The sequence below is a fragment of the Glaciecola petra genome (assembly GCF_031846345.1).
In the GTDB taxonomy this organism is placed as follows: Bacteria; Pseudomonadota; Gammaproteobacteria; order Enterobacterales; family Alteromonadaceae; genus Glaciecola; species Glaciecola petra.
The window spans coordinates 288,358-346,028 of the sequence record NZ_JAVRHX010000001.1 but is presented as its reverse complement, the minus strand read 5'-3'; the positions used below and the strand labels follow the sequence as shown (position 1 = coordinate 346,028).

At 40.0% G+C, this 57,671-nt stretch carries 51 protein-coding genes (2 of these 51 only partly in view); 10 read left to right on the top strand and 41 right to left on the bottom strand.

What is annotated here, in order from left to right; genetic code table 11:
• From RM552_RS01540 to ampE, 8 genes are all read right to left on the bottom strand, one after another.
• Window positions 1-614, bottom strand: the 5' portion of a protein-coding gene (locus RM552_RS01540) for a DUF481 domain-containing protein (protein WP_311367034.1). 247 nt of this gene lie to the left of the window's left edge; the window shows 614 of its 861 coding nt (coding positions 1-614); its start codon is at window positions 612-614; its stop codon lies off the left edge, out of view.
• A 54-nt stretch (window positions 615-668) separates the two neighbouring features.
• The gene (locus tag RM552_RS01535; protein ID WP_311367033.1) at window positions 669-1,490 is read right to left on the bottom strand and encodes an HDOD domain-containing protein; all 822 of its coding nucleotides are present in this window, start codon (window positions 1,488-1,490) and stop codon (window positions 669-671) included.
• Between the two features lie 120 nt (window positions 1,491-1,610).
• Complete coding sequence (locus tag RM552_RS01530) at window positions 1,611-1,853, bottom strand: DUF1289 domain-containing protein (protein ID WP_311367032.1); 243 nt, start codon at window positions 1,851-1,853, stop codon at window positions 1,611-1,613.
• 361 nt (window positions 1,854-2,214) lie between these two features.
• Window positions 2,215-3,636 carry a dihydrolipoyl dehydrogenase gene (lpdA, locus tag RM552_RS01525; RefSeq protein WP_311367031.1) on the bottom strand — a complete coding sequence of 474 codons (1,422 nt, stop codon included), beginning with the start codon at window positions 3,634-3,636 and terminating at the stop codon, window positions 2,215-2,217.
• A gap of 146 nt (window positions 3,637-3,782) precedes the next feature.
• Window positions 3,783-5,765 carry a dihydrolipoyllysine-residue acetyltransferase gene (gene aceF / locus RM552_RS01520; protein ID WP_311367030.1) on the bottom strand — a complete coding sequence of 661 codons (1,983 nt, stop codon included), beginning with the start codon at window positions 5,763-5,765 and terminating at the stop codon, window positions 3,783-3,785.
• Between the two features lie 14 nt (window positions 5,766-5,779).
• Entirely contained in the window at window positions 5,780-8,452 is a 2,673-nt protein-coding gene (gene aceE, locus RM552_RS01515) for a pyruvate dehydrogenase (acetyl-transferring), homodimeric type (RefSeq protein ID WP_311367029.1), read from the bottom strand.
• Between the two features lie 72 nt (window positions 8,453-8,524).
• The gene (locus RM552_RS01510) at window positions 8,525-9,286 is read right to left on the bottom strand and encodes a GntR family transcriptional regulator (protein ID WP_432277173.1); all 762 of its coding nucleotides are present in this window, start codon (window positions 9,284-9,286) and stop codon (window positions 8,525-8,527) included.
• Between the two features lie 120 nt (window positions 9,287-9,406).
• On the bottom strand, window positions 9,407-10,273 hold the full coding sequence (gene ampE / locus RM552_RS01505) for a regulatory signaling modulator protein AmpE (RefSeq protein ID WP_311367028.1): 867 nt from the start codon (window positions 10,271-10,273) through the stop codon (window positions 9,407-9,409).
• A gap of 222 nt (window positions 10,274-10,495) precedes the next feature.
• On the opposite strand from ampE, the gene nadC reads away from it, so the two are divergent.
• The 8 genes from nadC (at window position 10,496) to RM552_RS01465 (ending at window position 16,997) form a co-directional block, all read left to right on the top strand.
• Entirely contained in the window at window positions 10,496-11,362 is an 867-nt protein-coding gene (gene nadC / locus RM552_RS01500; protein ID WP_311367027.1) for a carboxylating nicotinate-nucleotide diphosphorylase, read from the top strand.
• Window positions 11,363-11,569: 207 nt separating this feature from the next.
• Window positions 11,570-12,013, top strand: coding sequence for a pilin (locus RM552_RS01495; protein WP_432277172.1), 444 nt, complete (start codon window positions 11,570-11,572; stop codon window positions 12,011-12,013).
• A 92-nt stretch (window positions 12,014-12,105) separates the two neighbouring features.
• Window positions 12,106-13,314: a type II secretion system F family protein gene (locus RM552_RS01490; RefSeq protein WP_311367025.1), complete on the top strand. Its 1,209-nt coding sequence runs from the start codon at window positions 12,106-12,108 to the stop codon at window positions 13,312-13,314.
• A gap of 132 nt (window positions 13,315-13,446) precedes the next feature.
• Window positions 13,447-14,307: a prepilin peptidase gene (locus RM552_RS01485; protein WP_311367024.1), complete on the top strand. Its 861-nt coding sequence runs from the start codon at window positions 13,447-13,449 to the stop codon at window positions 14,305-14,307.
• A gap of 27 nt (window positions 14,308-14,334) precedes the next feature.
• Window positions 14,335-14,973 (top strand): dephospho-CoA kinase, encoded by a 639-nt coding sequence (gene coaE / locus RM552_RS01480; RefSeq protein WP_432277171.1) that lies wholly within the window; start codon window positions 14,335-14,337, stop codon window positions 14,971-14,973.
• Between the two features lie 74 nt (window positions 14,974-15,047).
• Window positions 15,048-15,809 carry a cell division protein ZapD gene (zapD, locus tag RM552_RS01475; protein ID WP_311367023.1) on the top strand — a complete coding sequence of 254 codons (762 nt, stop codon included), beginning with the start codon at window positions 15,048-15,050 and terminating at the stop codon, window positions 15,807-15,809.
• A 2-nt stretch (window positions 15,810-15,811) separates the two neighbouring features.
• The gene (gene yacG, locus RM552_RS01470) at window positions 15,812-16,060 is read left to right on the top strand and encodes a DNA gyrase inhibitor YacG (protein ID WP_311367022.1); all 249 of its coding nucleotides are present in this window, start codon (window positions 15,812-15,814) and stop codon (window positions 16,058-16,060) included.
• 28 nt (window positions 16,061-16,088) lie between these two features.
• Window positions 16,089-16,997: an aspartoacylase gene (locus RM552_RS01465; protein ID WP_311367021.1), complete on the top strand. Its 909-nt coding sequence runs from the start codon at window positions 16,089-16,091 to the stop codon at window positions 16,995-16,997.
• On the opposite strand, the gene RM552_RS01460 is transcribed toward RM552_RS01465, so the two are convergent.
• The 20 genes from RM552_RS01460 to mraZ all read right to left on the bottom strand — a co-directional run bounded on the left by RM552_RS01460 (window position 16,981) and on the right by mraZ (window position 40,768).
• A complete protein-coding gene (locus tag RM552_RS01460; RefSeq protein WP_311367020.1) occupies window positions 16,981-17,709 on the bottom strand; it encodes an aspartate/glutamate racemase family protein in 729 nt (242 codons plus the stop codon). The two genes, RM552_RS01465 and RM552_RS01460, sit on opposite strands and share 17 nt — an antisense overlap.
• Window positions 17,710-18,111, bottom strand: a complete 402-nt coding sequence (mutT, locus tag RM552_RS01455; protein ID WP_311367019.1) for an 8-oxo-dGTP diphosphatase MutT — start codon at window positions 18,109-18,111, stop codon at window positions 17,710-17,712.
• 12 nt (window positions 18,112-18,123) lie between these two features.
• Window positions 18,124-20,832: a preprotein translocase subunit SecA gene (gene secA, locus RM552_RS01450; RefSeq protein ID WP_311367018.1), complete on the bottom strand. Its 2,709-nt coding sequence runs from the start codon at window positions 20,830-20,832 to the stop codon at window positions 18,124-18,126.
• A 150-nt stretch (window positions 20,833-20,982) separates the two neighbouring features.
• Window positions 20,983-21,855, bottom strand: coding sequence for a M23 family metallopeptidase (locus RM552_RS01445; protein WP_311367017.1), 873 nt, complete (start codon window positions 21,853-21,855; stop codon window positions 20,983-20,985).
• A 270-nt stretch (window positions 21,856-22,125) separates the two neighbouring features.
• Window positions 22,126-23,055 (bottom strand): UDP-3-O-acyl-N-acetylglucosamine deacetylase, encoded by a 930-nt coding sequence (gene lpxC / locus RM552_RS01440; RefSeq protein ID WP_311367016.1) that lies wholly within the window; start codon window positions 23,053-23,055, stop codon window positions 22,126-22,128.
• A gap of 265 nt (window positions 23,056-23,320) precedes the next feature.
• Window positions 23,321-24,466, bottom strand: a complete 1,146-nt coding sequence (ftsZ, locus tag RM552_RS01435; protein ID WP_311367015.1) for a cell division protein FtsZ — start codon at window positions 24,464-24,466, stop codon at window positions 23,321-23,323.
• Between the two features lie 74 nt (window positions 24,467-24,540).
• Window positions 24,541-25,770 (bottom strand): cell division protein FtsA, encoded by a 1,230-nt coding sequence (gene ftsA, locus RM552_RS01430; protein WP_311367014.1) that lies wholly within the window; start codon window positions 25,768-25,770, stop codon window positions 24,541-24,543.
• 16 nt (window positions 25,771-25,786) lie between these two features.
• Window positions 25,787-26,599 (bottom strand): cell division protein FtsQ/DivIB, encoded by an 813-nt coding sequence (locus RM552_RS01425; protein WP_311367013.1) that lies wholly within the window; start codon window positions 26,597-26,599, stop codon window positions 25,787-25,789.
• 54 nt (window positions 26,600-26,653) lie between these two features.
• Complete coding sequence (locus tag RM552_RS01420) at window positions 26,654-27,625, bottom strand: D-alanine--D-alanine ligase (RefSeq protein WP_311367012.1); 972 nt, start codon at window positions 27,623-27,625, stop codon at window positions 26,654-26,656.
• Window positions 27,618-29,138: a UDP-N-acetylmuramate--L-alanine ligase gene (gene murC, locus RM552_RS01415; RefSeq protein ID WP_311367011.1), complete on the bottom strand. Its 1,521-nt coding sequence runs from the start codon at window positions 29,136-29,138 to the stop codon at window positions 27,618-27,620. Before murC ends, RM552_RS01420 begins: the two co-directional genes overlap by 8 nt.
• Before the next feature lie 2 nt (window positions 29,139-29,140).
• Window positions 29,141-30,286, bottom strand: coding sequence for an undecaprenyldiphospho-muramoylpentapeptide beta-N-acetylglucosaminyltransferase (murG, locus tag RM552_RS01410; protein ID WP_311367010.1), 1,146 nt, complete (start codon window positions 30,284-30,286; stop codon window positions 29,141-29,143).
• Window positions 30,279-31,550 carry a cell division protein FtsW gene (gene ftsW / locus RM552_RS01405; RefSeq protein WP_432277170.1) on the bottom strand — a complete coding sequence of 424 codons (1,272 nt, stop codon included), beginning with the start codon at window positions 31,548-31,550 and terminating at the stop codon, window positions 30,279-30,281. Before ftsW ends, murG begins: the two co-directional genes overlap by 8 nt.
• On the bottom strand, window positions 31,547-33,103 hold the full coding sequence (gene murD / locus RM552_RS01400) for a UDP-N-acetylmuramoyl-L-alanine--D-glutamate ligase (protein WP_311367009.1): 1,557 nt from the start codon (window positions 33,101-33,103) through the stop codon (window positions 31,547-31,549). Before murD ends, ftsW begins: the two co-directional genes overlap by 4 nt.
• Window positions 33,046-34,128, bottom strand: coding sequence for a phospho-N-acetylmuramoyl-pentapeptide-transferase (gene mraY / locus RM552_RS01395; RefSeq protein ID WP_311367008.1), 1,083 nt, complete (start codon window positions 34,126-34,128; stop codon window positions 33,046-33,048). Before mraY ends, murD begins: the two co-directional genes overlap by 58 nt.
• Entirely contained in the window at window positions 34,128-35,645 is a 1,518-nt protein-coding gene (locus RM552_RS01390) for a UDP-N-acetylmuramoyl-tripeptide--D-alanyl-D-alanine ligase (protein ID WP_311367007.1), read from the bottom strand. The genes mraY and RM552_RS01390 overlap by 1 nt, the downstream gene beginning before the upstream one ends.
• Window positions 35,642-37,249 carry a UDP-N-acetylmuramoyl-L-alanyl-D-glutamate--2,6-diaminopimelate ligase gene (locus RM552_RS01385; protein WP_311367006.1) on the bottom strand — a complete coding sequence of 536 codons (1,608 nt, stop codon included), beginning with the start codon at window positions 37,247-37,249 and terminating at the stop codon, window positions 35,642-35,644. Before RM552_RS01385 ends, RM552_RS01390 begins: the two co-directional genes overlap by 4 nt.
• On the bottom strand, window positions 37,236-39,047 hold the full coding sequence (locus RM552_RS01380) for a peptidoglycan D,D-transpeptidase FtsI family protein (protein WP_311367005.1): 1,812 nt from the start codon (window positions 39,045-39,047) through the stop codon (window positions 37,236-37,238). Before RM552_RS01380 ends, RM552_RS01385 begins: the two co-directional genes overlap by 14 nt.
• A 1-nt stretch (window position 39,048) precedes the next feature.
• Window positions 39,049-39,369, bottom strand: a complete 321-nt coding sequence (gene ftsL, locus RM552_RS01375; protein WP_311367004.1) for a cell division protein FtsL — start codon at window positions 39,367-39,369, stop codon at window positions 39,049-39,051.
• Window positions 39,366-40,313 (bottom strand): 16S rRNA (cytosine(1402)-N(4))-methyltransferase RsmH, encoded by a 948-nt coding sequence (rsmH, locus tag RM552_RS01370; protein ID WP_311367003.1) that lies wholly within the window; start codon window positions 40,311-40,313, stop codon window positions 39,366-39,368. Before rsmH ends, ftsL begins: the two co-directional genes overlap by 4 nt.
• On the bottom strand, window positions 40,310-40,768 hold the full coding sequence (gene mraZ / locus RM552_RS01365; RefSeq protein WP_311367002.1) for a division/cell wall cluster transcriptional repressor MraZ: 459 nt from the start codon (window positions 40,766-40,768) through the stop codon (window positions 40,310-40,312). Before mraZ ends, rsmH begins: the two co-directional genes overlap by 4 nt.
• A 292-nt stretch (window positions 40,769-41,060) precedes the next feature.
• Between mraZ and RM552_RS01360 the strand changes: the two genes are divergently transcribed.
• Entirely contained in the window at window positions 41,061-41,225 is a 165-nt protein-coding gene (locus RM552_RS01360; RefSeq protein ID WP_311367001.1) for a hypothetical protein, read from the top strand.
• Window positions 41,226-41,227: 2 nt separating this feature from the next.
• On the opposite strand, the gene RM552_RS01355 is transcribed toward RM552_RS01360, so the two are convergent.
• Complete coding sequence (locus RM552_RS01355) at window positions 41,228-42,007, bottom strand: SapC family protein (protein ID WP_311367000.1); 780 nt, start codon at window positions 42,005-42,007, stop codon at window positions 41,228-41,230.
• A 240-nt stretch (window positions 42,008-42,247) separates the two neighbouring features.
• On the opposite strand from RM552_RS01355, the gene RM552_RS01350 reads away from it, so the two are divergent.
• A complete protein-coding gene (locus tag RM552_RS01350) occupies window positions 42,248-43,471 on the top strand; it encodes a dipeptidase (RefSeq protein ID WP_311366999.1) in 1,224 nt (407 codons plus the stop codon).
• A gap of 47 nt (window positions 43,472-43,518) precedes the next feature.
• On the opposite strand, the gene RM552_RS01345 is transcribed toward RM552_RS01350, so the two are convergent.
• The 12 genes from RM552_RS01345 to pstA all read right to left on the bottom strand — a co-directional run.
• A complete protein-coding gene (locus RM552_RS01345) occupies window positions 43,519-44,598 on the bottom strand; it encodes an alpha/beta hydrolase (protein WP_311366998.1) in 1,080 nt (359 codons plus the stop codon).
• Window positions 44,599-44,606: 8 nt separating this feature from the next.
• The gene (locus tag RM552_RS01340) at window positions 44,607-45,353 is read right to left on the bottom strand and encodes a glutathione peroxidase (RefSeq protein ID WP_311366997.1); all 747 of its coding nucleotides are present in this window, start codon (window positions 45,351-45,353) and stop codon (window positions 44,607-44,609) included.
• Between the two features lie 49 nt (window positions 45,354-45,402).
• Window positions 45,403-46,773 carry a PEP-CTERM-box response regulator transcription factor gene (prsR, locus tag RM552_RS01335; protein ID WP_311366996.1) on the bottom strand — a complete coding sequence of 457 codons (1,371 nt, stop codon included), beginning with the start codon at window positions 46,771-46,773 and terminating at the stop codon, window positions 45,403-45,405.
• A gap of 2 nt (window positions 46,774-46,775) precedes the next feature.
• Entirely contained in the window at window positions 46,776-48,815 is a 2,040-nt protein-coding gene (prsK, locus tag RM552_RS01330) for an XrtA/PEP-CTERM system histidine kinase PrsK (protein ID WP_311366995.1), read from the bottom strand.
• A gap of 4 nt (window positions 48,816-48,819) precedes the next feature.
• Window positions 48,820-49,941, bottom strand: a complete 1,122-nt coding sequence (locus RM552_RS01325; RefSeq protein ID WP_311366994.1) for a beta-ketoacyl-ACP synthase III — start codon at window positions 49,939-49,941, stop codon at window positions 48,820-48,822.
• 83 nt (window positions 49,942-50,024) lie between these two features.
• Window positions 50,025-51,581: an ATP-binding protein gene (locus tag RM552_RS01320; RefSeq protein WP_311366993.1), complete on the bottom strand. Its 1,557-nt coding sequence runs from the start codon at window positions 51,579-51,581 to the stop codon at window positions 50,025-50,027.
• Window positions 51,582-51,588: 7 nt separating this feature from the next.
• Entirely contained in the window at window positions 51,589-53,517 is a 1,929-nt protein-coding gene (locus tag RM552_RS01315) for a PAS domain-containing hybrid sensor histidine kinase/response regulator (protein ID WP_311366992.1), read from the bottom strand.
• 8 nt (window positions 53,518-53,525) lie between these two features.
• Entirely contained in the window at window positions 53,526-54,434 is a 909-nt protein-coding gene (locus RM552_RS01310; protein ID WP_311366991.1) for a hydrogen peroxide-inducible genes activator, read from the bottom strand.
• A gap of 121 nt (window positions 54,435-54,555) precedes the next feature.
• Complete coding sequence (locus tag RM552_RS01305; RefSeq protein WP_311366990.1) at window positions 54,556-55,848, bottom strand: inorganic phosphate transporter; 1,293 nt, start codon at window positions 55,846-55,848, stop codon at window positions 54,556-54,558.
• A gap of 133 nt (window positions 55,849-55,981) precedes the next feature.
• Entirely contained in the window at window positions 55,982-56,695 is a 714-nt protein-coding gene (phoU, locus tag RM552_RS01300) for a phosphate signaling complex protein PhoU (protein ID WP_311366989.1), read from the bottom strand.
• Window positions 56,696-56,741: 46 nt separating this feature from the next.
• A complete protein-coding gene (pstB, locus tag RM552_RS01295) occupies window positions 56,742-57,548 on the bottom strand; it encodes a phosphate ABC transporter ATP-binding protein PstB (RefSeq protein ID WP_311366988.1) in 807 nt (268 codons plus the stop codon).
• An 8-nt stretch (window positions 57,549-57,556) separates the two neighbouring features.
• Window positions 57,557-57,671: the 3' portion of a phosphate ABC transporter permease PstA gene (gene pstA, locus RM552_RS01290; protein ID WP_311366987.1), read on the bottom strand. It continues 1,439 nt past the right edge of the window; 115 of the gene's 1,554 nt are visible here — the last part of the coding sequence; its start codon lies off the right edge, out of view; it ends in the stop codon at window positions 57,557-57,559.

Below are 57,671 nucleotides of genomic sequence, written 5' to 3'. Positions count from 1 at the left end.
ATTTCTTCTATTCGGGTGTCTGTTCGGTCTTGTAAAAGGTGGCTATACCCCGGACCAATACTATAACGAAATTGCGAACGATCCTTTTGCCACATGACTTGGCTCCAACCCAATACCAAAGTAGCTTGATCCCGCAAACGGTTGAATTCATTATCGTCATATTCAGCATACACAAATAAACGATTGCTATCTTTAAGCAGTTTATAATCTAGTTGTGCTGATATTTCTAGTCTGCGTGTATTAATGTCGACTTTTTCACCCTCTCGAATCACCGTGTTGGTTCTTTGTAAAAATTGGGATTGATAGCGATTGCTCCAATTTTTTAATTCATGAGTCGATTCCATCGCCACCTTGATGATACTAGTTTCGGTATTACCGGTTGTAGTGAGGAGGCCAGCCTCGCCTGCGAGCGTAAATGGTTTTACGTCTTTTTTACGCTTTTTATTGTCATTTTTACGATCAAACAACGAGGTAAGAATATTTTTTTCTTTACTGGGGTTTTTAAAGAAGTCTGACGCTTTTTGTTGCGCACTCAACGTGCCACAACAAAATATGCTCATACACATGAATGCAAATAAGCCAGCTAGTAAGCTTGTTTTGGTTTTTTTCAACATTAGCGCGATCTTATATTATTAACGTCACGCACTTATTATTGTCAATTAATGATATTAGCCAATTGCTTGAGCAATCTTACCAGCTTCTGTTTGCGCGAACTGTAGAATAATATCATATTCGTGGCCCTCTAGGCCAATAGATTGAAACGCCTGCATATTGACATCAGTCCTAGTCAATAATTCTTTTCCTAGTTGTAAATCTGCCATTGTTGCAGCTGCATACAATATGCTTTCATCCAGTCCAAATTGTTGGTTAGGATACAGGCTCAAATTTGCCATAGGGGCATAAATGCTCTCTGGTAAATTCCACGCTTCCAATACACGCCCAGAACAATGACTGAAACAAAAGCCAAGGCTTTCACGCTGAGTTTCTAGGGGTAATCTATTTACTTTGTTACTTAAATACGTCCGATATTTAGTATCTAGGTGGTCAGCGACAACCAATTCACTCAAATTCAGCATGATACCCATCACAAAGTAACGCTCACTGCCTCGTTTTTGAATTTGTTGGTATAAGGATTTTGCTATGATGCCTGTACAGACTGATTTTTCCCAAAAAGACTTAAAGTTAAGACAAGCACCATTAACCGACTTAAACGCCAAATTTGCAGTTTGCGCCATTGAGATATTATATGCGGCTTCTCCGCCAATAACGCTCAATGCTTTTGAAATAGATGAAACTTGAGAAGGGAATCGAAATAGCGCACTGTTAGCCAATTTTAACACTTTTGCGCTTAAGTTAGGATCAACCGACATCACTTTGGCAATATCATCTAAGCTTGATTTTGGATCATCTAAGATGTGACGCAAGCGAATGCACGTATCTGGCAATGTAAAATTTTTGCTTGCGTGCTTTATAAGTGGGTTGATAGACATTTTCACTCTCGGTTATTTTGAGACTCATTATAAACTGTGTATCGACCAAGATGTGTAAAGTATTTAATACTTGTTGTCATTATTTAATACTTTTTAAGATCAACTATGTTTAAAACTCTGTCAAAACAGGTCATCTTGTTGGAAATGTGTATCGGGATTCTTTTGTGAGTTTTGTTTTGCCAAAAATGCACGTTTACGACGATTACATGCATTTACAATGATACGTTTTGTGCCATCATCCACGCTATGCCAGTGCAAACGCTCTTCTCGGCTTCTAAAACAACCAGTACAGTAACCGCGAGCACCCGACTCACAAACACCAATACAAGGACTGGGAATTTCAAAAAACTCTAATTGCTGCATGGAGGCTCTTCAAAAAATAACGAAACGCAATTATAAGGACAATTGCTTATAAAACCAGCATCAAGCATAAAAAACGTAGTGATTAAATGTTGCGTCTCTATCAACGACCTTTGAAAAAGCGAGCCTCAGTCTGTGCGGGGGAAATTCATTGGTAGTTTGTAGGTAAGGATTTTAAGGACGCTTTGCGCCATCCATGGCCGCTTAGCAAAAGGCATCCATGCCTTTTGATACCTTAAAATCCTTACCTACAAACTACTTATCACTCTTCCCCCCGCACAGACTGGGGATCGCTTTTTTTTAGGGGCGAAAAAAAGGAACTCAATTGAGTTCCTTTTATAGAATTAAGCTTTCTTGATATAGCTTATTTCTTTTTCGCTTTTGGGTTTGGCATATCTGTGATGCTTCCCTCGAAAATTTCAGCTGCTAGTCCAATAGACTCATTTAGCGTTGGGTGAGCGTGCACTGTTAAAGCAACATCTTCTGCATCAGCGCCCATTTCAATGGCTAAGCCAATTTCACCGAGCATTTCACCCGCATTAGTACCTATAATGGCGCCACCGATAACACGACCACTGTCTTTTTCAAACAAAAGTTTAGTCATCCCATCAGTTGCTTGTGATGCAATTGCTCTTCCTGATGCAGCCCAAGGGAAGGTTGCGGCTTCGTAACTTACGCCCTGTTCTTTCGCTTCTTTTTCAGTCAAACCAACCCAGGCAATTTCGGGTTCAGTATAGGCAACAGAAGGAATGCCACGTGGGTCGAAGTAGTGTTTTTTGCCAGCAATGACTTCGGCAGCAACGTGACCTTCGTGTACCGCTTTGTGAGCAAGCATCGGTTGACCGACTAAATCACCAATCGCAAATATATTATCGACATTAGTACGCATTTGTTTGTCTACATTAATAAAGCCTCGCTCATCCACGTTAACACCGGCTTTTTCAGCATCAACCAAAGAGCCATTTGGACGGCGTCCTACAGCAACCAGTACGCGGTCATAGCGTACCGCTTCAGCAGGCGCTTGCTTTCCTTCAAAGCTCACATAAACACCGTCATCCTTAGATTCAACAGCCGTTACTTTAGTTTCAAGCATGGTATTGAATTTGCCTTTGATGGTTTTCATGTAGACTTTCATAACGTCTTTATCAGCAGCTGGTACTAGTTGATCTAAAAACTCAACCACATCGATTTGAGAACCCAAGGCGTGATAAACAGTTCCCATTTCAAGACCAATGATACCGCCACCTAAAATAAGCATCTTCTCTGGGATGTCTTTCATCTCGAGTGCGCCAGTGCTATCCATAATGCGGTCGTCATCTTTCGGTACAAATGGCAAGGCAACCGGCTCTGACCCTGCAGCAATAATTGCATTATCAAAAGTAATAGTGGTTGTACCCTTATCACCTTCAACAACAAGTGTGTTTGCACCGGTAAATTTGCCGTAACCTTGCACATGTTTTACTTTGCGCATTTTAGACATGCCCGCTAAACCTTTGGTTAACTGCGAGACTACAGCATCTTTCGACGCTCTTATTTTATCTAAATCGAAAGTTGGCTCACCAAAAGTCACACCTTGGCTGGACAAATGCTTCGCTTCTTGAATCACTTTCGCAACATGCAATAGCGCCTTTGAAGGAATACACCCAACGTTCAAACAAACGCCACCAAGTGTTTCTCTTACATCAACAATAACTGCTTCTATGCCCATATCTGCTGCTCTAAAGGCAGCAGAGTAACCACCAGGACCTGCACCAAGTACCACTAATTGTGTTTTGATTTCACTCATACTTTCGCTCACACCTTAAATTGAGAACTATCTCTTTGCGCGTATTCTAATGCAAATACTACGCTAATTCATCCGTATTTAGCTGTTTAATCGGCTAAATCCATATATTGCTTTGCTAGTTTTTAACAACAACTAACCACGTTTTATTACAACAAAATTCTGCGTATATCACCCAAACAATCGGCTAAATGTACTGCAAACCTAGCAGCCAAAGCACCGTCTATCACTCTATGGTCATACGACAATGACAAGGGCAACATTAACCTAGGCGCAAAATCCTTGCCATTCCACTTTGGTTTGATTTCACTTTTTGATACGCCTAATATGGCGACATCGGGCGCATTTACAATAGGCGTAAATGCTGTTCCACCGATACCACCTAGACTCGATATTGTAAAACAACTACCCTGCATATCTGCAGCTTTGAGCTTGCCATCTCTGGCTTTCATACTGATTTCTGTTAGTTCACGAGAAATCTCCAAAACGCCTTTTTTATCGACGTCTTTCACCACAGGAACAACGAGTCCCCCCGGGGTATCAACAGCAATGCCTATGTGAAAATATTTTTTCATGACTAGACTTTCACCAGAAGCAGACAGCGACGAATTAAATGTTGGGTATGCCTTCAAAGCATCTGCAACGGCTTTCATCATAAATACTAATGGCGTTATTTTGACCCCTAACTTGCGCTTTTCTGCTATTTGATTTTGCTCTTTACGGAATGCTTCAAGCTCGGTAATGTCAGCTTCTTCAAACTGAGTTACATGAGGAATAGTGACCCAATTCCGATGTAAATTTGGTCCCGATAGCTTTTGAATGCGTGTTAAAGGTACTTCTTCTACCTCGCCAAATTTGGCAAAATCCACCTTTGGTGGAGGTAGCACTTGCAAGCCACCTGAACCTTCGCTTACGTTCGAGCCTGGTGACATTTTAGGACGTGAAAGCTCGTATTTGACGTAGGATTGTACGTCTTCTTTCAAAATTCTCGATTTACGACCACTGCCACTTACAGCACTTAAATCCACACCAAATTCACGCGCGAGTCGTCGAACTGATGGTGAGGCATAAACCCGACCAGTTTTACTAATTTTTGCGGCTGAAGGATGATGCGGAACCGGCGGCGCTTTTTGAGCAGCAGGGGCTGACGGAGCTGCTGTAGGGGCTGCTTTAATAGACTGCTCTGCAGCAACTGATGGTGCTGGCGCAGCTTTAGCTTGACCAGCCACTTCCAGTGTTAGCACTAGACTACCTTCAGATACTTTATCACCTACTTTCACTTTTAAGCTGACAACTTTACCGGCCTGTGGTGCGGGCACATCCATGGTTGCTTTGTCTGTTTCGAGCGTTATCAAACCATCTTCTTCAGCAACAGCGTCTCCTTCATTGACTAACACTTCAATAATATCAACATCATTTGCGTCGCCAATGTCTGGTACTGTCACTTCTATCACACTTGCAGATGTGGGAGCGACAGAAACAGACTCGGCCTTTGGCGTTGCTTGCACTTCAGCTTGCGCTTCAGTAGGGGCACCCGCATCGGAAGTTACCTCAAGCGTTAAAACTAAACTGCCCTCTGATACTTTATCACCCACACCAACAGCCATTGCTACAACTTTCCCTGCTTGTGGTGCAGGCACATCCATAGTGGCTTTATCTGTTTCAAGTGTTATAAGACCATCTTCCTCAGCAACAGTATCACCCACATTCACGAGCAATTCTATAATTTCAACATCTGTAGCATCACCGATATCGGGAACCGTTACCTCTATAGTCGCGCCGACTGCAGTTGCTGATGATGATTGAGCAGGTTCTGCTGCTGGTGTCGATGCTGGTGCTTCTGCTGGTGCCGTTTCTGCAACAGGGCTGTCATTTTCAGCACTTGTGCTTGCGCCAGCAAGCTCTGCAGTTCCGAGTAAATCCCCTTCTTTAATTTTGTCACCTACAGCTATCTTAATTTCTTTTATGGTGCCATCAAACGGAACGGGAATATCCATGCTCGCTTTGTCACTTTCCACCGTCACAAATGCTGCCTCAGCTTCAACCGCCTCACCGACAGACACGCAGACTTCGATTATCTCAACTTCTTCGCCACCAACGTCGGGCACTATGATATCTTGTAAATCAGCCATGATTAGTACTCCTATTAAGCGTAAAGTGGGTTAATTTTATCGCCATCAATCTTCAGCGCTTTTTGTGCTTTCGCCAGATCAGCGGCTTTCAGATCACCGGCTTTAAATAATTCATATAAAGCCGCAAACGCTACATTCTGAGCATCCACTTCGAAATGATTGCGCAAATTTGGACGGCTATCAGAACGACCAAAGCCATCTGTACCGAGCACCCTATATGAACCCGGCACATAAGCGCGTACTTGCTCCGCATATTGTTTCATGTAATCAGTGGCTACAACTGTTGGTCCGTCATTGCCATCGCTGAGTACTTGAGTTATGTATGGCACTTTTGCTTTCGCTCTAGAATTTCGCATATTAAAACGATCACAATCGCTTCCATCTCGGCCTAATTCATTAAAAGATGGTGCGCTGTATACTTCACACGACACACCATAATCTTCAGCCAGTAAACTAGCTGCTGCTCGAACTTGTTCTAAAATGGTGCCAGAACCTACCAACTTAACATTAAGCTTGGATTTTGCAGGACCTACTTTATCCAATAGATAAATGCCTTTAAGGATACCTTCTTCGCATCCTTTGGGCATTTCTGGTTGAACATAGTTTTCGTTCATCACCGTTAGGTAATAAAAAACATTTTCTTGGTCTTCTAGCATGCGACGAATACCGTCTTGCACGATTACCGCAACTTCATAACCATAAGTCGGGTCATAACTTATACAATTTGGAATCAGACCAGCTTGAATATGACTGTGACCATCTTGATGCTGTAAGCCTTCTCCGTTTAGCGTGGTGCGCCCCGCTGTGCCGCCGACTAAGAAACCACGTGTTTGTGAATCACCCGCTGCCCATGCCATATCGCCTACACGCTGGAAACCAAACATAGAATAATATATATAAACTGGCAACATAGGTAAGTTATTCAATGAATATGAGGTACCTGCTGCCACAAAAGACGACATCGCGCCTAATTCATTAATGCCTTCTTGTAACACTTGTCCTTTTTTATCTTCACGATAATAAGCAACTTGGTCCTTGTCTTGAGGAATATATTTTTGTCCTGAATTACTATAAATACCAACTTGACGGAATAGGCCTTCCATTCCGAATGTTCTAGCTTCGTCAGGAATAATAGGCACAACTCGTTGGCCCATTTGCTTGTCTTTTAGCATAACAGTCAACACACGAACAAAAGCCATGGTTGTAGAAATTTCGCGCTCGCCAGAGCCTTTAGTAATTGCTTCAAAGGCCTTCAATGGCGGAGCAGGAAGCTCTTCAGTGCTTTTTGCCCTGCGTACCGGCATGTAGCCATTCAATGCTTCACGTTTTTCGCGCATGTATTTCATTTCTGGGCTATCTTCATCAAACTTGTAATAGTCCAAGTTTGCACAAGCTTCGTCAGAAACTGGAATGTTGAATCTGTCACGGTATTGTTTGACTGAGTCAACGTCCATTTTTTTCACATTGTGGGCAATATTTTTACCTTCACCCGCATCGCCTAATCCATAACCTTTTACTGTTTTAGCAAGGATAACTTGAGGACGTCCAACTGTTTCAGTCGCGCGCTTATAAGCCGCATATACTTTCACTGGATCGTGCCCACCACGATTTAAGCGCCAAATGTCTTCGTCTGACATGTTAGCAACCATTTCTTTTAATTCTGGGTACTTGCCAAAGAAATTATCGCGAGTATACGCGCCGCCTTTTGCTTTATAGTTTTGATATTCGCCATCAACAGTTTCGTTCATTACATCGAGTAATTTTCCTGAAGTATCGCGGGCTAATAAAGAATCCCAATAACGACCCCAAATGACCTTAATAACTTCCCATCCTGCACCTCGGAAAGTACCTTCTAATTCTTGGATGATTTTACCATTGCCTCGAACAGGGCCATCTAAACGCTGTAAATTACAATTGATCACAAACGTAAGGTTATCGAGGTTTTCACGCGACGCTAAACCAATTGCACCTAAACTTTCTGGCTCATCAACTTCACCGTCACCCATGAAACACCAGACTCGTTGATTTGAACAGTCCTTCAAACCGCGGTTAGTCAAATACTTTAAGAAGCGCGCCAAATAAATTGCTTGCATTGGGCCTAAACCCATCGAAACGGTTGGAAACTGCCAAAAATCCGGCATTAATTTCGGATGTGGATATGATGATATACCTTCGCCATCAACTTCTTGCCTAAACATGTCAAGTTGACCTGCACTTAAACGGCCTTCAATAAAAGCTCTTGAGTATATCCCCGGAGAAACATGCCCTTGCACAAACAAGTAGTCTCCACCGTTGTCGTCAGTAGGCGCATTGAAGAAGTGGTTAAATCCAACATCATAAAGCATTGCCGACGAAGCAAAACTTGAAATATGACCACCAAGCTCTAAGTCTTTCTTAGAGCCACGCAAGACCATCATTAAAGCATTCCAACGAATAGCATTACGTATTTTTGTTTCTATTGTGTGGTCGCCTGGCATTGTAGGCTCTTGCCCAGCGGGGATAGTATTAATATATGCTGTGGTCGCATCGTATGGCAAATGTGCACCATTTCGACGTGCTTTTTCAATAAGAGACTCGAGCAGATAATGCGCTCTATCGACACCTTCGGTTTCTAGAACAGCTTCTAAGGCATCAACCCATTCTTGCGTTTCAATCGGATCGACATCTGCATGATTCACATCGGCCATATTTTTTTCCTATTCATTTATTAAACGTATTAAACGGTATTAACTGAGTAATTTTTGTGCTAATTGTATACACTAATTGTTGCTAACAATGCGACGAATACTGCGCTGAACGTCGGCTTGATTCTGGTTTATTTCGAGCAAGGTTTTTTCAACAAACGACAAATGCTTATGACTTGCGTCTCTTGCCGATTGAGGATTCCTAGCGACTATGGCAGCAATAATTTCCGCTCTATGCTGAGCGATGGTTGCTTCCACATTTTTTTCAGGTGATAGACCTTGGCGTAGCATATTGAGATTTTGCTTAATATTGTCGATTAACATTAGGCGCATCGCTTGCATAACTTGTACCAAAACCATATTTTGAGATGCTTTTGCCATCACCATATAAAAATCAGCCAGTGCTTTTGCTTCGTCGTCTGGGTGTTCTTTGTAATCAATGCAATAGATGTTATCGAGAGCAGCTTGTAAAGCCAGATGATCGTTTTCGTTACCTCGCAGCGCTGCGTAAAAGGCGGCCATGCCTTCCAAAGAATGTCTAAATTCAAGCAAGTCAAACTGTGTTTCAGGGCGCTTTGAGATAAGTTCTAAAAGAGGATCTGAGAGCCTTTTGTTAAGATGCTCTGATACGAATGTACCACCGCCTTGTTTGCGTTGAATAAGACCTTTTACTTGTAGATTTTGAATAGCTTCTCGCAGTGAAGGTCGGGACACCTGAAATTTAGTGGCAAGTTCTCGCTCAGGCAATAATTTTTCGCCAGCCGCTAAGGTGCCATCAATTATCATCGACTCTAGTCTTTCTGTAATAACATCAGATAGCTTTGCTTGCCTAATCATTTACATATTCTCTTTATCATCAATTTCCTGACCACACTTGTTCATTAAATAGCAACAAACAACATTGGTATTACCAATTAACCAGCATATTTTAATGGAAGAAATGTAAAAGTAAAGTAATTAGGCAACAACTCCGACCAAAGTGCCTATTGAAAGTCCCATCAAAATGAAAATAATGTTGCGTTTTGCGAGCTTAACCATTTGTAAAGGTTCAGTCAGATAGATGTTTTGTGTCTCTTTATGCTCTTCACTAGCTTTGGCAACTTTTGCTAACAGATCATAAATTGGTAAATTAACATTGAAAATCACATCCATCCAAGCGACTAAACCATTACTGAAATGGCCGACGATTAGATAGCCAAAAGCGGTTAATCTCGCTGGAATCCAATCGAGTATGAAAAGCACTTCATCAAGGGTATTTCGTGTCTGATTTGCACTTTCTTGTGCTTCAGCGTCGTTTTCAATATTGTCGAGCGCTTCTTCTATTTGATTAGATTTTAATTCTTTAATCAGCGAATAGAAAACCATACCAGGTAAACCTAGAAAGATAAAAAACAAAATTACGCTAGCATATTGACGATAATTGACGAGTATTAGTTGTTTACCAACATTTGATAACTCTCCATCTACATTGCCAAGCGAAATACTATGCAGTGAACAAGCTTCAAAATCCTCTTTATTGGCCGATTGCAAATATCGTTTAAAGGTTTTACGGGTCACTGGACAACCTAAGCAAATCCATAAACTCAATAAATATAGAATAAAAACTAGTAAGCCAGTTAAGTTGACAACCAGTATCCACATAATCAATGCAGGAATGCCAGCAATTATTATGATACCAACAAGATTTGGTTGACTGATATCTATCTTAGATTTAGATGTCAACAACGCAAAATATTTTCTCGCAATACTAGTGATGTGAAACTCTTTTGATTTATTGCTGACGCGTTCTAAGGCCATAATAATCAATAAGGTAAATAGTGTCATTTTTGTTCCTAGTGTTTGCCTAATTATGAATGTGATAAAACGACTTGTTTTGAACCACTTGTATTCTACATTTACAAAACCTGCGGGCGCGTGTTTTTGAGCCACTCTACTCATTGTTTTCAGTCACCCTAATAATAATAACGCGTTGTAAAAATAAAGGTAGAAATAAATTTGAATTCTTGTTTACAGGCAATTCACTCAGTACAATGCGCACGCAGTTAAATGAACAAAGGTCAAATTGTGCTTGATAAATATGCCCTCAATATAAAAGAAGATGTCACCCATGCTCTGCTAGAAGATTTAGGTGGCTCTATGTCATTAGATAATGATTTGAGTGCGATGCTCATTTCGTCAGATGCATTAACTAAAGCGCACATTATTACCAGAGAAGACTGCATAATGTGTGGCAAGGCATGGGCTAATATGGCTTTTAACTTACTCGATAACAATATTCGCATGGACTGGTCGTTTAATGATGGTGATCTTGTTAAAGCGGGCCAAACACTTGTTAAAATAGAAGGAAATACTCGAGCCATTTTGACAGCCGAACGAAGTGCGTTAAATTTTATGCAACTATTGAGCGGCACAGCTACTACCACATATAACTATGTTCAACACCTCAGAAATAGTAAAACGCAATTATTAGATACACGGAAAACCATACCAACTTATCGCCAAGCACAAAAGTATGCCGTAACTTGTGGTCAAGGATATAACCATAGAATGGGGTTGTATGACGCGTTTTTAATCAAAGAAAACCACATTGCTGCTTGTGGCTGTATTTCTATGGCTGTGCAAAAAGCGAAGCAACTTGCCCCAAACAAACTGGTAGAAGTCGAAGTTGAAAACTTAAAAGAACTTGAACAGGCAATAGCGGCTGGTACTGATATTATTATGCTTGACAACTTTTCGACAGAACAGATCCAAACGGCAGTTTCTATAAATAGCGGGCGCTGTAAGCTAGAAGTATCAGGGAATATTACTGAGCAAAGACTAGCTGAATTGTCGAATATTGGTGTTGACTACATCTCTTCTGGCGCTATTACAAAGCACATCAAAGCAATTGATCTTTCCCTTTTAATTATTTGAAATCAATGAGTTAGTTTTCAAAAATCAATGTGATTCTTTCGATTTTTGTGTCAAAACCAAGACTTAAGTATACGTTTACATACTTCACAAGGTGCAATTACCTCATAGAATGATTTCCGAGGTTGAGAGGAAGCGATAACAAATCAGCTGACTCACAACTGTATTTAACTCACTTTGTTAATCGCGTTAAAAGACGCTTGGAGAAATATGATGACCATGTCAAAAATTCAATCAAACCAAAAAGGTTTTACATTAATCGAACTTATGATAGTTGTTGCGATCATCGGTATTCTTGCCGCCATTGCACTACCAGCTTACAACAACTACACAGATAAGGCTAAATTTACTGAAGTAATCAATGCGACTGCCGCTGCAAAATCAGCTGTTGAAGTGTGTGCCCAGGTAGAAGCTGCGTTAACTGATTGTGATGCGGGTACTAACGGTATTCCTGCTGCAGAAACTGGCGGTGATCCATCAGCATCTGGTAATGCAATTGTTAACCTTGGTGTTACTAACGGTGTAATCGTTGCTACTTCAAGTGGTGCTGCTAAGTTAAACGGTACAACTGGTGCGACTATTACCTTAACGCCTACACTAGCTGGCGGAAAAGTAACTTGGGCAAGCGCTTGTAACCCAACTACCCTTTGCTAATAACTAGCTAAGGCTAATTAGAAAGCAAGCGTCTGAAAGCCCAGTTTTACTGGGCTTTTGTGTCTTAACACTTACCATGGGTGGAAATCAAGATGGCGAAAACTGCAACGATATTTGAATGGTCAGGCGCTGACCGCAAAGGAAATAAGAATAAAGGCGAAATATCAGCCACAAGTATACTCGAAGCAAAAAACTTACTCCGCCGACAAGGTATATCTGCGGTAAAAGTCAAAAAACAATCAACAGCCCTTTTTAAAAAGAAAGATAAAGTCACTGCACAAGACATTTGTGTATTATCACGTCAAATCGCGACTATGTTAGGTGCTGGGGTAACACTTATACAAAGTTTAGAAATGATCGGGACTGGGCATGCAAAAGTGTCAGTACGAAAACTGTTAATGGAAATTACTAATGAAGTTAAATCGGGTAATCCATTATCTTCAGCATTACGCAAACACCCCTTATATTTTGATGATTTGTATTGCGACCTTGTTGAAACAGGCGAGCAATCTGGTGCACTAGAAACTATTTACGACAGAATTGCACTATACAAAGAAAAAGCAGAAGCATTAAAATCAAAAATTAAAAAAGCCATGTTCTACCCTATTGCTGTATTGGTTGTAGCATTTATAGTAACGACCATATTGTTAGTTTTTGTTGTGCCACAATTTGAAGAAATATTCGCCGGTTTTGGTGCTGAATTACCAGCCTTTACTCAAATGGTATTAAAACTGTCAAACTTTGTACAAAGCTACGGTGTGTTTATAGCAGCCGGAGTTGGTGCTGCTGGCTTCCTTTTTGTGCGAGCACACCGAAAATCAGCCAAGCTAAGAGATATGGTTGACGCGAGAATTTTAGGTATTCCAATAATTGGCGCTATTTTAAAGAAAGCGGCAATCGCAAGATTTACCCGTACACTATCAACTACATTCGCTGCCGGTGTTCCTTTAATTGGCGCCTTGGACTCAGCTGCAGGTGCTTCTGGCAATGCTATATTTAGAGATGCTATTTATTTCATTCGTAAAGAAGTTGCAGGCGGTATACAAATGAACGTTGCAATGCGCGCCACTAATGTGTTTCCTGATATGGTGACACAAATGATTGCTATTGGCGAAGAGTCTGGCGCAGTCGATGAGATGCTAGGCAAAATCGCGACAATTTATGAAGCTGAAGTCGACGATATGGTAGACGGCCTTACAAGTCTGCTTGAGCCTATGATCATGTCGGTTTTAGGTGTTGTAATTGGTGGTTTAATTATTGCTATGTATTTACCTATATTTCAGATGGGTTCAGTGGTGTAAGAATGCGGTTTGAATATGCGGGCCTGCTCAATAATAGCAAGCCTCGCATGCAAACCACTTGCATTAGAACCTGTATTTACTCAAAACAAACTGTTACCCTCTTCTTTAATTAAAAACCATAATGAAACTCAAATGATAGATTTGTTAGCCACCTCTCCCATTTTTTTTATTAGCTTTGTTTTTGTTTTTTCTTTGTTAGTTGGCAGTTTTCTTAATGTCGTAATTTTTCGTTTACCAGTAATGATGAAAAACGCTTGGCAAGACGAAGTGGATTTTCATATTAATGGTCCTGAGCATAAAATAGAAAGGCCTGTTTTTAACTTAGTCAAACCAGATTCAACTTGTCCAAATTGTTCTCACCAAATTAGAGCCTGGGAAAATATTCCCGTTATTAGTTGGCTTTTCCTTAAAGGGAAATGCAGTAATTGTAAGACTTCTATTTCTGCTCGCTATCCTTTAATTGAATTATTGACTGCAGGCATGAGTGCATGGGCGGCTTATCAACTAGGTTTTAATGTAGTGGGTATTTCGTTTGTATTCGCCACTTGGCTATTGGTTGCTATGACATTCATAGATCTCGACGAGATGCTGTTGCCCGATAGTCTGACTTTATCCTTACTGTGGTGCGGCCTTATTGTGTCTATTTTCCGCACAGACTTGAGTACTGCCGATGCTATTTTTGGCGCCGTTATAGGTTACATGAGTCTATTTTCAGTTTACTGGGGATTTAAGCTATTAACCGGTAAAGAAGGCATGGGCTATGGTGATTTTAAATTATTAGCGGCACTTGGCGCTTGGTGTGGATGGCAACAATTACCTATTATTATATTGCTCAGCTCAGTGGTTGGTGCCATTGTTGGTTTAAGCTTAATGGCAATAAAACGCCAAGGGGGTAGTTATGCTATTCCGTTTGGGCCATACCTAGCGGCTGCTGGTTTTCTTACCGTACTTTATGGTGATCAAATCGCGCAATGGTATTTATCAACGATTTAATAATAAACATGACAAAGGCTATTAATATTGACGCCTGAACAATTACAACATAAGTATATTGTCGGACTAAGCGGTGGCATCGGTTCGGGAAAGACAAGTGTGAGCAATCTGTTTGCCAAATTTGGTGTAGATATTATTGATGCTGATGTAGTTGCTCGAGAAGTCGTTGAACCTGGCACTGCAGGTTTAACGGCATTGATTGAAAAGTTTTCGAAACACATCCTCTCAAAAGATGGTAGCTTAGACCGCAGTAAGCTACGAAAAATTGCATTTGCTGATGAAGCATCTAAAAATGCTTTAAATAACATTCTCCACCCAATTATTCGCGAGGGCATGTTGCAACAATTAAGTGCTTCGAAGTCTACATATTGTATATTGGTTGCGCCTTTATTGTTTGAAAATGGTTTGCAAAAGCTTACCGACCGAACGCTGGTGGTTGATGCATCCGAACAACAACAACTCAATAGAACGCTATTAAGAGATGGTGGTCAAAAAGAAACCATTGAAAACATTATTGCCGCTCAAATCGAACGCAACCAGCGTTGTAAAATGGCTGATGACATTATTGATAATTCAGGCAATATGGATTCGTTAGAAGAGTCTGTTACCCGTCTGCATAAAAAATATCTTGAATTTTCAGCACTAAAGCTAAAAAAAAGTAAATAAATAGATTACACTTCTGTGACACCAGTTTTATGCTAAATATCTATACGTAAGTCGCATCAACAAGGGAGAAGTCAATGTCTGTCGCTTTATATGAATTTCCGCTTTGCGAAAAAGTGAGAAACTACCTGCGACTAGAGCATTTGTTTGCCCGCTTGCATGAAGCCAAATCAGCAACGACAGAAAATCAGCACCTTTACTTTTTAGAAGTGTTATTTAACATGCTCGAGTTGTTAGAACGTCTGGATTTGCGTACCGACTTTTTAAGAGATATAGACGGCCACGAGAGAAAACTTGAACACTGGAGCAAGCATCCAGATATTGATACTGAAGCATTAGAAAACGCTTTACAAAGCCTACGTAGCTTAAGTGCTGAAATAAAGAAAAATAAAAAGTTGGGTGCAAATTTACGTGAAGAAAAATTTCTTTCTGCTATACGTCAACGCTTTGCTATTCCCGGTGGCGTTACCAGTTTTGATGTGCCCATGCTATTTTGTTGGTTAAAACAGCCAGAACAAGTCAAACAAAACAATATGAGCCAATGGTTGACGCAATTGCAATTAATAGAAACAACAATGCAAACACTTATGTCATTTTTACGTGAAAAAGGCCGTTTTCATGAAACTCAAGGCGTCAATGGCTATTACCAAAGTAGTCAGGTGAGTTCCGATGAGAAACTCGAGTTAGTGCGGGTTCGCTGTGATAATGCCGATGGTTTTTATCCAGTGTTAAGCGGCAGTCGAAATCGCTTTGGCATCAAGTTTATGCAATTGAATACTGAAACCGGCACTAGCACTCCTGTCACGCAGATAGTCAGCTTTGCCATAGCGAGTTGTTAATAATGATTGTTAAATGCCCAACATGTAACGATAACGTTGAATGGAATGCAAGCGCCAAACATAGACCCTTTTGCAGTAAACGCTGCCAATTGATTGATTTGGGTGAGTGGGCGGATGAGAATCATGCCATCTCGTCTAATGAACACAAGCAAGATATGTTGCCAGATAATATTAATGCTGAGGATATCGACATTGAAGATATTGAAGATATGTTAGCAAAAGCCAATGGTAACGATTCCTTCTTTAATTAAATCAAAAACGCTAATTTGAGAAACCAACATGCATCACACAATAAAATCAGTGTTAATTACTGGTGGTACTCATGGTAACGAGAGTTCAGGTGTACTTATTGTCGAACAATACTTAAAAAATAACGAAGCCCAATCTATGTGTTCGAGCGCTAATATAGCCTTCACATTAGTCAATAAAGCAGCAATCAAAGCAAATTGTCGCTATATCGACGAAGATTTAAATAGGCAATTTACTCCTGAGTTACTTAACCTTACTACTTTACCCCATCAGAAAATCACCTTGCCTTATGAAGTGTCTTTAGCCCATAAATTTAACCAACAATACGGCCCTAAAGACCAAAATAGTGAAAATAGTAATACCGACTTTATCATCGATATCCACAATACGACGAGTAATATGGGGCCAACCTTGATTGTTTTGGTTAACGATAGCTTCCATCAACAGTTAGCTCGATACGTTAAAAATCTCATGCCAGAAGCCATTATTCTACTTGAAGATGGAAAACCCTATGCAGAAAATGGTTATTTATGTACCGTTGCCAAACGAAGCGTTATGGTTGAAGTTGGCCCACAACAACAAGGTAAGGTTGAACAAAAAGTATTACATCAAGCCAAAAGACTCACCGAAAGCGTATTACGCTTTATTGATAAATACAATAAATCTGAGCTTGACAATTTGCCGCCCGTGGAGGCTTTTAGATTAGGCAAAGAAGTACACTATCCTTTAAATAAGCATGATCAAAGAGTAGCTGAACTGCACAAAAATATAGTAAACGCTGACTTCAAAGCGCTCAATAAAGGTGAGCCATGCTTTTCTAACGGCGCGGGAAACGAGATATTATGGGAAGAAGAAACGACTTATCCACACTTTATTGGTGAAGCAGCCTACAGTCACTTAGACATAGCCTTTGCAACAAGCACTAAGATATTGTTTTAGCACTGCTTAATGCTGATTCTACAACGGCTTTTACATGTAATTCCGTCGTATTAAATAAAGGTAAATCATTGAAATCGCTTTGTTGAATCAATAAAAAAATTTCCGTACAGCCTAATATTATGCCTTGAGAACCACGCGTCCGAAGGTTCTCACATATTTGTATATAACGTTGCTTTGAGCCTGTCGTAATCACATTCTTGACCAATTCATCAAAAATGATGGTGTCAACATCATGTTGTTCTTGTTCACTAGGGACAATAACTTCTATCCCAAATGCTTCATACTTTTCACGCATATATGCTTCGGACATTATAGGCTTGGTGCCTAAAAGTGCTACTTTTTGCAAACCAAATTTTTTGATTTCTCGGGCGGTTGGGGTAGCAATGTGCAAAAAAGGAATGGACAAGTGTTGCTCTATTCGATTTAGTACTTTATGCATTGTATTTGACATACAAATTAAAATATCTGCACCACCTTTTTCTGCGGCTATTGCCTTTGCAATTAAATATTGTTCAGCTTCTTGCCACCTGTTTTGCCTAACAAAGTACTCGATATTGCCAAAATTACAGCCAATTATTAAGGTTTCTGCAATATCCCAAGCACCAAGCTCTTGGTTTACCAAATTATTAATCGCATCATAGTATTCAACGGTAGCACGATTGCTCATACCGCCAAGAATACCAATCGTTTTTTGCGGATATGGACGCTGCATTTAGCTGTATCCCAACGAGTTTAATTTATCTATGATTTGTACATTGGCTGCTGGGAAGTCTAATTGAGTTAGTTCAGCAAAACTTACCCATTTATTTTCTTGCCCCTCTGCACCATGCTCTTTGCCGGTAAAATCGCTAACAATCGAGACATGTAAAACAACGGTCTTATCTGGATAAGAAAAGCTTATATCCATAAGCGGCTTGGCGCGCTGAACATCAATACCAATTTCTTCTTTAAGTTCACGACGCAAGGCTTCTTCGACAGTCTCACCATGATCAACTTTACCACCAGGAAATTCCCACTTACCTCCTTGATGTTGATGTGAAAGCCTGCGACAAACAAAAAACCGTTGTTGTCGAATAACGACACCAACGGCTACATTAGTTAGAGTAGAGCTCATTAAGATATATGCCTATTTGAGTTTACCATGGCATTGCTTATATTTTTTACCTGAACCGCAAGGACATGGGTCGTTTCGGCCGACTTTTGGTCCTTTACGCTGAACTTGTTGAGGTTTCATTTTTTCTTGTGGATGGGTAGCTGAATCAGCCTTTTTGTGTTCAAAAAGTTTTTCTGCTTCAGCACGTCTTCGCTGGGCTTCTACCGCCTCCACATCAGATTCTTGTCGAACTTGAACCTTACTCAATATGCTAATCACATCCACTTTTAAGTTGTCTAGCATGTCTGAGAAAAGCTCAAAAGATTCTCGTTTATATTCTTGCTTAGGATTTTTCTGGGCATAAGAACGCAAATGAATACTTTGGCGTAAATAATCCATTGCAGCCAAATGCTCTTTCCAGTGTGTATCCAATGTTTGTAACATGATTTGCTTTTCAAATAAGCGTAAAACATCAGCTCCTACTGCTTCTTCTTTTGCTTTGTATGCCTGGGACACTTGACCTAAAATAAACTCTCTTAACTTCTCTTCGTAGAGCTTATCGTCTTCGTCTAGCATTTTTTGTAAAGGAAGATCTAAAGAAAAATCACTTTTCAAACGCTCTTCTAAACTAACAACATCCCACATTTCTTCTAAAGACTGTGGCGGAATATATTGGTCAATAACAGAATTAACAACATCGTTTCTCACGTTTGAAATAGTTGCGCCAATATCACCTTCATCTAACAACTCATTGCGTTGCTCATAAATGACACCACGCTGATCATTAGCAACATCGTCGTACTCAAGTAGTTGCTTACGAATATCAAAGTTCCTACCTTCAACTTTACGCTGGGCATTTTCAATGGCTCTGGATACCCAAGGATGTTCTATAGATTCGCCTTTTTCCATACCTAAGCGTTTCATCATATTGCCCATTTTTTCAGAGGCAAATATTCTCATTAGCGGATCTTCCAATGACAAATAAAAACGTGATGAACCTGGGTCACCTTGACGACCAGAACGTCCACGTAATTGGTTGTCTATCCGTCTTGACTCATGGCGTTCCGTACCGATGATATGCAATCCGCCCGATTCTAATACTTTATCATGGCGTGTTTGCCACTCTGCTTTTAACTTTTCAATAGCACTAGGCGATGGGTCTTTTAAGTTTTCTAGCACAACATCAAAATTGCCTCCCAGCACAATATCAGTGCCTCGACCCGCCATATTGGTAGCAATAGTAATGGCACTAGGCATACCGGCTTGTGCCACAATTTCAGCTTCATCAGCATGAAACTTAGCATTGAGGACTTTGTGTTTTATTTTTTCTTTTTTAAGTAAATGAGAAAGTAGTTCTGAGTTTTCTATCGAAATCGTACCAACCAAAGCTGGCTGACCGCGTTTTACGCATTCTTTAATATCTTCAATAATCGCCATATATTTTTCTTCGGCTGTCAGATATATTTTATCAGCATGATCTTTCCGAATCATCGGTTTATTAGTGGGTATAACAACTGTTTCAAGCCCATAAATACTATGAAATTCAAATGCTTCTGTTTCAGCAGTACCCGTCATACCACTTAATTTTTCATATAAACGGAAAAAGTTTTGGAAAGTAATCGATGCAAGTGTCTGGTTTTCATTTTGTATATTAACGCCTTCTTTGGCTTCAACAGCTTGATGCAAACCTTCTGACCAACGACGCCCTTCCATTGTACGTCCAGTATGTTCGTCAACAATAATGATTTGATCGTCTTTGACAATATAATCAACATCTTTAGTAAAGAGCTTGTGCGCTCTTAGGGCTGCATTCACATGGTGCAATAAAGATATGTTCGCTGCACCAAATAATGACCCACCATCTTTGATTAAACCATTTTTTTGCAATAATTCTTCAACGAAAATTTGCCCATTTTCGGTCAGGTGAACTTGTTTCGCTTTTTCGTCAACTGTAAAATGACCATCTCCATGCTCTTCTTGTTCATCTTCTTTTTCTTGACGTTCCAATTGTGGAATAAGTAAGTTGATGCGTTTATATAGTTCCGAACTGTCTTCAGCGGCACCCGATATAATTAGTGGTGTTCTCGCTTCGTCAATTAAAATTGAATCTACTTCGTCTATGACCGCAAAATTTAGTGGCTTTTGTACTCGGTCTTGAGGGCTAAAAGCCATATTATCGCGTAAATAATCAAAACCGAACTCATTATTGGTACCATAGGTAACGTCTGACGTGTAGGCGGCTAGTTTCTCGTCGTGGGACATACCAGGAATGTTACATCCAACGGTTAATCCTAAAAATGAAAATAACTTACGACTCCAATCGGCATCACGTTTCGCCAAGTAATCGTTGACCGTGATGACATGTACGCCTTTGCCTGATAAAGCATTAAGATAAGTAGGTAGTGTTGCAGTAAGGGTTTTACCTTCACCGGTGCGCATTTCTGAAATTTTACCATCGTGCAGTACTAGACCACCTTTCATTTGCGCATCGAAATGCCGCATGCCATATACCCGTTTACTGGCTTCTCGCACAACAGCAAAGGCTTCAACTTTTAAGCTATCTAAGGACTCACCGTCATTTAGACGCTTTCTAAATTCATCTGTTTTCGCCTTTAAATCTTTATCACTTAAAGCCTCTAGGTCTACTTCTAGTGCGTTTATTTGAATAACCACTTTACGTAGTTGTTTGAGTAAACGGTCATTCCGCGTACCAAAAATCTTCTTAAATATATTAGCGATCATGCGATGAAGATGTCCAATGTTAAATCAGTTACAAGTTTTGTATTTTTAAAGGAGCGCATACTAGCATAAATTCCATGTTTGGGCATCTTAATCAGTCTCTGATTAATGACCGAAATCTATAGCCAAATACATCAATTGGGGAAGGATAAATTAATTGTAAATATAAGGTAGAGGATCTACTTGCCTACCATTTTTAAGCACCTCAAAATGGACATGTGGGCCTGTAGATCTGCCAGTACTGCCCATCAAAGCAATTTCTTGGCCTTTCGTAACCACATCGCCTATTTTCACGCTCAAAGCATGATTGTGACCGTAACGTGTCTTTATGCCATTGCCATGGTCTATTTCGACTAAATTACCATAACCAAAACGTTCACCCGACCAAGTCACAATACCGGCACCTGTGGCAATAACACTACTGCCTACTTTGCCGGCAAAATCTACGCCTTTATGCATGCTAGATTTACCAGAAAATGGGTCTTTTCGCATACCATAGTGAGATGACAACCACCCCTTACCGATTGGCCTTCCCGCCAATTCAGTCTCTTGTTCTATATTGAGGCCAAGTATTATAGATTCAAGGGCAGTAACTTGTTGAATTTTTAGGTCTAAGGCAGCAGATAATTTTTGAAGATAGGGATCTAGTTCGTTTTCCGCCTGTAGTTGATTGTTTATTTCTTCGGGTAACAAAAAGTCTTGCTTAGTCAAACCATTTTTATCGGCCAAGGTTGCCGACAAGCTATCTAATTGATTTAACTGTGATTGCATTGATGCAACTTGTCGAATAATACCACTCAACTTCTCATTTGTGTGTTGTTCGAGTGTATCGACCTTCTTAGCTTGTTCTTGTAAGCCTGTTTTTGCTGTGTTTATTCGGATTTTATCTTCGAGAACAGAATCAGTATTACGGCTAGATACAAGAAACACCAAAGACAAACCCACCATTATGCTAATGCTTTTACGGATAGACGCTTTTTTTGCAAATCGCAGGTTTTTTCCTTTGATTAGTACGGTAATACTCATGGTAGTAACACTTTTTTGGTTTTATCTTTATCTAAAGACAATCAATTCAATTATTCTATAAGGTTATCGACACATTCAAGTAAAATGATAGATACCTAATTATATATATTAATAAGCAAGCCAACTTAATACTATCAAGAACAAAAACTGTTTGCATTCATAAATAGTATAAAAAACGCGAGCTAACATTATTGTAGTATTGTCAAATTGTTGGCTGTTTAATTAATGAGCAACGCCATAACAGATTATGAATAAGTCATTAATTAAAAGTTAAGCAAAATTCAAACCAATATGCGAAGTACTTTCTATATATTTAATTGGCAAGCTATCTTCACTGTCAAACTCAACATATTCCCATGCGCTAACATCATCTAAAACAGCATTTAACAGTTTGTTATTGAGGCCATGTCCTGTTTTGTATGCTGCTAGTTCGCCAATAAGATTGTGGCCTCCCAAAAACAAATCGCCAACTGCGTCCAATATTTTGTGTTTTAAAAACTCATCGGAATAACGAAGGCCTTCAGGGTTAAGAACACGAAACTCATCGAGTGCTACCGCGTTGTCCATACTGCCACCTAGCGCAAGGTTCATCGAGTTCATCATTTCTAAATCGCGCATGAATCCAAAAGTACGAGCTCTACTAACCTCGTCTAAATATGAATCTTTGGAAAAATCGAGTATGCAGTGTTGTCTTGTTTGCGCTATCGCAGGATGTGGGAAGTCAATAGTAAAATCGACCTTAAAGCCATCAAATGGCCTGAACTCTGCCCATTTGTCGCCGTCTTCAACACGGATAGTTTTGGTGACTTTGATGAATTTTTTAGGCTTGTCTAGTTCTTGTATTCCAGCACTTTGCAATAAAAATATAAATGGGCTTGCACTGCCATCAAGTATGGGTAATTCATGACTATCTACTTCTACAATTAGGTTATCGATACCTAATCCAGATAGTGCAGAGGCCAAGTGTTCAACCGTATGTATTGAATAACCTTCAGAATTGGTAATACAAGTACACAACACAGTATCGCCAACGTCTTTTGCATTAGCAGCGATATCTGCGGGTGGGCTGACGTCAACTCGTCTAAAAATAATACCAGTATCAGCACTAGCTGGCTTCAAAGTCATGGTGACTTTGCGGCCTTTATGCAAACCAATGCCGGTTTCAGTTATCGACGTTTTAATTGTACGTTGCTTTAACATAAGCCCCTTGTGTTACTCGCATTTGCGCGTTTTTTTGTCAATGAAACTGTGTTTTAAAAAAGACTTTTCAAGCGAAAATTTTAAGACACAACCACAAAAATTGGCCAAACAGAGTAGGGCAAAAGTATTGAAAAGTCAAAAACTTTACCTATTGTAAAAATTTCGGCTAATACAGACTGTTTATACCAGTAAAACTATTTACTAATTTCTAGTAAGCAGTTTAATAAGCACACGATCCTTATGGTACAAACCTTACGAAGACAAACTAATCAGCTTGTCTTCGCAAGAATGCTGGTATATCCAAATATTCTAACTCACCTGATTGCTCTTCTTCGAGTTTAACAGCTTGACTACCTTCGACAGAACTAGCACTAGCACGATTTTGACCTGCACTGCTTGACTCCCGACCAGTTGGCATTCCTTCGTTTTTTACCAACGAAATATCAGGCTTTTTATCTGCGCCAATACCCGTGGCTACAACTGTGACTCTAATTTCATCTTCGAGTTCAGGGTCAATGACTGTTCCTACCACAACTGTCGCATTTTCAGATGCAAAGGCTTTTACCGCATTACCAATAATTTCGTATTCATCAATGGCAAAATCTAGACCTGCTGTGATGTTAACTAAAATACCTCTGGCACCCGACAAATCAATATCTTCTAGCAGTGGGCAAGCAATTGCTGCTTCAGCGGCTTCTTCAGCACGGTCTTCACCAGTACCAGATCCGCTGCCCATCATTGCAGTGCCCATCTCAGACATAACAGTCTTAACATCCGCAAAATCGACGTTAACTAAACCAGTACGAGTGATCAATTCGGCAATACCTTGTACAGAACCTTTAAGTACATCGTTAGCTGCACTGAAAGCTTGTAGTAGAGGCGTGCCTTTGCCCATTACTTTTAATAGTTTCTCGTTAGGGATCGTGATTAGCGAATCAACATATTTTGATAATTCGTCTATTCCTTGAGTCGCAAAATCTAACCGCTTTTTACCTTCAAAAGGAAACGGCTTGGTTACAACCGCGACGGTCAAAATACCCATATCTTTAGCAAGTTTAGCGACTTCAGGTGCAGCACCTGTACCTGTTCCGCCGCCCATTCCTGCAGTAATAAAAACCATGTCGGCACCGTCTAGCGTTTGCCTAATCTTTTCACGATCTTCATGTGCAGCTTCTCGACCAACATTTGGATCGGCACCCGCTCCCAAGCCTTTTGTCAGCTCTGTACCAATTTGTATTTTTACGGTTGCTGTGGATTTTTTTAACGCTTGCGCGTCTGTATTCATCGCTATAAAGTCAACACCTTCTATCGTTTGGCTGACCATATACTCAACGGCGTTACCGCCACCTCCACCAACACCAACTACTTTGATGACAGCTTCGTCTGTGGGCGTATCCATGAGTTCGAACATAATAATTCTCCGATACTTTCTGAGCCCTAATGAAACGGGCTCGTTATTGTTTTAGCGCTCAGCTTAAAGGCCCCCTAAAATGCACCTTTAAACCAACTTTTTATGCGTTTAAAAACGCTTTCGTCGTCATACTTTGTTGACGCTTTCTTATTATTAGAATTTTGTTTGCCATATTGTAAAAGTCCAACTGCTGTCGCAAAACATGGATCTTCTACGTATTCGGCAAGCCCTTTTATACTATGAGGACTGCCAACTCGAACCGGCATTTGAAAAATTTCTTCGGCGAACTCCACCGCTCCTTCCATTTTGGCGGTACCACCTGTTATTACTAAGCCGGCTGCTATTTGTTCTTCTAATCCGCTAGCTTTGATGTGGTCGTAAGCGATCTCTAGTAATTCATGATACCTAGGTTCGATTACTTCAGCTAGTGTGTGGCGCGACATAGCGCGTGCAGGCCGGCCTCCAACACTTGGCACATCAATGGTTTCTTCCATACTTACCATATCTTTTAATGCACAAGCATAGTTGACTTTTATTTGCTCTGCATTATTCATTGGCGTGCGGAATATTTTAGCAATATCACTAGTTATTTGATTGCCCGCCAATGGTATTACTGCAGTATGTCTTATTGCGCCGTCTGTGTAAATGACAATATCCAATGTACCGCCACCAATATCAGCCACGCAGACGCCTAATTCCTTCTCATCTTCTGTTAAAACAGCAATACTCGACGCTAATGCCCCAAATATGGTCTGATCAACAGACAAATCACAGTTTTCGACACACTTCACTAAATTTTTAGCCATGTCGTCAGCACAGGTAATAATATGGGCTGCAGCGACCATTCTCACGCCCGACATGCCAATTGGGTTTTTGATGCCTTCTTGGACATCGATAACGTATTCCTGGGGTAAAACGTGCAAGAGCTTTCGTTCAGCGGCCATTGGCACAGAACGAGCTGCATGAATAACATTATCTACGTCTTCTTGAGTCACTTCCTGATTGTTAATTGGTACCATGCCACTTTCGTTTTGGCACTGCACATGGCGTCCACTTATTGACATAAAAACACTGGAAACCTGACAGTCTGCCATTAATTCCATTTCGTTGATTGCATGCTGCACCGAATCTACCACTAGATTCAAGTCGTTTACGCCGCCCTTATCCATACCACGAGATTTATGTTTACCAACACCAATTATACTCACGGTATCGTCATCAAGAATTTCACCCACAACGGCTTTAACGGTACTTGTACCGATGTCTAATCCAACTACTAAATCTCGTTCTAAGGCCTTTGACACTATGGGATTCCGTCCTTTAACTGTTATTATTATCTTGTTCGGTTTGGGGTATTTGAGACGAATCTTGCCAACCAACAGCTAGACCCGTATCGTAGCGCAAATCAACATAATCAACTAACTTTTCTTGCTGCATCAAGATAGGATACAAATCGATATATCGCTGTAATCTATTGATGTAATTTTGACGCCCCAATTTCAGCACAATTTTACTCTCTAATTCAACTTGCCATGCAAAGCGTTCACTAAGGACTAACTGTGCAATTTTCTGGCCAGAATTATTGAGTAAACTCTGCATATTAGTATAACCTGTTAGGGCTGTTTTTTCGCTACCCCCAGGGCCAAATAATTGGGGAATTTTGGCAATTACTTGAACTTTGTCTTTTGTTAGCTCTGTTTTCCCATCGAAGATATCGCCATAACGGTTAATTAAAAAATCATCGTTCCAACTCGCCACTGCTTTTTGTTCAATTATATGAATATACAGTTTACTCGGCCAACGCTTACGAATAGACGCTGAGAGAACCCAAGGTTGCTCTTCCATCAGCTTATGAACGTAGTTTACATCTAAGGCAAAAAAGCTACCCTGAGCTTTTTCAAGCACTAAGTCCGTCAGCTCTTCATGATCCAGTACTAAAAGTTCTCCACTAAAAACGATTTGCTGCACAGGTAAACGCTGTTCGTCTTGCAACCATTGATTGGCGAGATAGACGAAATAAGCAATCAAACAAACGACAATAATAAAAAATGGCAAACCAACAGACAAAGGCGCTTTAGGAATGTCTTGTTCCTGCGTTTGTTCAGTAATTGTTGGTAACTGCTTTGTATCCACTTTTATTCTTTCCGCCTCAAATTTAATAAAACGCTAACGCTATCTTTTGTTTTGTTAGGCTGGCAAGGTTTGACTCAAAATAGCCATTACCAAATCAGCAAAAGATAAACCTGCTTGTTTTGCTGCTTTTGGTACTAAACTAGTATTAGTCATGCCCGGTACTGTGTTGCTTTCTAATAGATAAAATATGCCTTCCGGCGACCGCATGATATCAACCCGCCCCCAAGCTTCACCATTAAGCGCCTCAAAAGCTTCTATAGCCAGCTTTTGCACTTCATTTTCATCATTCTCGTTGAGTCCACTCGGACAAAAATATTCGGTGGTATTGCTATGATATTTCGCTTCATAGTCATAAAAGCCACTAGCCGACTTCATACTAATTGACGGCAATGCGCGTTGACCCAAAATAGATACTGTATATTCTGGTCCTTCAATAAATTGTTCAATTAGAATATTTTTGTCGAAGGTCAATGCATGTTCAATGGCTTTTTCCAGTTCTTCTGCAGAGCTTGCTTTGGTCATACCAAGGCTCGAACCTTCGAGACTTGGCTTAACCATCACTTTACCGCCAAGTTCTTCGAGTATGTCTAAATAATCTTGAGTTTTGTATGGCTTGTTTATTAAATCACTTTGGCTAACAACCAAATAAGCCGCCGTGTTTAATCCGCGCGCATGCCAAATAAGTTTGCTCAAGACTTTGTCCATGGCTAAAACCGAACCTGTTATCCCTGTTCCTGTGTAAGGCAGATTAAACTGCTCTAAGGCGCCTTGAATACTGCCATCTTCGCCACCGCGACCATGCAATGCTATGAATACACGGTCAAAGCCTTCGCTGTTTAGCTCACAAATACTTCTAAACTTGGGGTCAAAAGGGTGTGCGTTGACGCCTTTGTCTTGTAAAGCTTTTAATATTGCCTGACCCGACGCCAAGCTAACCTCTCGCTCAGCTGACATGCCACCTAATAACACGGCAACTTTGCCATATACCTTAGGATTTTGTATGTTCTCTAAATGAATATTACTCATGATTCTGGCTCGTTTGATTCATAAGGTGGGGCAAGTTAAAGTTATTGTTAGCTAGGGTTTTGGCGATATTGCCAATATTACCGGCTCCTTGCAGAAAAACAGTATCGTTATCACAAACATACTCGGCTAATTTTGCATACAATTGACTCGGTTTCCCAACATAAACAGGCTGCGAATTTGACGGTTGAAGAGCCGTTTTTGCAGCAATCGCGGCACATAAAGCTTGGCTATTGATACCGTCGATTGCCGCCTCGCTTGCGGCATAAACATCTAGTAATAATAATTGGTCAACTTGACTGAGAACTTCTACAAATTCTTCGAACAAGTCTCTTGTACGCGTAAACCTATGCGGTTGATAGACCATTAATAGTCTGCGATCAGGCCAATTTGTGCGGGCGGCAGCAATTGTCATGGCGACCTCAGTAGGATGATGGCCATAGTCATCTATTAGGGTGATTTTAGTATTTAAATATTCGCTATCATCAATTAATTTTGCGCCTGAAAACTCAAAATCTCCTAACACTTGAAAACGTCTACCAATCCCGGCAAATGTGACCAAAGCCTGTAATATATACTTATCTTCAATTCCTTCTTCAGAAGAAACCGCGATTGCAGCAGTTGCATTGAGTACGTTGTGAATGCCTGTTGCATTTAATACAACATGGAGTGGATTATTATTTTTTCTAAAGACGTCAAACTGACATTGGTTGACCCCATATGTAATATTACGAGCAATATAATCGTTATGGCCATTTGTCCCATAAGTAATATATTTGCGCTCAAGTTTTGGGATTAACTCTTGCACTACTTCATCGTCACCACACAAAACGCATAAGCCGTAAAATGGTAAATTGTGAATAAAATCAACGTAAGCTAATTTCATTTTGCCAAAATCACCTTCGTATGCTTCCAGATGATCTGCTTCAATATTAGTAATTACTGATAAGGTCGGCTGTAAGTGCAAGAAAGAAGCATCGCTTTCATCCGCTTCTGCGATTAAATATTTACTTTCACCTAGTTTTGCATTGGTATTTGCACTATTTAATAAACCGCCGATGACAAAGGTGGGATCTAAACTAGCCTCATCGAAGATAGTTGTGATTAAACTCGTCGTTGTTGTTTTACCGTGTGTCCCCGCAATCGCAATTCCATAGCGAAAGCGCATGAGTTCGGCTAACATTTGCGCCCGTCTAATAATAGGTATACGCACATTCGTCGCGGCAATAATTTCAGGATTTTGCAGATTAATAGCAGAAGACACCACAACAACATCGGCATTACTTAAATTATCTGCTTTATGACCAATGTGGACATTAATTCCCATTTTGGTCAATCGTTCTGTCATTTCACTAGTTTGCATATCAGAGCCACTAACTTGATATCCTAAGTTAAACATGACCTCAGCAATACCCCCCATACCGGCTCCACCAATACCGATAAAATAAATATGATTTACCGCGCGCATTCTGTGAGCATGTAAATTATCGTTAGAAGTCTTATTTTGTGTGAGCATGGTCAGTCTCCTTTACTACTTATTACTTGACTCGCAATAGCATCAAGTTGTGCTGCTTGCTCTATATGTTCAACGACTATATTGCTTGCATTTAAAGGCAAACACTTTTTTGCCTTACTCGCCATATCTAGACGTAAGTTTTCATCTTCCAATAATGAGGTTAAATGCCTTGGTAAAACTTCAGTTAATTTATCTTGTGGAATAATAATGGCTGCGCCTTGCTTACTTAAAGATTGTGCATTTTTGGTTTGATGATCATCTACTGCTATTGGGAGAGGCACGAAAATAGCCGCCCTTCCGCTTGCAGCGACTTCTGCAACAGTAAGTGCGCCAGCTCTGCAGATCACTATATCTGACCAAGCAAAAGCCGCAGGCATATCATCGATAAATTCACTTGTTTTAACATTTGGCGCATTTGCATAGGCCTGATTTACTTGTTCGAGTTTATTTTTACCACTTTGATGATGTATGGAAACCGCATAATGTTCTGATAAACCCAGCAAGCATCTAGGCACAATTTGATTTAAGGCCAAAGCGCCCAAACTGCCACCAATGATTAAAATGTTAACGCGTAAGTCGTTCTTTTCACTCAACCTTATTTTATCTAAAGGCTTACTTTCCATTGCTGGTATTTCAGCAAAATTAGCTCTTATAGGATTACCAACAAAAATAGAATTGTGCTTTGAAGAATCATCAAATGAAAAACCAGTGAGAACTCTCTTGGCAAATTTAGCTAACAACTTATTGGTAAGCCCAAACACAGCATTTTGTTCGTGCACAACTAGGGGAATATTCAGCGACCATGCAGCTAAGCCTCCTGGTCCGCTTGCGTAGCCTCCCATACCCAATACTGCATCGGGCGCAAGTGCTTGCAAAATTTTACGGGCTTGGAAAAATGCCTTAATTAGATGAAAAGGAGCGAATACTTTTCTTGCTAAGCCTTTGCCACGTATGCCTGCAATTTTGATAAAATGAATAGGAATATTATTGGCCGGCACGATATCGGCTTCCATGCGGTCAGCGGTTCCGATCCAATCAAGCTTCCAACCTTTATTGATTAAAACCTGTGCCACGGCTAAACCAGGAAATACGTGTCCTCCGGTACCACCAGCCATAATTACCAATTTTTTTGTGAATATTTTATCCAAGGGAGGACTCCTCGGCTTTTGATTCTCTAACAGACGGCTTTTTAGTTGTTTTTTTCGAACTCTTTTTACGTGCACTTTTATTACCCGAAAGGGCCTGTATACCATGAATTCTCATTTCAAAATCGATTCTAATTAGTATGGCCATAGCCACTGACATGATAATCATCGACGAACCGCCATAACTAATTAAAGGCAGGGTCAAACCTTTTGTTGGCAGCAAACCAGTACTTGCACCAATATTGACGAAGGTTTGTAAACAAAACCACAAACCAATGGCATAAGATGTAAATGCTTCAAATGGGCGGTGGTTTGATAAGGCCAAATTACCCAATTTAAGCGCAGTTAAAATCACATAAAATACCAATAGTAAGACGATTAGCACGCCGATATATCCTAACTCTTCAGCCAAAATTGCCATGATGAAATCGGTATGCGCTTCAGGCAAAAACTCTAATTTTTGAAGGCTATTCCCTAAACCTTGACCTAGCCAAGAACCTCGTCCATAGGCCATTAAAGATTGGGTCAATTGATAGCCTGAACCGAAAGGATCCGCAAAGGGGTCCCAAAACCCAGTAATGCGCTTACGTCGGTAATCCGAATATATAATCAATACGACAAATGCGGCTAAACCAGTAAAAATGATTGCAAAAAATTGCCATAATCTAGCGCCCGCTAAAAATAATAAAGCAATTGTAGTGGCAAACATCACAATCACTGTGCCCAAGTCAGGTTGTAACAATAACAATCCGGCAAAGAGGAAGAAGACTAATAAAGGCTTAAAAAAACCTTTTAAGTTTTCTTTAACTTGCTCATAACGACGCACAAGATAGCCCGCAAGATATAAAAAGAAAAAAAGTTTAGCGGGCTCTGCTGCCTGCACCGTAATCGGCCCTATAACCAACCATCGAGTGCTACCATTAACATTTCTTCCTATTAGTAAAACCAACACCAATAGCGCTAAGGCAAGTAATAATAAATAAGGATTACTGAACCGCCAAAAAGCCATTGGAAGGCTTAAAGTGATGATGGCAGCAACAACAGCAATTGATATGTATATAGCATGTCGAATCGAAAAATAATAAGGGTTATCATGTAATCTCTCAGCTATTGGCATAGATGCTGAGGTAACAATTACAAACCCAATCGTAAATAGAGCCACTGATACTAAAATCAGCCCTAAGTGATAAGGCCTAGCCGCCTTATTGTTGGTATTACCGTCATGCTTTTTAGAGAACATTTCGATTAGAGACAGTTGCTGATTCATGCTGCCACCTGCCCTAATACTAATTTTGTAAATACATTTCCACGATGAACATAACTATCAAACATATCAAAACTTGCGCATCCTGGCGAAAGTAACACAATTGTTTTAGTCACTACTTTGGATTGATAAACATCATTTTTAGCAATTTCGACTGCTTCAGATAGGTCTGCAGCATGGCGAGTCAGGGCGGATGTACCTACAAATAAATTTGCATCTCTACCTATTAATATAAGTGTTTCAACATGTGATGAAATTAAACGTTTTACACTTTCAAACTCGCTAGCGCTTGCCCCTTTTGCATCTCCTCCAGCAATTAAAATAAGTCTAGCATTTTGCTCAGCAACACTCTTAATAGCTGCTGCGGCGGCGCCCGCATTTGTGGCCTTCGAATCGTTTATCCACGATACATGCTTGTCTTGATAAATTGTTTTAAAACGATGAGGAAGGCCCGAATAATTTAGCAAACTTGTAAGGACTAAATGGCGAAAAGACTTATCGTTTGCATTGTCGTCGTTTAATAAGCCTAAATATTCACAGCACGCTAATACCACCTGCATGTTGAGCAATTGATACTGACTTATTCCCTCTATGTCTGACCGACTTAAGAGTTGATTCTCGCCTTGAAAAATCCCCTCTCGATTTTGCCAGTAATCCAAACTGTTGGTAGTTTGAGTCAATCCAAAACTACGTATATTTGCGCTTTGCTCTCGGGCATTTACATTGAAATCTGCTTTACATTGAGGAATGGTAAGGTCGTCTTCGCGATTATAAATAACCCGTTCAGCATGCATGTAGATACCTTGTTTTGCCTCAGTATAAGCATGCATATTGCCATGTCTGTCCATATGGTCGGATGTTACATTTAGCACACTTGCTATGTTTGGACATAAACTATAGGTCGACTCTAATTGAAAGCTAGATAGCTCAAGTACAAGGTAGTCATATTCTAAACACGTATAATTTTCGCTTAGCATGTCAAGTACTGGAGGGCCAAAGTTACCGCCTAAAGCGACATTAAAGCCACAGTCACTGATAGCTTTATGTAGCATATCTACAACCGTACTTTTACCATTTGAACCGGTAATGGCGATTATTTTAGGTATTTGGGGTAAATCAATAAGCGCTAGTGCAAATAATTCAATATCACCAATAACATGAATACCGGCATTAATTGCGTCTTGCAAATAGGCTTGGTTAAGATTGATTCCTGGACTCACAACAATAAGGTCAAAAGTGACCAATGATGTTTTTTCATTTAAAGAATAAATTGGAATCGCTTTTACAGCATCAGAACTTGTGCAACTTTCTTTGAATGTTTGACTATCAAAAACACTCAGTTCACAGTCTTTTGTTAGTAAGTACTTAGCACATGAGCGTCCGGTCACCCCAAAGCCTAACAAGGCAATTTTTTTTCCGTGTAAGTCCATGGCGCTTATTGAACCACGCTGCTTAACACTATTGCTTATTGGCCTTTGATGCTCAGTCCGATGCACTGCTACCTCAACTTGAGGGTAGCTAAACCCACTAACACTAATATCAACGATATAATCCAAAACCTCACGATAACACGCGGTTCTGGCCAACCTTTTAATTCATAATGATGATGAATAGGCGCCATGCGAAATATTCGCTTCCCACGCATTTTAAAGCTACCAACTTGCAATATGACAGACAAGGTTTCGGCAACAAAAATACCACCCATTATAAATAACACTATTTCTTGGCGAACCAAAATAGCTAATACACCCAAGGTCGCACCTAATGCAAGTGAGCCGACATCGCCCATAAACACTTGTGCAGGATAAGTGTTAAACCATAAAAACCCTAAACCAGCCCCTACGATTGCGGTGCAAACTATGACTAATTCACTTGTCATTGGAATGAAGGGAATATTCAAATATGTTGAGAAATTGATATTACCAGTTGCATAAGCAAAAATTGCAAAGGCGCCTGCCACTAAAATAGTAGGTACAATCGCTAGACCATCTAAACCATCAGTTAGATTTACCGCGTTACTGGTTCCGACAATAACGAAGTAACAAAGGACTAAATACATTAAACCAAGTTGCGGCATCACTTCTTTAAAAAATGGCACAATTAATGACGTTTCAGCTTCTAGGGTTGTAGTTGAATACAAAAAAAACGCCACTAGAATAGCAATTAACGATTGCCAAAAATATTTCCAACGCGCAATCAATCCTTTGGGATCTTTGCGTACAACTTTTCGGTAATCGTCAACAAAACCCAAAGCGCCAAAACTCACTACAACAAATAACGTTACCTGCACATATTTATTGGTTAAGTCCGCCCATAACAAACAACTCGTTAAAATAGCGGCCAAAATAAGCACCCCGCCCATTGTTGGCGTCCCCGATTTAGACAAATGTGACTGTGGCCCTGACTCTCTAACCGTTTGTCCTATTTGCATTCGTTGTAGCCAAGCAATCATTTTGGGGCCAATTAAAATAGCTATCATCAGCGCTGTAAGCGTGCTTAAAATTGCGCGCAAAGTAAGATAAGAAAATACATTAAACCCACTTTCAAATTGTGTTAACCACTCGGCCAGCCATATCAACATTACTTGGTCACCTTATTATTATTTGTTATTTTGGTTTTGCCTGAATGCTCAATGTTACGTAATTGATAAGCCGCTAATTTATGAGGATCAAAATCATAAGCTTGGATAGCGTCAATCACCCTCTCCATACGAGCACCTCTGGAGCCTTTAACGAGAATAATGATTGATTGGTCATCAGCAGCTAAACCACTGCTAATTTTTTGATGTGAATCTATCACTAGTGGCGAAATAAGTTGGATTAAGGCCTCAAGTGCTTCTTCAACATTTTGACATGCCATTCCTTGATTTTGCATAGCTGAACTTGCAAACGCACTCAGTTCACCACAACTAATTAGCGCGTCAATTTGGTGTTGTTTAGCATATTCACCTATTTGTTCGTGATACATTGGTGCTTGATCGCCCAATTCACCCATGTCGCCAAATACAAAAACTTTGAAGCCGTCAAAACTAGCAAGAAGGTCTAGAGCGGCTTTAACCGACCCAACATTTGCATTATATGTATCGTCAAGCAGCTTTATTTGCGAATTAACCATGCTTACATTTAGTCTACCTGCCACACTTTGCATAGCAAATAAGCCTTCTTTAACATTCGCTAAATTTGCTCCAACGCTTATGCTTAAAGCTGCTGCCAATACTGCGTTGCCAACATTATGAGTCCCTGGCACGCGAAGTCTAATCGCGGTATTACCAATGGGAGTCACCAATTCAAATTCAGCGCACCCTTCTTTATTTATAGATACTTTTTGCGCGTGAAAATCACCTTTATCACTGTCGTACGAAAAACTTAATATTTGTTGAGTCGACGATTTTCCCTGCCAAAATTCAAAAAAAGAACTGTCATGATTTAAAATGACAACTGCATTTTTGTCCAGACCTTTGATGATCTCACTTTTGGCTCTTGCAACGCCAAACAAGCTCCCAAAACCTTCAATATGTGCTGGTGCAGCGTTGATGATAGCTGCGACATCCGGTTTTGCTAAATTACATGTGTACTCGATTTCACCTTGATGATTTGCGCCCATTTCAATCACTGCATAATCATGCTGTGCTTCAATGTCTAACAGTGTTAACGGCACACCAATATCGTTATTGAAATTTCCTTTTGTAGCTAATACTTTGCCCCGTGTTTTAAGGATTGAACTTGTCATTTCCTTGACCGTGGTCTTGCCGCTAGAGCCTGTAATACCAACTGTTTTTACTTTGCAGCTTTGTTTTACTTTAGTAGCCAATTGGCCAAGCGCTATTCGTGTATCTTTGACTAAAATAGTAGGACTTTGCAAACCTTTAACATGTTCGTTTTTATCACTAATGATCAAGGCAGAAACATTTTGTTCAATAGCTTTATCTAAGTAATCGTGAGCATCAAATTTATCGCCAATTAGGGCGATAAATAAATCACCAGCTTTTATTGAACGAGTATCGGTGCTGACTTGTTTGATTTTTAGGTCTTTGGCTGACGTTGGTAGCAGATCACCATCAACGGCTTTTGCGACCCAATCTAAGCTAACTTCAATCATAGCTCACTCTCCACAGCCGTCAGCGTTTTAACATATTCACGCTCATTGTAATCTATGCGCTGATTATTAATTTCAAGATAATCCTCATGCCCCTTGCCAGCGAGCACAACAATGTCCTCTTGTTTAGCAGACTGCCATGCGTGCTTTATGGCGCTTTTTCGGTCTAACACAACGGCTACTTTTGTTTGTTGGTCAATGCCTTTTTTTATGTCCGCAATAATATCCACTGGTGATTCCATTCTTGAATTGTCTTGAGTTAGGACAATATTATCTGCTTCACTTTGTGCAATAGCCCCCATTAGAGAACGTTTACTTTTATCTCTATTACCGCCACAGCCAAACACAACATGCAGTTCGCCTCGTGTGTGTCTTCGCGCAGATTTAAGTGCCTGCTTAAGCGCATCGGGAGTATGCGCATAGTCAACTATAATACTGGCATGCGAATTAGGGAAAAGTTCCATTCTACCCACGATACCTTGAAGCTTTTTTGTAGCAGCAATTAGCTTATCAAATGCAAAACCTTGTAAACAAAGTGCGGTCAGGGAAGATAAATAATTTGCTACATTAAAATCGCCTAACAAAGGCAGTACAAGCTGTGCATTTCCCCAATGCGTGTGCAGACTGATTTCACATCCGTCTTGGGTATATTGGCAATCAGATACATAACTTCCTTTTTGTCCCTTAGCAAGTGTTGACATTGAATACCATGCAAGTTGTATATTTTGAGCGCTAATATCTGCCCAATTTTTTGATTCGTCGTCATCTGCATTGAGCACCAGATACTGCAAGCCCTCTTGCGACATTAAACGTCTTTTAGCCGCCGCATAAGCTTGCATATTTTCATGATAATCGAGATGATCTTGAGTAAGATTAGTGAAAATTCCACAATTAGTTCGAATTGAACGCAAGCGCTTTTGTGCTAAACCATGTGAACTCGCTTCAAGCGCCACAAAACCTAAGCCTTTATTAGTTGCGCTCTGTAAATGTCGACATAGTGTAAAAAGATCGGGCGTTGTATTAAGTGTTTCACTCATTAGTGTTGATTTACCAAGGTCATAGTGAGAAACACCTAAGGTGCCAATTGACCCTGCTTTTACACCGCACAAACTAGCCAGTTGTGCACATAAGTTGGCAACTGAAGTTTTGCCATTGGTACCGGTTATTGCCGTTATATTTGGGAAATCTTCTGTATCAAAAATACATTTAATAAGGTAAGGAAAGTGTGTTGCTAAGTCACTAACATAGCAACAAATATAGGCTTTGTTGTTAATTTGTTTACACTCAAAAAGTGGTGCAGCCTTGCCCAGTTCATAACTTGTCGCATCTAGTAACACACAAAACGAGCCTCGCGTTATAGCGTCTTCAATAAAGGCTTGCCCGTCTAAGGCGCTACCTTTTATAGCAACAAATATACTGTTTTTAGAAGCTTGTCTGCTATCTAGGGTAATGTCGTTTAGTGCTTGTTCATCACAAAGTTTGTATAAGTTCTCAGAGAGTGAAGGCGCTATGGCAGTTTCTAGCATATGCCTAGAAGGTTTTTCATATTGTCCTAGCTCAGCTAATAACTGCAAAAGCTCAAATAAAGTGGGTTTACTGCGCAACATTAGCTTGGCGCTCTACAATTACATCGACATTTGATGCATCAGGCGGAATATTTAACATTTGCATAGTTTTGGCAACTACTTTTGAAAAAACAGGAGCCGCCGTGTCGCCTGCATAATAAATATCACCCGCTGGATCGTTAATTAACACGACAATCGCAATTTGTGGGTTAGAGACTGGTGCAATGCCCGCAAATATATTGACATAATCATTACCATAACTGCCGGCAAACGCTTTTTTACTGGTGCCTGTTTTTCCAGCAACACGGTATCCAGGCACGGCTGCCTTTCTTGCTGTTCCGTCTGTTTGGGTAACTGTCTCCATCATGAGCAAAATTTCACGAGCTGAGTGTTCAGATATCACTCTTTCGTCTTGTTCAGTTGCTTGCATACCTTGAACAATAGTTAATGGCCGTTTAATGCCCCCATTTGCAATAGTTGCATAAACTCTAGCCAATTGTGCTGCGGTAGTAGATATATTATACCCAAAGGATAAGCTCGATATTTCATGCTCAGACCAACGTGGTCTTTCATGAAATAAGCCGCTTGATTCTCCTACCATATTGGTCCCTGAATCACTCATGAGACCCATGTTGTAATAAAAATCTATTAATACTTCTTTTGGCATAGACAAAGCCAGTTCTGAAGTACCCACATTACTTGAATGTTTAATGACTTCAGTAAGCGTTATCTCACCGTGATTTTTTCCATCTTCAATTCGACTGCCGCCCAATCGACGCCACCCCGGATTTGTATCGATAATGGTGTCGCGTTGATATTCACCATTTTCCAATGCAGCAATAACAGCTAGCGGCTTGAGTACAGAGCCTGGCTCAAATGTATCTGTTATTGCCCTATTTCTGACTCGATGACTTGATACTGTCGAACGGTTATTAGGGTTATAAGAAGGTGTATTGGCTAATGCAAGAATTTCACCTGTATGCACGTCAACCACCACAATTGATGCCGATGCTGCCTGATAAAGGACCGTTGCTTCTTTTATTTCTCTGTATGCGACTGCTTGAATTCGTTGATCAATGGTTAACTGAATATCTTCGGCTTTTTTACCCTCTTCTTGTTCCATGATTTCGACTTGTCTATTTTTGGCGTCACGCCTTATTTTGCGTATGTCAGGTGTTCCTGTTAGCCATTTATTATAAAGTCGCTCAATACCCTCAATACCTTTATCGTCTACGTCTGTAAATCCTATGATGTGAGCGGATACTTCTCCAGCCGGGTAATATCGTTTTGCTTCATCGCGCAAATAAACTCCAGGTAAGTCTAATTTTTTAACAAATTTAGCAACGGCAGGAGTGACTTGCCTTTGTAGATAAATGAATCGTCTTTTTGGGTTGTCGAGCCTATTTATTAACTTGTCGACATCAGTGCCCAACACTTCGGCAAGCGCTTGCCAGCGGCGCACGTCGGCGAGACCTTTATTGTCGTGGATGATTTTTGGATCTGCATAAATAGCTTTTGCTGGAACACTCACAGCAAGCTGCTGTCCAAAACGATCGGTGATTAACCCTCGGTAACTGGGTATATCTCGAACCCTAATCGTTCTGTTGTCGCCATGTTCAATAAGATCGTCTGGCTGAATAACTTGGATATAAGCTGCTCTGCTGGCTAAGGCGAAAAATACAAACACAATGCCTAACAATACAACTGCAAATCGCCATTGTACCAAGCTCGGTGCTACTTTTCGTTTTGCTTGCCCTTTATTTGTCACCTTAGCTGCCGCTTTGGCACCATTAGATCGTGGCTTTTTACGAGGTTTTTGAAGTGTTGCTTTTACCGTCATATCATTTCACCCGTAATAAAATTTCATCTTCACGCGTGGGACGGCGCATATCAAGTTTGGTTAATACAGCTCGTTCAATGCGGTTGTGTTCTGTCAACGCACTTTGCTCTATGATTAAATGTCTCCACTCGATGTCGAGCTGGTCTTTTTCTTGAATTAACTGTTCATGAGCAATCATCAGTCTGCGGTTTTCATGTGCACTAATAACAACTGCTAAGGCTGAAGAAACAACTAAAAAGAACAATATTATTAGAAGCAAATGCCGGCTCAAGTCCGACATTAATATATAAAACAAATTAAATTTGGTATTGGGTTTACTCATAATTTTTCTGCTACCCTCAATACTGAACTGCGCGCCCTTACATTCGTGCCTATTTCATCTGCACTTGGCTTTATTGCCTTCCCTATCGCTTTAATGATTTTTCCTTTATCCAACATTGATTGCGATACGGGTAACTTGCTGGGGTATTTAGCGCCTTGACTGTGTGTTTTGATAAAGCGTTTTACCATCCTGTCTTCAAGACTATGAAAGCTAATTACTGCCAAGCGCCCACCTGACTTGAGTACATCGATACTTTCTTGCAAGCCGGTTTCTAGTTGCTTCAGTTCGCCATTGATAAATATACGAACCCCTTGGAAAGTTCGTGTAGCCGGGTGCTTGTATTTGTCTTTTACTGGAACAGCCTTATCAATAAGCTGAGCGAATTCAGCCGTAGTTTCTAAGGGTTTTTCTTTTCGATATTCAAGCACAGCATTGGCAATGCGGGTTCCGAATTTTTCTTCACCATATTGTTTGATAACTTTTGCAATCTCTTCAAGACTAGCTGTGTTCAACCAGTCAGCCGCACTTATACCCGCGCCTTGGTCCATGCGCATATCTAAGGGCCCATCTTTTTGGAAACTAAACCCGCGCTCTGCAGTATCAATTTGTGGGGACGACACACCAATATCCATCAAAATACCGTCTATAGTTCCATTTAACTGAAGGTCATTCACAACAACTTTGAGATTTGCAAATGCACAGTGATGAATACTAAAACGAGGATCTTGTTGGAAAGAAACTGACGCTCTAATAGCATCGATGTCTCGGTCAAGTGCAATTAACCTGCCCTTATCACTTAGTTTCTCCAAAATAGCACGACTATGTCCGCCGCGACCAAAAGTTGCGTCTACATATGTACCAGAAGGCACAATCCTAAGCGCATCGATAGATTCTGACAACAACACAGACTTGTGCTGTGTATCCTCTTTTAAAACAGCATTCACAGAGAGAAGTCCTGAAGGCGTTCGGTATGTTCGTAATCAGCTATTTTTTCTGCAGCTTTATCTTCTTCGATTTGTTTATACCAATTTTCTTGGCTCCAAATCTCAAAGCGATTACGCTGACCAACTAACATAATTTCTTTGCTTAAATCGGCGAATTGCCTTAATGTGGGTGCTACTAGGACGCGACCGCTTTTATCCATGTCAACTTCTGTAGCATAGCCGATTAACAATCGTTGGATACGTCTTTCATTGGGATTCATGGTAGAAAACTTACTGAGTTTTATCTCAATGTCTTCCCATTCGGGAAGTGGGTAAAGTAGCAAACAGGCTTGTCGATTGTCGACCGTACATACTAGTTGTCCCTGGCAATCACCCATAAGGGTCTGACGATATCGCGTAGGAATCGTCAAGCGACCTTTATTGTCTAAGTTGATTGCGTTAGCGCCGCGGAACATTACCCCTAGCCTATTTTATTAATTAGTAGCTCATATTTTTATTCTTATTATTTGAATTTAACTAGTACCGACCGATTAAACCCTTTTTTGCCACTTTTCCCCACTTTTTGACAGTTTAGGTAGTTTTCACAGCTTCTGTCAAGGCTTTTCGCTATTTAAAACATTAAATTTGAAAAGCCAAAAAACATAGATGAAAAGCACAAGAGCGCATCACCTTAATTAATAGTCAGTTTGCGTATACAGTAATTTAAGGTATCAAAAGGCATGGATGCCTTTTATTAAGCGGCCATGGATGGCGAAAAGCGTCCTTAAATTACTGAATACGCAAGCTGCAATTAAGGTGGGGGGCTCTTGTGCTTTGACTAAGCGGCTTGAATTGAAAACGGATAAATGCAGATACGACAAAGCCGCTAGTGCACAAACACCAGCGGCTTTGTCAATTTTACACAATTACTAAGATTAGGTTTTTGGTTCCTCAACTGCTGGCGTCGCTGCAGCGTCTTCAGTGCTGGCGGGTGATATTTGAATCGACTGCACTGGATTTTCAGTTTTGTTTGACAGCTCAACTAAGCGATTAAGTTGACCCAAAGACAACATCATTGAATATGCTGCACCTAAGAAACCTGCTTTGTGTAACTCGAGTACTTTATCGTCAGGTAAGTCTAAAAGTTTCTTTTCATTAATGGAAAGAACTCCAGTGATATTTCGCACTTGACCTGTTCTAGCGGTAACTCTTATTTGTATTTCTTCTAATAACTCAAGTTCGCTAACTTGCTTGATAAAACGTTGATTTTGCACTTCGCTGTTTGCTAATTCTGTTAAGAAACGTTGGCGATTTTGCAAGAATTCTGTTGGCTCGCCTGCTTCAGTGAATAATGCTTCACCTTCATCGTTAAGCATATCGCTATTTTCATCAATATATATGCCTAATTGATTTCCATCAGGTCTGATATCAAAAGGGTAACGTTGAATATTTAATGGCAAATGCGGCCCTTGCCAGCGGTCTTCTGCCCAGAACAAATTACTGCCTTGTTCTAAACCTAACATGGCTACTGAATGTATATTTTTAGTGTTTGGATCTTCGATAAAAACAATTGGCATACTGCCAGAAAGTTGTGCGAATTCTCTAATTGTAGCAGCAGCCAAATGCGTTTTGCTGACTAATTCGAAGTTAACTTTAGGGCTAACTTTTAATGCGCTGTGCTTGTCTTTGTCAAGCGGAACATAATTTATTGCCATTATACATCTCTTATTTTATTTATTTTTCACTAGTAAGGCGGTTGCTCGTTACCTTACCAATTATTCATTGCCAAAGGAAATCACATAGACTTCGCAGCTCGATTCAGGGGCGGTATTATGTAGCATACTGCTTAAAAAGTCACCTGCAGAATACAGATAAAATGTATTTTTAATGCGCTCAAGGGTAAACTATACAGTAACAACACTATCTCTATTCAATAACAAGCCCAAGGAATCGCCATGCAAGCAAAATTTACACTTATTGCACTTATTGTTGCTTGTGTATTAATTATTGGGTGTACAAACACTCAAACTCAAGCATTAATACCAGTCAATGAGTCAACAAAAGAAGCAGCACAACGCATCGCTAAAGAAAATATTATTGTAGATGGCCATGTTGATGTCCCCTACCGAGTAGAAGCTAATTGGGTTGATGTCACCCAGGCGACCGATAAAGGCGATTTTGACTATCCACGAGCAATCGCGGGTGGTTTAGATGCACCATTTATGTCGATTTATGTGCCAGCAAGTTTAGACAACAGTGTAGAGTCTACCGTTTTGGCTAATCGCCTAATTGATTCGGTCGAAGCGATTGTTGGCCGAGCACCTGACAAATTTGCATTGGCTTACTCTGTAAATGATGTACAAAATAACTTTAAAGAGGGTAAGATTTCATTACCAATGGGCATGGAAAATGGATCTCCCATTCAAGGGAGTTTGGATACCTTACAACATTTTTATAATCGCGGAATACGTTATATTACCCTCGCACACAGCCAGTCAAACCACATCAGTGATTCTTCTTACGATTTACGCAGACAATGGAAAGGTCTTAGTCCATTTGGAAAAACATTAATAGGAGAAATGAATAATCTTGGCATAATGATCGACATATCGCATGTGTCGGATGATGCATTTTATCAAACGATAGAATTATCAAAAGCACCTGTTATTGCATCCCATTCGTCCTTAAGAAGATTCACACCTGGATTTGAACGAAATATGAGCGATGACATGATCACAAAACTGGCCGAAAATGGCGGCGTGATCATGATCAATTTTGGCTCTGGTTTCGTGAGCCCTGCCGCTCGTATGTGGCGCGATAAAATGGGTGAAAAACGGCAAAGTCTTATTGCTACCTTTGGTGAAGATAGCCAACAAGTAAGCGATTTTAACGACCAATATAAACAGGAAAACCCTTACCCTTTTGCTAGCCTAGATATGGTATTAGACCATATAGATCATGTTGCTGAATTGGTAGGTATTGATTATATCGGTATTGGTTCTGACTACGATGGTGTCGGTGACTCTTTACCGACAGGCTTGAAAGACGTTTCTACTTTTCCAAATTTAGTTGAGGGACTGCTAAAACGGGAATACACCGAAGGTGATATTAAGAAAATATTAAACGAAAACTTATTGCGTGTTTGGGCCGCCGTGGAGACTCAAACGCAACGTGAGTAAATAAAAAACCCTAGGGTCTGATTGCCTTAGGGTTGCTTATTAAGCGTTTATTTACTGTTGACATGTTCCTGTAAAAAAGATTCCAACATCAGTAACATATTGCTGTGTAAAGGATTGGCCTTAGGTACGGCACATCTTTCGTTTTCATTTACTTGAGATTTATCGAAATCTAAACCAATAAGTTGTGCCGAGCTAATGGGAAGGTCGGCATGGCACATATCAAATTCTTCGTCGATTTTAAAAATAGTGTGCTTCCCCTCAATAGCGCTAGTCGTCTCCTCAATACCCTCAAATAAAGTCACATTATCAGCCAAAGAATGCGCAGCAAAAATTGGCAATCGAACGGTTGTTTCTTCAAGCATTCCCCTTACGTCTTTGATTAAGTCCATTAATACTAAAGCACTATAGCTGGCTACACTTGGATATTTAAAAGGATTCGGTCCCATTGTTTCATATTCGCCGTCGAGTATTTTAGCTAAAAATTTAATACCCCAAATTTTGGACATTGTCTCAGCCGAACTTGTAAGACGTAATGCACCAGAAAATAACAGCAATGCATCGAGCTTTTTGGCATTTCTAATACTATAGTGCGCAGCAAATGTTCCGCCTGTGGAAAAGCCACCAATAACCGTCGGTAATTCAAAACTTAACCCAAAGTCCATAACTTTGTCGACATGGTCAAGCCATCGCTTACCCAAATTTTCGTCTTCCATATCTGCATCGGCTTCGAATTTACCATGGCCAGGGCTCAATGGCGCAATTACCATGTACCCTTTCGTCTGTAAGAATTGAGCCAGCGAGCGCATAAAAAATGGGCTATCACTCAAACCATGAAAAAGCACAACAAGCGCTTTAGGCCGTCCAATTGGTAATAATATAAAGGGTGCGTTACCAGCGTTCTTTAATTGCTCTGAACAAAATGCGATATCACGTAAGGTGTTTTCTGGACAAGCACTGATAGGGCCCAATTCTGTGCTATAAATATTCGAAAACATTTCTTTTTTGGCTTCGCTTAAGGTGTAAGCTTTGGCTTTATTGTTAACCCCAAACAATAATATACAAGATAACAAAAGTAGGCTTAAAGACGCCCAGCCACAACGCACTATTAAGCCTTTGGAATTTATCATTTGTGGCATTATCCTTTAAAGTAGGCGTCTAAATCGTCACTGCCACCTACATGTTTACCGCCAATAAATACTTGTGGTACCGTCTCTCTGCCACTAACGGCCTTTAAAGATGTCAAGGACGCATCTTTGCCAAGTACTATTTCTTCGTATTGAAAACCCTGTTCACTTAACAATGCTTTTGCTTTTGCACAAAACGGACATCCCGGCTTAGTAAATAATGATACTTCTTCAGGGGCTTTTTGTTCGGGGGCCAGATATTGCAACATCGTATCTGCATCAGATACTTCAAATGGGTCCCCTGGCTTATTTGGCTCAATGAACATTTTTTCGACAACGCCGTTATCGACTAGCATAGAATATCGCCAACTACGTTTGCCAAAGCCTAAATCTTCTTTACCGACAAGCATACCCATACCCTCAGTAAATTCGCCATTACCATCAGGTACAACGGTAATATTGTCTGCTTCTTGATCTGCCAACCAAGCATTCATGACAAATGTATCATTAACAGAAACACAGCATATTTCGTCCACACCAAGCTTTTTAAATGTCCCCGCTAATTGATTATAGCGAGGTAAATGAGTGGAAGAGCAGGTAGGTGTAAATGCGCCAGGTAACGAAAATAAAACGACCTTTTTGTTTTCAAATAAACTTTTAGTATCTAGGCTTTCCCAATCATCGTTTTTTCTAATAGGCCATGTTACTTCTGGCACTTTTGAACCTTCTTTATTTTTTGCATCAGCGGGATGAGTCATAATGTGTCCTTTTTATAATTTTAATAATCTAAACTAATCACCCTGTAGTTTAGTTGCTAGGCTTTAAATCTTCCATATGATATTTGTCAATTAATGAATATAAAGTGGGTCTGGTTATGCCTAGCATTTCTGCTGCCTTTGACATATTTTGCTCAGCCTGGTGATAGGCCTTGCGAATCGCCTTACTCTCAGCATTTTCACGAACTTCCCGCAAATTGAAAATAGGCGCGTCCTGCTGTGGGCTAGTATTCATTAGACCTAAATCATCCGCTTCAATATAACTGCCCTCAGCCAATACGACTGCCGATTTCAACTTATTTTGCAGTTCCCTGATATTTCCTGGCCATCTATGGTTAAGCATGGCATTTATTGCATCTTGACTAAAGCCTTTAATTTTAGATGAGTATTCTTCTTTGTAGATATCTAAAAACGTTTTAGCTAATAGCACAACATCGTCATCTCGGTCTCTCAAGGGCGGAATTAATATGTTGATTTCTCCCACTCGATAATACAAGTCTTCACGGAAGGTCTCGTCTTTCACCATTGTGTTCAAATCTCTATGCGTTGCGCAAACAACACGCACATCTACAGGTATTTCAGACCTGCCGCCCACTCTTTCAATTACGCGTTCTTGCAAAAATCGCAGCATTTTTGCCTGTAAACCAATCGGCATATCGCCAATTTCATCAAGAAACAATGTCCCACCTTGAGCGGTTTCAATTTTACCTAATGTTGTTTTATTCGCGCCAGTAAATGCACCTTTTTCGTATCCAAACAATTCACTTTCGAGCAGATTCTCAGGAATAGACGCACAGTTAATAGCGACAAATGCTTTATCTTTGCGCTGACTATGTTCATGAATGCTTCGTGCGAATACTTCTTTACCCGTGCCACTTTCACCTAATAACAAGGTGCTAATATCAGTTTGCGCAATTTTTTCTGCTTTGCGACTAGCCCCCACTATTGCATCACTGTTACCAACAATTCTTCCCATACTAACCCTGGTGGTACTGAGTAATCTATTCTCATGCTCCAAGGTCGCTAGGTTCAATGCACGTTGAATCAATAAATTGATAATATCACTGTCTATTGGTTTTTGATAAAAGTCGTATGCGCCTAATTTAACCGCTTCTAATGCAATCTCTTTGTCATTATTACCGGTGACTACAATTACTTTTGTGTGGGGTGCTAATGAGAGGATTTCTTGCAGTGCAAGAATGCCTTCAGAAGCATTTGCTGGGTCAGGTGGTAAGCCTAAATCAAGTGTTACCACACTTGGTTCGTTTCGTCTCAATTGGGTAATTGCCGATGGACGGTCAGCAGCAAAAAACAATTCAAAGTCAGTCAAAGCCCACTTTAGTTGTTTTTGTATGCCCATGTCGTCATCTACTACAAGAACCTTGCCCTTTTTAGCACTCATGTCTAGTCTATTTCCTTTAACTTGGGGATATTAAGCGTAAATTGACTGCCTTCGCCGACTATACTAGTCACAGAAAGGCTGCCTCCAATACTCTCCATATACGTTTTCGCGTCGTAGGCGCCAATTCCCATACCAGCGTTCCCCTTAGTTGTCTCAAAAGGTACAAATAATTTTTCATTGATAAACGATTGGGTCATTCCGCTGCCATTGTCGCATACGACTACATGAATTAAATTATCGGCTTCTTCTACGACAATATTAACTTTTCCGTCATTATTTGTGGCTTGTTGAGCGTTACTGACAATATGATAGAGAACATTGGCAAATTTTTCAGGCTCAATATTAATTGTTAATGATACATCACCACTTACCGTTGGGTGAGGCAATATAGACTTACACTTTGTTTCGATAAGCTCTTCAATTAAGTCAATGATTTTTGTTGTACTTGTTCTTCTATCGCCGTCGACCGACTTGTCCATTAATTGCTTGAGCATTTTGTCCATTCTGGCCTTTGTATGCTCTAATGTTTCAAATGTGTCGTCAATAAACTCAGGGTTTGATTTGTGCTGCTTTGCATTTGCCAATAATAAATTCACTTGAGCTAGTACATTTTTTAAATCGTGCACCACAAATGCTGACATCCTATTAAAGGCCGCAAATTGAGCGTTTTCGGCGAGAGCCTGAGAACTTTCTGCTTGAAAAATAAAATTGGCGGTTTGGTCAGTCACTGCTGTAAGGTAATCTCTAAGCTCCCAATTGATAGTGCGCGTTTCTAGTTCTGGGCTATTTAACATCACTAAGCCCCATAATTCTTGGTTTTTAAAAATCGGCAAGGTTAGCTGGTATCCGAAAGATTTCATAAATTCGTTTCGATTTGGCAATTCTTCGTACATTTCAGGCATTTTCTGCATTTCTAACAGATCTATTATCCACGGTTTTTTTGCCATAAAAGCGACAATATCTGGCACTAGTTGCAAGCTCTTGTGTGAGATATTTTCTTCATAGGGGGATTTCTGTGCAACTATCTGTGTTTGATCATTTGAAAGTTTAACCAATAAGCCCTGCCTATACTTAATTCCTTGCATCCAAGCTATCAAGGCCGCTTGATAAATATCAGGTAAAGATTTCGTTTCTATGCTTAATCGTTGGGTCAATGCAACCCACTCAACTCGGTAATCAAATTGGTTTGCGTAAAAGTTCTTTGTGATAAATACTTTTAATTTTGTCCTAAATTCATGAGACAAAAACAAACTCAATAACAGCGCAATCGCTATCAAAAACAACGCAATTTGTATTGGCGCTCCCCATTCGCCTCCAAAATAATTAACAATGTAGCCAAGCAAGGCCATAACCAATAAATATACACCTGAGAGCATCAAAAGAGTGCTGTGCATAACTACTTCACGAGAAACAAATATTTCAATTCCCCATTGTTGAATGCGTCTTATGGCTAAAACCAAGAAAGGCAACAAAGCTAAATAAATATAGCCTCTGGCAGCAAAAAATGCCCAGTTCAAATTGTTAACCATAGCGGCATTCGCGTATGTGAAAAAGTCGAATGTAGTTAACGCACCCAAATATATAATGAGAGGTTTATATTCCCATTTTTGTTTTGCAGATTGACGAAACAATTGTTCAAGTAGGACCAAAAATTCAATAGTGATAAGCGTGAAGACTAAATATTTGATACTTGGTGATATGATGTGGGTTAAAGACAAAACGACACCTAGCATAGGCAGCGTAATGATAGTGAGTGTTTTCCCAGACCCGAGTAAACGCCAAAACGAAGAAGATTGATTTTGTAAACAGGCCGCAAGAAATAGTGACCAAATCAGCAATCGGACGCTATCAAGTGTCACATAGTCTGATAATTGTGTGACTATGCCAATAGCTTGAATGTGCATTACAGACCACAAGAACGTCACTACCGTTGCACATAACAACAAGCGTTTTACTAAACCTGCTTTTTTCCCTACCAGTAACAAAAATACTAGTAACAAATAACCAAAAGCCGTTAAGCTATATCCTATATCAAATATCAAAGCTTTACCTTTTTTGGACTAACAAGCTACCAATAGAATACCCTGCACCAAATGAGCAAAGAATGCCATAATCACCCTGTTTCAAATCTTCATGATACAAGTGAAACGCTATCACGGAACCAGCCGATGCGGTATTTGCATATTCATCCAAGACAACAGGCGCTTCGTCTATCGTCGCCTCTCGTCCAAGCAGGCGTTTACTAATCAAGGTATTCATATTGATATTAGCCTGATGCAACCACCAACGCCTTAAATCCAATGGCGACAGCTCGTGCTTTTCTAAATGCTCAGTGATGTGTTGGGCTGCCATGGGGCAAACCTCTTTAAATACCTTACGTCCTTCTTGATGAAATAATTTGTCGGCGCCATATGGGTCTGCATCAGTTGCATGTGTAATGTAACCAAAATTAGAACGAATAGTGTTGGAGTATTTGGTTACTGCTTTGGTGCTTAGTACATCGAATGTATTTTCAGCATTCACTGTTTCTGCAGATTCTAATATAGTGGCCGTTGCCACATCGCCAAAAATAAAATGACTGTCGCGATCGGTATAGTTTATTTGTGGAGACACTAGCTCCGGGTTAATAATCAGGACCGCTTTTGCAGAACCAGAAGCAATCATTTCATAAGCTCTATGCATGCCAAATGTTGCTGCCGAACAAGCCACTAACATGTCAAAGCCAAAACCCTCAATCCCTAAAGCTCCTTGTACTTCAATTGCAATTGCTGGGTACGACCTCTGGGTATAAGCACAAGATACAATAACGGCATCAATATCTGATGCTTGCTTATTTGCTGAATCCATCGCTTTTTTAGCCGCTGCAATGGCTATTTCAGCCTGATGAGACAATTCATCGTCTGAGCGTTCGGCCAACACAGGACGCATCCTGTTAATATCTAACACACCTTCTTTGGTATAAATATAGCGACTTTTAATCCCGGATGCCTTTTCAACAAATTCCGCACTGGACTTCGGTTTAGCTTCCACTTCACCCGACGCAATTAAGGTTTCATTTTCGGCATTATATTTATCTGCATATGCATTGTAGGCATCAATTAATTCAACGTTACTGATACTGTGCTCCGGCTTCCATAACCCAGAACCACTTAATACAACTTTATGCATACCTTACCTCTTTAATCATTAATGGCGCTAACGCGGTAGAGGGTTAAGGTACCGTAAATTGTCATGTATTGCTACGGTCAATTTTAGCCCGCTTGCGGCCATTCAATAACGAAGCTAGCACCATTTTTATAGTTTTTATCAACATAGATTTTCCCCGAGTAAGCTTCAACAATTTTCCTCGCAATTGCCAACCCTGCTCCCTTTACTGCATCGTCTGATTTGACAAGGCCTGCTTCAAAAAGAGTAAATATGCGTTCTGCGTCTGCCTCTTCTATGCATGCCCCGCTGTTACTAACGGTAATCTTGTAATGATACTTTTCTTTTTTTACGTCTATAACTAGGAGCAAATTTTCAGTTTGAGAATGTTCATTTGCATTGATGATTATTGTTGACATAACCGCATAGAATGGCGAACGGGGGAGTGATAAAGTAGCCTCATCAACTCTTGTTTCAATCTTAGCTTGGGTGTTAAGTCGAGAAAGGATATCCGACACCATTGTGGTCAGTGAAATACTGGAGTTTGCTAGTCTATCTCTGCCTGCAAAGCAATATTCATGCATCGTTGTTAGCAGTTTACTGACACGATTAGCATTACTTTTAAGTTGTTCTATATTGTCGTTGATATCTTCGATATTGTTATTAATTGCGCTAGCTTGCGCAATATCATCTTGCAGCCATGATATTAATTTCACCATGGCATTGGCCGGGGCTCTGACGTCGCTTGCTAGCATATTAGCAATTTCATCCATATCTTGATTTTTCTTTCTTAAGGTCTCAATCAGCTCATGTTGTTTAGTCAAATCATAAGAGACGCCTAAAATATAATCTTTCCCAGCTCTTGTTTTGAAATGGCGCTTTGTGGTTTCCAAGACATGTGTATTGCCATTTGGAAAATCAATTTTTTCGACCACCGACTTACTGCCTTTTTCGAACGCTTCTCTGTCATCAGCTAAAAACAACTCTCTCTGTTGAACATCATATTCTTCAACAGTCGTATACCCGATTATCTTATCTTGCATATTTTTTGGATACATCGAAGCAAAAGCATCATTCGTAAAAACAATCTTAGAATCTATATCCTTAGCAAATATAGGGTGGATGTTAGTGTCTACAATAAGCGCTTGGAGTTCTTGCTGCTCTCTGGTAAGCCGTTTATGCTTTTCAAGTAACAACTTATCGACAATACTTTGTGTATATAAACTAACAATATTGGGTAACGCACTTATGTTTTCAGGAAATTGCTCACCGTAAAACGCACAATAACCACAAATGCGATTTTCAGCGTCATTAATATTAATAACGAGACAGTAGCCAATGGTTAGATGCGCAGAAAAGTTAATTAAGCCCTTCAAGTCTGGATTATTATTAGCATCGCTAATAAGCGAATAATCCTGAGTTTCGACCATCGTGGCTTGCAACATATTAAATGAGCTGGGTAAATTGACTTCTTCACCAACATAAAAATCGCTCGTTTGTCGATTAGTAAACATACTAATAAATGCACCGTGAGCTTTGAATACTTCGATTAAGTCTCGAGTCGGATACATAAACAGCGCATGTAACTGGTGCTCATCCAAACCAAATTCTTGCTGCCAACTTGCGTGCTTGTGCAAGTTGAGCATTTCTTCAGATATTCTCATGACTGGGTTATTGCCCTCTGCTACGCTTATTTAAGCATCGTTTAATTGTCTTAATCAAAATCGAAAGATTAAAAGGCTTAGTGACTAATTCATTTAGACCGTTTTCAAACCAAGTGTCATTATCACTATCAAAGGTATCGGCTGTTAAGCCAATAATTACGGGTTGTTTTTTCAAACTCATATTTTCTCTGATTTGATAAGTTGCATCTAAGCCATTCATATTAGGCATATGTTTGTCCATCAGTACTACGTCAAATACATTGTCGTTATTAGTCATTTTAACGGCTTGATAACCATCTAAAGCCTCTGAACATGTTATGCCGTGTCCTGCCAACATTTCAATCACAATTTCTCTATTTATGTCACTGTCATCAACCACCAATACGCTTAAATCTTTAAAATCGATATCGTCACTTGATTCTATACTTTGCGATTGACTAACCGCTAAACTGTTAGGCATTGGCTTACCGAGTACTAACTCAAATAATGTCCCTGCCCCGCTAGAAAACAATCTAAGTTCAACTCCCAATAAATCACAAAGTTTACGCACAATGTCTAGGCCTAAACCAGTACTATTATTGCCTTGTGCATGCCCAGCATCTTCCTGTTTATATGGGTCAAATATATCAGCCGTATTTTTTATACCAATACCGGTATCTTCAACACACAACAAGATATTTTCTTGATCCATTTTCGTAAAGACATGCACTTGCCCACTGTGTGTATATTTTATAGCGTTGGAGACCAAATTACTCAGTACCTGTGTAATTCTAACTTTGTCGGTCATCACCATGTCACTGCGCAATGAGGGAAAACTTGACCTTAGCTCGATCGATTTTTCTTTTGCTTTGAATGAAAACAAACGTTCGGCTTGTTTCATTACTTCCGTAATTGAAGTCAACTCCAGAGAAACCTGTAGTTTAGCCTCGTTAAGCTTGGCTAAATCAAGAATATCGTTTAACAAATACAAAAGTTGCTCAGAAATCGATATGATTTTATCAATTTTGCTTGCTACTTCCTCTGTTACAACATCCTTTTTTACTTGGCTTAACATGCCTAACATGCCATGCAATGGTGTTCTAATTTCGTGCGAGACTCTCGCAAAAAACTGATTTCGTGTAGACAATGCCGCAATCGCCGCTAATTCATTTTCTTTTTGGTCCGTTATGTCGTTGTGTGACATGGTCACCAAAAAGTTATCTTTATTCTGACTTTGGCGCAAAGTAGCGTTGCATAAATGGTAGCGCCAATTGCCTGATAAATGACGCATGCGGATAGTAATCTGCCCTTTCGTTCTCTCATTCGCCTTTAGACTTTCCAGTAGGCTTCTAAAAGCAGTCAGTTCGTCAGGATGAATTAAGGCCATCAAACGGCTAATTTTCAAATTTATAACCGGATCAACAAACCCCAATAAATGTGACCAATTCGTGTCACAAATCATAAAATCTTTGTCAGTATCCCACTCCCACAAGCCAAAGCCAGAAGTGTGTAATAGGCTAACTAAACGGTCTTTTTGTGCTTGTATTTCTTGTGTCTTAAGCACTTCATGGCTGATATCGGTGAGGTTATGGATTAATTGATAGATTTTACCGTCGCGTTTAACCAACTGTACCGTGTCTTTCACCCAAATATATTGTTTATTAGCATGTAATAAGCGATATTCAGAATGCACAAATTGCTCGGATGCCCCAGTGTAATGCCCTTGCTGACTCTCAACTAAATAGTTAGCTTTATCGTCATCGTGGATCAGGTCGCCATACAATACTTTTGTTTCTATCAGTTGTTCACTTTCGTAACCTAGAATCCGGACAGTGTTGGGGCTAACTAGGTCAATAGGTTCGCCAGTCACGTTGGCTGTAACAAATACCATTGTTGTAGCATTTTCAAAAAAAAACGTTAAAAATGCTTCGTCGAATTTTGTTATGTTGTTTTTCATTCAATTCGTTAAAATTGATTCGGCTCGGGTGTCAGAGGCGCAACTAATTTTGCAATTTGCCTGAACAGTTGCATTCGAGTCGTGCCATTTCGCCAAACCAATCCAATTTCCCTTGAAGCATTGTCATTAGAAGGAAGGGCTATTACTTCACTACCTTCTAGAATACCTTTATTCAATGCAAGTGACGGTAAAAATGTATAGCCCATCTGGCTATTCACCAAAGATACTAATGTATGTAAGCTGCTAGCGGCCAAGGTACTGACTTGTGCTTTATGTGCCAACCCACATGCACTGACTGCATGTTCGGTTAAACAATGTTCTTTCTGCAATAAAAATATACTGTTTTCAGGCAAGGCGTCTATATTTACATTTTCTGGCAACAGTTTTGCTTTTTCTTTATGAGCAATTAAATGGAAAGGGTCTCTGCCCAATAAGAGTTGTTTACAGCCAGAAGTTGTCATGGGTAGTGCTAATATTAATAAATCTAGATCACCATCCATCAATTTTTCCATTAAATTGTCAGTAGTATCTTCAATGAGTTTTAATTCTATTTTAGGCAAATTCTCCTTCACAACTTTAATAAGCGACTCAAAAATAAAAGGTGCGATTGTAGGAATAACGCCGAGCTTGAGAACACCCGACTGCCAATCACCAGACGACTGAGCAAAGGTCATCCACTCTTGGGTTTGTGATAATAATAATTTACTTCGCTCGACTAGAGTTTCACCAAAATCCGTAAAAACAAAGGTTTTATGCTCACGTTCCAACAACTGCTGGCCAATCGTTTCTTCTAAATTTTGTATTGCAGCACTAAGCGTAGACTGGCTGACATTGCATTTTTCGGCAGCGCGCAAAAAGTGCTGCTCTTTATGCAATACTGTAAAATAGTATAAGTGTTTTAAATTTGGTAAGCGCACTGTTTAGCTCGTTTGTTTTTTATAATCAAGTTTCAATCCACCCTAGAGTGTCTCTAACAACACACAATATAAAATTATTAAGCCCTAAACATGACTTCTTATCAATATAGGGCTAAGCAGATTAAACGCCAAAAATCAGTTTAAGTATATAAAAAATTATGATTGAGAAAAAAGCACCCGCAGGTAAAGTAATCACCCATGATGTTATTATTGTCTTAATTGTTTTAGCATTCAGTGCCGCCAAACCTTGTGCGAGACCAACACCTAATACTGCGCCAACCAAGGTTTGTGTAGTTGAAATAGGTAAGCCTGTGCCTGAGGCAATTAATACGGTTGTTGCCGCGGCTAATTCAGCCGCGAATCCTCGGCTTGGGGTCAAATGTGTTATTCCTTGGCCAATTGTCTTCATAACCCTATGGCCAAATAGCGCCAAACCCATCACAATACCAAAGCCACCTAATGGAAGAATCCACCATGCAAGCGGTGAATTATCTAATATTTGACCATTGTTCGAAACAACACTAACTACCGCTGCTAATGGACCTATAGCATTCGCTACATCATTTGAGCCATGAGCAAATGCCATGCAACATGCCGTTAGCACCATAAGCACAGCAAATACACGTTCTACACTGATATTTTGTTGCTCGATACTAATCATCTTTTCTGCTTCAGGTGAGTGCAACATTTTGCGGCTTAGTTTGCGAACAAAAAAAACGCCTATTAATGCTGTCACAACCCCTATCGCCAAGGCTAGCAATATCCCTTGCTCAAAAGGTAAACCCAGTCCGACATGTTTCAATCCTTTCTTAATCGTGACCAAGGCCATAATGAAACCCGCTAAGCCCATATATATAGGAATATATTTTACTGCGGCAAGTAACGGATGTTCTCTGTCCAAAATTAATTTTTTAGCACTTAAGAATATGCCAACAGCTATCAAACCTGATATTGCAGGGGTCACCACCCAACTCCCTACTATGCCCCCAATTTTAATCCATTCCACCGCCTGCGAACTCACGCCAACCGCCGTAAACCCAACAATCGCCCCAATAATTGAATGAGTTGTTGATACCGGCCATCCCTTGTAAGAAGCAATGACTAGCCATAAGCCCGCAGCAAACAAAGAGGATATCATCCCAAGTACCAATAACTCGGGTATGTCGGTGAAATAACCAGCGTCAATAATGCCTTTGCGAATTGTCGATGTGACTTCACCACCGGCTAAATAAGCGCCAGCAAACTCAAAAACCATGGCAATGAGGATAGCTTGTTTTAAAGTGATTGCTTTAGCACCAACTGATGTTCCCATGGCATTAGCGACATCGTTTGCGCCTATGCCCCAAGCCATTACAAAACCTACAACGGCGGCTAGCACCACCAATATTAGGCCATAACTTTGTATTAGATCCATGTACTGATTTTTGGATAATTGCGGAATATTAACGCGAATATAAAGCCTAAATATATAAACCGCAACACTAATCACTAGAAACCGTGTTTTTTCGTAGCTTTTTTATACTATATGCTAGGTTTGAAGCAAATTTTCATTTAAGTAATTTTTTGACAGTCTTTTTCATAGACGCACTATTTAGGTCTCGACCATATGTAAGGTAGATAACATACTCACACATGTTCTTGCATCGGTCACCCATTCTTTCAAAGGCTCTGACCGCCCACAACACTTCCATCCAAAGATAAATATCTGCAGGTGCGGACTGAATTTCTTGAGCAGTATGTTCTAATACTTTTTTGTATAAACGATCAATTTCATTATCTTGTTGATAGGCTAAAATAGCAGCCTTATCATCTTGTCTTGCGAAAGCGTCGAAACTGGCTCTCATCATAGATACGATGCGATTGCCTATCTCTAAAATACCTGACATCACAAGCTCAGAATCTGGGATCTTGTTCTTCGTAACTAATTTCGCTACTCTTTCAATTTCATCACCAATCCGTTCTAAGTCAGTCGCCGTTTTTGATATGGTCATTACTAGGCGTAGATCTCCAGCGGTGGGGTTTCTTTTTGCAATAACACGCATGCATTCTTGCTCAACTTGTGCTTCCATAGAATCAACACGATTGTCATTTAAAGCAACTCGTTCAGCTAAGCTGGGTGCATTTTCTTTCAATGCAGTTAGTGTATTGATCAACTGCTGTTCAATAACCCCCCCCATAGTCAGCACCGAATGCTTTAAACTTTCAAGCTCTTGATTGTATTTGGCTGAAATATGAGTATTAATCTGAATTTGTCGACGCATGGATTTTCCTATTTATAGCGTGAGTTAATTATTCTAAACTCTACACTTAACCATAGCGGCCAGTAATGTAGTCTTCTGTTTGTTGTTTATTCGGCATAGTGAAAATAGAGTCACTATCTGAATACTCGACTAACTCGCCTCTATGAATAAAAGCAGCATAGTCAGATACTCTCGCCGCTTGTTGCATATTGTGTGTCACAATTATTATTGTGCAATATTTTTTTAATTCGACCATTAACTCTTCAATGTAAAGCGTGGTTAAGGGATCCAAAGCAGATGTTGGTTCATCTAGCAATAGTATTTTTGGTTCCAGTGCCAGGGCTCGCGCAATCATTAAGCGCTGTTGTTGACCACCCGACAAAGTAAGTGCTGAATCAAAAAGTCGGTCGCGTACTTCATCCCAAAGGGCAGATTTTTTTAGCGCTTTTTCCACACTTTCATCTAACTTTCTTCGATTTTTTATACCTTGAATTTTCAAGCCAAAACTAACGTTATCATAAATACTCATAGGAAAAGGGTTGGGACGTTGAAAAACCATCCCAATTTGACTTCTCAGAAATGAAACTCGTTCTCTCTTATCATAAATATTTCGACCGTCTATCCATACTTCGCCACTCACTTCATGCGACAAAATAAATTCATTCATTCGATTAAAACTATTCAGCAACGTAGTTTTACCACATCCACTTTGTCCTATAAGTGCCGTAATCTTATTCTTAGGAATTCGTATGCTAATGTTATTTAGGACTTTATTATTATTTAACGACACATGTAAATTTTTAACTTTGATGCTAGTTTGAGCACTCGAAAATTCTTCAACAGAAAGTACGTTTCGTTCGAATAATTTAAACATAAGTCCTCCTACAAACGTTCATATTTTTTACGTAAGCTATTTCGCAATATAATAGCTGAAATATTCAACAATAAAACAATAAACAGTAACAACATACAACTGGCAAACATCAAAGATGAAACC

What these genes read in the sequence shown, in the direction of transcription:
- RM552_RS01535 (WP_311367033.1), bottom strand. Translation starts at nt 1,490, where the DNA reads ATGTCTATCAACCCACTTATAAAGCACGCAAGCAAAAATTTTACATTG.
- RM552_RS01530 (WP_311367032.1), bottom strand. Translation starts at nt 1,853, where the DNA reads ATGCAGCAATTAGAGTTTTTTGAAATTCCCAGTCCTTGTATTGGTGTT.
- lpdA (WP_311367031.1), bottom strand. Translation starts at nt 3,636, where the DNA reads ATGAGTGAAATCAAAACACAATTAGTGGTACTTGGTGCAGGTCCTGGT.
- aceF (WP_311367030.1), bottom strand. Translation starts at nt 5,765, where the DNA reads ATGGCTGATTTACAAGATATCATAGTGCCCGACGTTGGTGGCGAAGAA.
- aceE (WP_311367029.1), bottom strand. Translation starts at nt 8,452, where the DNA reads ATGGCCGATGTGAATCATGCAGATGTCGATCCGATTGAAACGCAAGAA.
- RM552_RS01510 (WP_432277173.1), bottom strand. Translation starts at nt 9,286, where the DNA reads ATGATTAGGCAAGCAAAGCTATCTGATGTTATTACAGAAAGACTAGAG.
- ampE (WP_311367028.1), bottom strand. Translation starts at nt 10,273, where the DNA reads ATGACACTATTTACCTTATTGATTATTATGGCCTTAGAACGCGTCAGC.
- nadC (WP_311367027.1), top strand. Translation starts at nt 10,496, where the DNA reads ATGAACAAAGGTCAAATTGTGCTTGATAAATATGCCCTCAATATAAAA.
- RM552_RS01495 (WP_432277172.1), top strand. Translation starts at nt 11,570, where the DNA reads ATGATGACCATGTCAAAAATTCAATCAAACCAAAAAGGTTTTACATTA.
- RM552_RS01490 (WP_311367025.1), top strand. Translation starts at nt 12,106, where the DNA reads ATGGCGAAAACTGCAACGATATTTGAATGGTCAGGCGCTGACCGCAAA.
- RM552_RS01485 (WP_311367024.1), top strand. Translation starts at nt 13,447, where the DNA reads ATGATAGATTTGTTAGCCACCTCTCCCATTTTTTTTATTAGCTTTGTT.
- zapD (WP_311367023.1), top strand. Translation starts at nt 15,048, where the DNA reads ATGTCTGTCGCTTTATATGAATTTCCGCTTTGCGAAAAAGTGAGAAAC.
- yacG (WP_311367022.1), top strand. Translation starts at nt 15,812, where the DNA reads ATGATTGTTAAATGCCCAACATGTAACGATAACGTTGAATGGAATGCA.
- RM552_RS01465 (WP_311367021.1), top strand. Translation starts at nt 16,089, where the DNA reads ATGCATCACACAATAAAATCAGTGTTAATTACTGGTGGTACTCATGGT.
- RM552_RS01460 (WP_311367020.1), bottom strand. Translation starts at nt 17,709, where the DNA reads ATGCAGCGTCCATATCCGCAAAAAACGATTGGTATTCTTGGCGGTATG.
- mutT (WP_311367019.1), bottom strand. Translation starts at nt 18,111, where the DNA reads ATGAGCTCTACTCTAACTAATGTAGCCGTTGGTGTCGTTATTCGACAA.
- secA (WP_311367018.1), bottom strand. Translation starts at nt 20,832, where the DNA reads ATGATCGCTAATATATTTAAGAAGATTTTTGGTACGCGGAATGACCGT.
- RM552_RS01445 (WP_311367017.1), bottom strand. Translation starts at nt 21,855, where the DNA reads ATGAGTATTACCGTACTAATCAAAGGAAAAAACCTGCGATTTGCAAAA.
- lpxC (WP_311367016.1), bottom strand. Translation starts at nt 23,055, where the DNA reads ATGTTAAAGCAACGTACAATTAAAACGTCGATAACTGAAACCGGCATT.
- ftsZ (WP_311367015.1), bottom strand. Translation starts at nt 24,466, where the DNA reads ATGTTCGAACTCATGGATACGCCCACAGACGAAGCTGTCATCAAAGTA.
- RM552_RS01420 (WP_311367012.1), bottom strand. Translation starts at nt 27,625, where the DNA reads ATGAGTAATATTCATTTAGAGAACATACAAAATCCTAAGGTATATGGC.
- murC (WP_311367011.1), bottom strand. Translation starts at nt 29,138, where the DNA reads ATGCTCACACAAAATAAGACTTCTAACGATAATTTACATGCTCACAGA.
- ftsW (WP_432277170.1), bottom strand. Translation starts at nt 31,550, where the DNA reads ATGAATCAGCAACTGTCTCTAATCGAAATGTTCTCTAAAAAGCATGAC.
- mraY (WP_311367008.1), bottom strand. Translation starts at nt 34,128, where the DNA reads ATGTTGATATGGCTGGCCGAGTGGTTAACACAATTTGAAAGTGGGTTT.
- RM552_RS01390 (WP_311367007.1), bottom strand. Translation starts at nt 35,645, where the DNA reads ATGATTGAAGTTAGCTTAGATTGGGTCGCAAAAGCCGTTGATGGTGAT.
- RM552_RS01385 (WP_311367006.1), bottom strand. Translation starts at nt 37,249, where the DNA reads ATGTTGCGCAGTAAACCCACTTTATTTGAGCTTTTGCAGTTATTAGCT.
- RM552_RS01380 (WP_311367005.1), bottom strand. Translation starts at nt 39,047, where the DNA reads ATGACGGTAAAAGCAACACTTCAAAAACCTCGTAAAAAGCCACGATCT.
- ftsL (WP_311367004.1), bottom strand. Translation starts at nt 39,369, where the DNA reads ATGAGTAAACCCAATACCAAATTTAATTTGTTTTATATATTAATGTCG.
- mraZ (WP_311367002.1), bottom strand. Translation starts at nt 40,768, where the DNA reads ATGTTCCGCGGCGCTAACGCAATCAACTTAGACAATAAAGGTCGCTTG.
- RM552_RS01360 (WP_311367001.1), top strand. Translation starts at nt 41,061, where the DNA reads ATGGCGAAAAGCGTCCTTAAATTACTGAATACGCAAGCTGCAATTAAG.
- RM552_RS01355 (WP_311367000.1), bottom strand. Translation starts at nt 42,007, where the DNA reads ATGGCAATAAATTATGTTCCGCTTGACAAAGACAAGCACAGCGCATTA.
- RM552_RS01350 (WP_311366999.1), top strand. Translation starts at nt 42,248, where the DNA reads ATGCAAGCAAAATTTACACTTATTGCACTTATTGTTGCTTGTGTATTA.
- RM552_RS01345 (WP_311366998.1), bottom strand. Translation starts at nt 44,598, where the DNA reads ATGATAAATTCCAAAGGCTTAATAGTGCGTTGTGGCTGGGCGTCTTTA.
- RM552_RS01340 (WP_311366997.1), bottom strand. Translation starts at nt 45,353, where the DNA reads ATGACTCATCCCGCTGATGCAAAAAATAAAGAAGGTTCAAAAGTGCCA.
- prsR (WP_311366996.1), bottom strand. Translation starts at nt 46,773, where the DNA reads ATGAGTGCTAAAAAGGGCAAGGTTCTTGTAGTAGATGACGACATGGGC.
- RM552_RS01325 (WP_311366994.1), bottom strand. Translation starts at nt 49,941, where the DNA reads ATGCATAAAGTTGTATTAAGTGGTTCTGGGTTATGGAAGCCGGAGCAC.
- RM552_RS01320 (WP_311366993.1), bottom strand. Translation starts at nt 51,581, where the DNA reads ATGAGAATATCTGAAGAAATGCTCAACTTGCACAAGCACGCAAGTTGG.
- RM552_RS01315 (WP_311366992.1), bottom strand. Translation starts at nt 53,517, where the DNA reads ATGAAAAACAACATAACAAAATTCGACGAAGCATTTTTAACGTTTTTT.
- RM552_RS01305 (WP_311366990.1), bottom strand. Translation starts at nt 55,848, where the DNA reads ATGGATCTAATACAAAGTTATGGCCTAATATTGGTGGTGCTAGCCGCC.
- phoU (WP_311366989.1), bottom strand. Translation starts at nt 56,695, where the DNA reads ATGCGTCGACAAATTCAGATTAATACTCATATTTCAGCCAAATACAAT.
- pstB (WP_311366988.1), bottom strand. Translation starts at nt 57,548, where the DNA reads ATGTTTAAATTATTCGAACGAAACGTACTTTCTGTTGAAGAATTTTCG.